General features: G+C 70.6%; 49 protein-coding genes, 7 tRNA genes, 1 other RNA gene and 6 pseudogenes (1 of these 63 only partly in view). 36 read left to right on the forward strand and 27 right to left on the reverse strand.

Features of this window, described 5'->3' with window-relative positions:
- Positions 1–154 precede the first annotated feature (154 nt).
- From ABZ656_RS20390 to ABZ656_RS20420, 7 genes are all read left to right on the forward strand, one after another.
- A tRNA-Gly gene (locus ABZ656_RS20390) sits at positions 155–226 on the forward strand.
- 79 nt (positions 227–305) lie between these two features.
- Positions 306–381: transfer RNA gene (locus ABZ656_RS20395), tRNA-Gly, on the forward strand.
- A 130-nt stretch (positions 382–511) separates the two neighbouring features.
- The gene (locus tag ABZ656_RS20400) at positions 512–1,504 is read left to right on the forward strand and encodes an ABC transporter ATP-binding protein (protein WP_360269624.1); all 993 of its coding nucleotides are present in this window, start codon (positions 512–514) and stop codon (positions 1,502–1,504) included.
- A 56-nt stretch (positions 1,505–1,560) separates the two neighbouring features.
- Positions 1,561–2,325, forward strand: coding sequence for an ABC transporter permease (locus ABZ656_RS20405; RefSeq protein WP_360269661.1), 765 nt, complete (start codon positions 1,561–1,563; stop codon positions 2,323–2,325).
- Between the two features lie 20 nt (positions 2,326–2,345).
- On the forward strand, positions 2,346–3,668 hold the full coding sequence (locus ABZ656_RS20410) for a histidine kinase (RefSeq protein WP_360269663.1): 1,323 nt from the start codon (positions 2,346–2,348) through the stop codon (positions 3,666–3,668).
- On the forward strand, positions 3,665–4,321 hold the full coding sequence (locus ABZ656_RS20415; RefSeq protein ID WP_101404190.1) for a response regulator transcription factor: 657 nt from the start codon (positions 3,665–3,667) through the stop codon (positions 4,319–4,321). Before ABZ656_RS20410 ends, ABZ656_RS20415 begins: the two co-directional genes overlap by 4 nt.
- Before the next feature lie 22 nt (positions 4,322–4,343).
- Positions 4,344–4,416: transfer RNA gene (locus ABZ656_RS20420), tRNA-Gly, on the forward strand.
- Positions 4,417–4,477: 61 nt separating this feature from the next.
- Here the strand turns inward: ABZ656_RS20420 and ABZ656_RS20425 are convergent.
- From ABZ656_RS20425 to ffs, 6 genes are all read right to left on the reverse strand, one after another.
- Positions 4,478–5,377: a phosphoribosylaminoimidazolesuccinocarboxamide synthase gene (locus ABZ656_RS20425; protein WP_101404189.1), complete on the reverse strand. Its 900-nt coding sequence runs from the start codon at positions 5,375–5,377 to the stop codon at positions 4,478–4,480.
- Positions 5,378–5,486: 109 nt separating this feature from the next.
- Positions 5,487–7,040 (reverse strand): N,N-dimethylformamidase beta subunit family domain-containing protein, encoded by a 1,554-nt coding sequence (locus tag ABZ656_RS20430; RefSeq protein WP_101404188.1) that lies wholly within the window; start codon positions 7,038–7,040, stop codon positions 5,487–5,489.
- A 186-nt stretch (positions 7,041–7,226) separates the two neighbouring features.
- Positions 7,227–9,068, reverse strand: coding sequence for a hypothetical protein (locus ABZ656_RS20435; RefSeq protein WP_360269665.1), 1,842 nt, complete (start codon positions 9,066–9,068; stop codon positions 7,227–7,229).
- A 329-nt stretch (positions 9,069–9,397) separates the two neighbouring features.
- Positions 9,398–10,675: a phosphoribosylamine--glycine ligase gene (gene purD, locus ABZ656_RS20440; RefSeq protein ID WP_101404186.1), complete on the reverse strand. Its 1,278-nt coding sequence runs from the start codon at positions 10,673–10,675 to the stop codon at positions 9,398–9,400.
- A 97-nt stretch (positions 10,676–10,772) separates the two neighbouring features.
- Entirely contained in the window at positions 10,773–13,106 is a 2,334-nt protein-coding gene (locus ABZ656_RS20445; RefSeq protein ID WP_360269627.1) for a DNA polymerase III subunit gamma and tau, read from the reverse strand.
- Positions 13,107–13,202: 96 nt separating this feature from the next.
- Positions 13,203–13,301: signal recognition particle sRNA small type (gene ffs / locus ABZ656_RS20450), an RNA gene on the reverse strand.
- Between the two features lie 71 nt (positions 13,302–13,372).
- On the opposite strand from ffs, the gene ABZ656_RS20455 reads away from it, so the two are divergent.
- The 4 genes from ABZ656_RS20455 (at position 13,373) to ABZ656_RS20470 (ending at position 16,411) form a co-directional block, all read left to right on the forward strand.
- Positions 13,373–13,460, forward strand: a tRNA-Ser gene (locus tag ABZ656_RS20455).
- Positions 13,461–13,669: 209 nt separating this feature from the next.
- Complete coding sequence (locus tag ABZ656_RS20460; RefSeq protein ID WP_360269667.1) at positions 13,670–14,575, forward strand: phosphorothioated DNA-binding restriction endonuclease; 906 nt, start codon at positions 13,670–13,672, stop codon at positions 14,573–14,575.
- 79 nt (positions 14,576–14,654) lie between these two features.
- Positions 14,655–15,311, forward strand: a complete 657-nt coding sequence (locus ABZ656_RS20465; protein ID WP_101398890.1) for an RNA polymerase sigma factor — start codon at positions 14,655–14,657, stop codon at positions 15,309–15,311.
- A complete protein-coding gene (locus ABZ656_RS20470) occupies positions 15,308–16,411 on the forward strand; it encodes a CU044_5270 family protein (protein WP_360269629.1) in 1,104 nt (367 codons plus the stop codon). The genes ABZ656_RS20465 and ABZ656_RS20470 overlap by 4 nt, the downstream gene beginning before the upstream one ends.
- An 18-nt stretch (positions 16,412–16,429) precedes the next feature.
- Here the strand turns inward: ABZ656_RS20470 and ABZ656_RS20475 are convergent, their stop codons facing one another.
- The 3 genes from ABZ656_RS20475 to ABZ656_RS20485 form a co-directional block, all read right to left on the reverse strand.
- Positions 16,430–18,412, reverse strand: coding sequence for a copper resistance protein CopC (locus tag ABZ656_RS20475; RefSeq protein ID WP_360269631.1), 1,983 nt, complete (start codon positions 18,410–18,412; stop codon positions 16,430–16,432).
- 96 nt (positions 18,413–18,508) lie between these two features.
- Entirely contained in the window at positions 18,509–19,177 is a 669-nt protein-coding gene (locus tag ABZ656_RS20480; protein ID WP_360269633.1) for a GNAT family N-acetyltransferase, read from the reverse strand.
- Positions 19,167–21,278: a penicillin acylase family protein gene (locus tag ABZ656_RS20485; protein WP_101398895.1), complete on the reverse strand. Its 2,112-nt coding sequence runs from the start codon at positions 21,276–21,278 to the stop codon at positions 19,167–19,169. The genes ABZ656_RS20480 and ABZ656_RS20485 overlap by 11 nt, the downstream gene beginning before the upstream one ends.
- A gap of 77 nt (positions 21,279–21,355) precedes the next feature.
- Between ABZ656_RS20485 and ABZ656_RS20490 the strand changes: the two are divergent.
- The 5 genes and pseudogenes from ABZ656_RS20490 to ABZ656_RS20510 all read left to right on the forward strand — a co-directional run.
- A pseudogene (locus ABZ656_RS20490) lies at positions 21,356–21,560 on the forward strand (siderophore-interacting protein); the annotation flags it as partial.
- A 139-nt stretch (positions 21,561–21,699) separates the two neighbouring features.
- A complete protein-coding gene (locus tag ABZ656_RS20495) occupies positions 21,700–22,284 on the forward strand; it encodes an HhH-GPD-type base excision DNA repair protein (protein ID WP_101398897.1) in 585 nt (194 codons plus the stop codon).
- A gap of 193 nt (positions 22,285–22,477) precedes the next feature.
- On the forward strand, positions 22,478–23,122 hold the full coding sequence (locus ABZ656_RS20500; RefSeq protein WP_360269636.1) for an HdeD family acid-resistance protein: 645 nt from the start codon (positions 22,478–22,480) through the stop codon (positions 23,120–23,122).
- 114 nt (positions 23,123–23,236) lie between these two features.
- On the forward strand, positions 23,237–23,578 hold the full coding sequence (locus tag ABZ656_RS20505; protein ID WP_360269638.1) for a hypothetical protein: 342 nt from the start codon (positions 23,237–23,239) through the stop codon (positions 23,576–23,578).
- A 70-nt stretch (positions 23,579–23,648) separates the two neighbouring features.
- Entirely contained in the window at positions 23,649–23,795 is a 147-nt protein-coding gene (locus ABZ656_RS20510) for a hypothetical protein (RefSeq protein WP_180361954.1), read from the forward strand.
- A 112-nt stretch (positions 23,796–23,907) separates the two neighbouring features.
- Here ABZ656_RS20510 and ABZ656_RS20515 read toward each other — a convergent pair.
- Positions 23,908–24,612, reverse strand: a pseudogene (locus tag ABZ656_RS20515) (helicase HerA-like domain-containing protein); the annotation flags it as partial.
- A 105-nt stretch (positions 24,613–24,717) separates the two neighbouring features.
- Between ABZ656_RS20515 and ABZ656_RS20520 the strand changes: the two are divergent.
- The gene (locus ABZ656_RS20520) at positions 24,718–25,014 is read left to right on the forward strand and encodes a type II toxin-antitoxin system VapB family antitoxin (RefSeq protein ID WP_003999914.1); all 297 of its coding nucleotides are present in this window, start codon (positions 24,718–24,720) and stop codon (positions 25,012–25,014) included.
- Positions 25,015–25,229: 215 nt separating this feature from the next.
- The gene (locus ABZ656_RS20525; RefSeq protein WP_101398901.1) at positions 25,230–25,883 is read left to right on the forward strand and encodes a LytR C-terminal domain-containing protein; all 654 of its coding nucleotides are present in this window, start codon (positions 25,230–25,232) and stop codon (positions 25,881–25,883) included.
- Between the two features lie 151 nt (positions 25,884–26,034).
- Here ABZ656_RS20525 and upp read toward each other — a convergent pair whose 3' ends face one another.
- A complete protein-coding gene (gene upp, locus ABZ656_RS20530) occupies positions 26,035–26,670 on the reverse strand; it encodes a uracil phosphoribosyltransferase (protein ID WP_101403573.1) in 636 nt (211 codons plus the stop codon).
- 96 nt (positions 26,671–26,766) lie between these two features.
- On the opposite strand from upp, the gene ABZ656_RS20535 reads away from it, so the two are divergent.
- From ABZ656_RS20535 to ABZ656_RS20575, 9 genes are all read left to right on the forward strand, one after another.
- Positions 26,767–27,138, forward strand: a complete 372-nt coding sequence (locus ABZ656_RS20535) for a hypothetical protein (RefSeq protein ID WP_360269674.1) — start codon at positions 26,767–26,769, stop codon at positions 27,136–27,138.
- Positions 27,139–27,403: 265 nt separating this feature from the next.
- Entirely contained in the window at positions 27,404–27,946 is a 543-nt protein-coding gene (locus ABZ656_RS20540; RefSeq protein ID WP_101398905.1) for a hypothetical protein, read from the forward strand.
- A 176-nt stretch (positions 27,947–28,122) separates the two neighbouring features.
- Entirely contained in the window at positions 28,123–28,554 is a 432-nt protein-coding gene (tadA, locus tag ABZ656_RS20545; protein WP_101398907.1) for a tRNA adenosine(34) deaminase TadA, read from the forward strand.
- A gap of 74 nt (positions 28,555–28,628) precedes the next feature.
- A tRNA-Ser gene (locus ABZ656_RS20550) sits at positions 28,629–28,713 on the forward strand.
- A gap of 152 nt (positions 28,714–28,865) precedes the next feature.
- Entirely contained in the window at positions 28,866–29,045 is a 180-nt protein-coding gene (locus ABZ656_RS20555; RefSeq protein WP_101398909.1) for a hypothetical protein, read from the forward strand.
- A 40-nt stretch (positions 29,046–29,085) separates the two neighbouring features.
- Positions 29,086–29,379, forward strand: a complete 294-nt coding sequence (locus ABZ656_RS20560; RefSeq protein WP_101398911.1) for a Dabb family protein — start codon at positions 29,086–29,088, stop codon at positions 29,377–29,379.
- A gap of 346 nt (positions 29,380–29,725) precedes the next feature.
- Positions 29,726–30,550: an RNA polymerase sigma factor SigF gene (locus tag ABZ656_RS20565; RefSeq protein WP_360269670.1), complete on the forward strand. Its 825-nt coding sequence runs from the start codon at positions 29,726–29,728 to the stop codon at positions 30,548–30,550.
- A gap of 244 nt (positions 30,551–30,794) precedes the next feature.
- Entirely contained in the window at positions 30,795–31,703 is a 909-nt protein-coding gene (locus ABZ656_RS20570; RefSeq protein ID WP_101398915.1) for an RNA polymerase sigma factor SigF, read from the forward strand.
- A 484-nt stretch (positions 31,704–32,187) separates the two neighbouring features.
- The gene (locus ABZ656_RS20575) at positions 32,188–32,478 is read left to right on the forward strand and encodes a hypothetical protein (protein ID WP_360269641.1); all 291 of its coding nucleotides are present in this window, start codon (positions 32,188–32,190) and stop codon (positions 32,476–32,478) included.
- 42 nt (positions 32,479–32,520) lie between these two features.
- Here the strand turns inward: ABZ656_RS20575 and ABZ656_RS20580 are convergent, their stop codons facing one another.
- Entirely contained in the window at positions 32,521–32,718 is a 198-nt protein-coding gene (locus tag ABZ656_RS20580; RefSeq protein ID WP_054235117.1) for a hypothetical protein, read from the reverse strand.
- Between the two features lie 510 nt (positions 32,719–33,228).
- Between ABZ656_RS20580 and ABZ656_RS20585 the strand changes: the two genes are divergently transcribed.
- The 4 genes from ABZ656_RS20585 to ABZ656_RS20600 all read left to right on the forward strand — a co-directional run bounded on the left by ABZ656_RS20585 (position 33,229) and on the right by ABZ656_RS20600 (position 37,707).
- Positions 33,229–33,720, forward strand: coding sequence for a MarR family transcriptional regulator (locus ABZ656_RS20585; RefSeq protein WP_067377003.1), 492 nt, complete (start codon positions 33,229–33,231; stop codon positions 33,718–33,720).
- Between the two features lie 18 nt (positions 33,721–33,738).
- The gene (locus tag ABZ656_RS20590) at positions 33,739–36,267 is read left to right on the forward strand and encodes an MFS transporter (RefSeq protein WP_101398919.1); all 2,529 of its coding nucleotides are present in this window, start codon (positions 33,739–33,741) and stop codon (positions 36,265–36,267) included.
- A 106-nt stretch (positions 36,268–36,373) separates the two neighbouring features.
- Positions 36,374–37,195: a YceI family protein gene (locus ABZ656_RS20595; RefSeq protein WP_101398921.1), complete on the forward strand. Its 822-nt coding sequence runs from the start codon at positions 36,374–36,376 to the stop codon at positions 37,193–37,195.
- 41 nt (positions 37,196–37,236) lie between these two features.
- Entirely contained in the window at positions 37,237–37,707 is a 471-nt protein-coding gene (locus ABZ656_RS20600) for a PPOX class F420-dependent oxidoreductase (RefSeq protein ID WP_360269644.1), read from the forward strand.
- Between the two features lie 49 nt (positions 37,708–37,756).
- Here ABZ656_RS20600 and ABZ656_RS20605 read toward each other — a convergent pair whose 3' ends face one another.
- The 10 genes and pseudogenes from ABZ656_RS20605 to ABZ656_RS20650 all read right to left on the reverse strand — a co-directional run bounded on the left by ABZ656_RS20605 (position 37,757) and on the right by ABZ656_RS20650 (position 48,585).
- Positions 37,757–38,530, reverse strand: coding sequence for a TetR/AcrR family transcriptional regulator (locus ABZ656_RS20605; protein WP_101398925.1), 774 nt, complete (start codon positions 38,528–38,530; stop codon positions 37,757–37,759).
- A 50-nt stretch (positions 38,531–38,580) separates the two neighbouring features.
- Positions 38,581–39,241: pseudogene (locus ABZ656_RS20610) on the reverse strand (MFS transporter); the annotation flags it as partial.
- A 57-nt stretch (positions 39,242–39,298) separates the two neighbouring features.
- A complete protein-coding gene (locus ABZ656_RS20615; protein ID WP_360269646.1) occupies positions 39,299–41,560 on the reverse strand; it encodes a glycosyltransferase family 39 protein in 2,262 nt (753 codons plus the stop codon).
- Positions 41,557–43,104, reverse strand: a complete 1,548-nt coding sequence (locus ABZ656_RS20620) for a bifunctional glycosyltransferase family 2/GtrA family protein (protein ID WP_360269648.1) — start codon at positions 43,102–43,104, stop codon at positions 41,557–41,559. Before ABZ656_RS20620 ends, ABZ656_RS20615 begins: the two co-directional genes overlap by 4 nt.
- 14 nt (positions 43,105–43,118) lie before the next feature.
- Positions 43,119–44,759: a HAMP domain-containing sensor histidine kinase gene (locus ABZ656_RS20625; RefSeq protein WP_101398931.1), complete on the reverse strand. Its 1,641-nt coding sequence runs from the start codon at positions 44,757–44,759 to the stop codon at positions 43,119–43,121.
- Positions 44,756–45,496, reverse strand: a complete 741-nt coding sequence (locus ABZ656_RS20630) for a response regulator transcription factor (RefSeq protein ID WP_054235077.1) — start codon at positions 45,494–45,496, stop codon at positions 44,756–44,758. Before ABZ656_RS20630 ends, ABZ656_RS20625 begins: the two co-directional genes overlap by 4 nt.
- Positions 45,497–45,714: 218 nt before the next feature.
- Complete coding sequence (locus ABZ656_RS20635) at positions 45,715–46,557, reverse strand: amidohydrolase family protein (RefSeq protein WP_360269672.1); 843 nt, start codon at positions 46,555–46,557, stop codon at positions 45,715–45,717.
- A gap of 255 nt (positions 46,558–46,812) precedes the next feature.
- Positions 46,813–47,166, reverse strand: a complete 354-nt coding sequence (locus ABZ656_RS20640; protein ID WP_360269650.1) for an antibiotic biosynthesis monooxygenase — start codon at positions 47,164–47,166, stop codon at positions 46,813–46,815.
- 121 nt (positions 47,167–47,287) lie between these two features.
- Positions 47,288–48,157, reverse strand: coding sequence for a DUF2797 domain-containing protein (locus ABZ656_RS20645; protein ID WP_360269652.1), 870 nt, complete (start codon positions 48,155–48,157; stop codon positions 47,288–47,290).
- 59 nt (positions 48,158–48,216) lie between these two features.
- Positions 48,217–48,585: an HGxxPAAW family protein gene (locus ABZ656_RS20650; protein WP_360269654.1), complete on the reverse strand. Its 369-nt coding sequence runs from the start codon at positions 48,583–48,585 to the stop codon at positions 48,217–48,219.
- A 105-nt stretch (positions 48,586–48,690) separates the two neighbouring features.
- Here ABZ656_RS20650 and ABZ656_RS20655 point away from each other — a divergent pair, with 105 nt between their 5' ends.
- Positions 48,691–49,176 carry a helix-turn-helix domain-containing protein gene (locus ABZ656_RS20655; protein WP_101398939.1) on the forward strand — a complete coding sequence of 162 codons (486 nt, stop codon included), beginning with the start codon at positions 48,691–48,693 and terminating at the stop codon, positions 49,174–49,176.
- A gap of 828 nt (positions 49,177–50,004) precedes the next feature.
- On the opposite strand, the pseudogene ABZ656_RS20660 reads toward ABZ656_RS20655, so the two are convergent.
- Positions 50,005–50,192 (reverse strand): annotated as a pseudogene (locus ABZ656_RS20660) (Bro-N domain-containing protein); the annotation flags it as partial.
- A 338-nt stretch (positions 50,193–50,530) separates the two neighbouring features.
- Here ABZ656_RS20660 and ABZ656_RS20665 point away from each other — a divergent pair.
- A complete protein-coding gene (locus ABZ656_RS20665) occupies positions 50,531–51,193 on the forward strand; it encodes a hypothetical protein (protein ID WP_360269656.1) in 663 nt (220 codons plus the stop codon).
- A gap of 619 nt (positions 51,194–51,812) precedes the next feature.
- Here the strand turns inward: ABZ656_RS20665 and ABZ656_RS20670 are convergent.
- Entirely contained in the window at positions 51,813–52,127 is a 315-nt protein-coding gene (locus tag ABZ656_RS20670) for a group II intron maturase-specific domain-containing protein (protein WP_101398943.1), read from the reverse strand.
- Between the two features lie 175 nt (positions 52,128–52,302).
- Here ABZ656_RS20670 and ABZ656_RS20675 point away from each other — a divergent pair.
- Positions 52,303–52,419, forward strand: a pseudogene (locus ABZ656_RS20675) (protein kinase family protein); the annotation flags it as partial.
- A gap of 301 nt (positions 52,420–52,720) precedes the next feature.
- On the opposite strand, the gene ABZ656_RS20680 reads toward ABZ656_RS20675, so the two are convergent.
- The 3 genes from ABZ656_RS20680 to ABZ656_RS20690 all read right to left on the reverse strand — a co-directional run bounded on the left by ABZ656_RS20680 (position 52,721) and on the right by ABZ656_RS20690 (position 53,569).
- Positions 52,721–53,092 (reverse strand): VOC family protein, encoded by a 372-nt coding sequence (locus tag ABZ656_RS20680; protein WP_101398945.1) that lies wholly within the window; start codon positions 53,090–53,092, stop codon positions 52,721–52,723.
- A 119-nt stretch (positions 53,093–53,211) separates the two neighbouring features.
- Positions 53,212–53,284: transfer RNA gene (locus tag ABZ656_RS20685), tRNA-Arg, on the reverse strand.
- A gap of 194 nt (positions 53,285–53,478) precedes the next feature.
- Positions 53,479–53,569: transfer RNA gene (locus ABZ656_RS20690), tRNA-Ser, on the reverse strand.
- Positions 53,570–53,829: 260 nt separating this feature from the next.
- On the opposite strand from ABZ656_RS20690, the gene ABZ656_RS20695 reads away from it, so the two are divergent.
- Positions 53,830–54,336: an SSI family serine proteinase inhibitor gene (locus tag ABZ656_RS20695; RefSeq protein WP_360269659.1), complete on the forward strand. Its 507-nt coding sequence runs from the start codon at positions 53,830–53,832 to the stop codon at positions 54,334–54,336.
- Between the two features lie 202 nt (positions 54,337–54,538).
- Positions 54,539–56,049: pseudogene (locus ABZ656_RS20700) on the forward strand (PAS domain-containing protein) (its annotated part continues 697 nt past the right edge of the window); the annotation flags it as partial.

Raw genomic sequence — 56,049 nt, forward strand, 5'->3', positions numbered from 1 at the left:
GCCGGGGCCCCGCTCCGGCCGGCTCGCCGGGGCCCCGCTCCGGCCGGCCATCCGCCCCCGCGCGCAACCGACTTGCGCTGACCCCCCGCTGATCAGCTAGAGTCTGGAGCACGCCGAGGGGCAAGGCCGAAAAAGCCGGACCCCGAGGAGTCACGCGGGTGTAGTTCAGTAGCAGAACATCCCCCTTCCAGGGGGAAGGCGCAGTGTGCAATTCCTGTCACCCGCTCTGCAGCCCTTACCGACCACTATGGTGGATCAGGTAGGGTGGTGCTCGCACCGACCGGTGAAAGCCGGTCGGAGGCAATGCGGACGTAGCTCAGTTGGTAGAGCGCAACCTTGCCAAGGTTGAGGTCGCGAGTTCGAGCCTCGTCGTCCGCTCCAGGAAGCAAAGACCCCGGTCATCGACCGGGGTCTTTCTCGTGTGCGCGTACGAGCGTCCCCTGACATTTGTCATGCGGAGTGATGACACCGCGCACTGCTGTCGGGTCCCGTCCGCGGGGACGCTGATTTCATGAACACGAACGAGCGAGATGACGTGATCGAGGTCACTGATCTGCGGCGCGTGTACGGGGGAGACCGGGGAGTCGGCGGAGATTTCGAGGCCGTGCGCGGAATCACCTTCTCCGTGGGCCGCGGTGAGCTCTTCGCACTGCTCGGGACCAACGGCGCGGGCAAGACCTCCACCGTCGAGCTGCTGGAGGGCCTCGCCCCTCCGTCGGCCGGCCGGGTGCGGGTCCTCGGACACGATCCGTACGAGGAGCGCGCGGCCGTCCGGCCCCGGATCGGCGTGATGCTGCAGGAGGGCGGCTTCCCCTCCGAGCTGACGGTCGCGGAGACCGTACGGATGTGGGCGGGCTGCACAAGCGGAGCCCGGCCCACCGCTCAGGCCCTGGAGATGGTCGGGCTCACCCGGCGGTCCGGGGTACGGGTGAAGCAGCTGTCCGGGGGCGAGAAACGGCGCCTGGACCTGGCCCTCGCGCTCCTCGGCCGCCCCGAGGTCCTCTTCCTCGACGAGCCGACGACCGGCCTGGACGCCGAAGGACGCCGGGACACCTGGGAGTTGGTGCGCGAGCTGCGCGACGGCGGCACGACCGTGGTGCTGACCACGCACTACCTGCAAGAGGCGGAGGAACTGGCCGACCGGCTCGCGGTCCTCCACGAAGGGCACATCGCGGCCTCCGGCACCCCTGCCGAGGTGACCGCGTCCTCACCGTCCCGGATCTCCTTCGAACTGCCCGACGGCTACTTCCTCGGAGACCTGCCCCCGCTCGCCGGGCTCGGCGTGACCGATCACGAGACGGCGGGCCGTGCCGTCAGACTGCGCACCGACGAGCTCCAGCGCACCGCCACCGCGCTGCTCGTGTGGGCCCACCAGAAGCAGGTCGAGCTGCGGGGGCTCGATGTGCGGTCGGCCTCGCTGGAGGAGGCGTTCCTGCGGATAGCGCGGGACGCTTCGGGCCGGGGCGCGGGTGTGCGGGAGCAGGAAAGGGGGACGGCGGCATGAGCGCGACAGTCCCGGCGACCGGGAAACCCGGTACGGACAAAGGTGCGGGTGCGGGTATGACGACGGCCGCAGGGCGGATGGCCGCCCTGGCGCGCGCCGAACTGACCCTGCTGGGCCGCTCGAAGGCGACCCTCGCCGCCGCCGTGTTCGTGCCGCTGACCTTGCCGTTCAGCCTCCGCTCGACGGTCGGGCAGATGGACCTGAAGGGCACCGGGCTCTCGGTCGGCTCCGTCGTCCTGCCGTCCTCCGTCGGCTTCTCACTCCTCTTCGCGGTCTACAGCTCGCTGGTGAGCGTGTACGCGGCGCGCCGCGAGGAGCTCGTCCTCAAACGGCTGCGCACCGGGGAGCTGCGGGACACGGAGATCCTCGCGGGTGCGGCCCTGCCCTCGGTCGCGATCGGCCTGGTGCAGTGCCTGGTCCTGACGGCCGCGTGCGCCGCGCTGCTGGACGTCGGCGCGCCCGCGGCACCCCATCTCGCCGTCCTGGGGCTGCTCCTGGGCCTGGCGATGTGGCCTCCGCTCGCGGCGATCACGGCGAACTTCAGCAAGAGCGTGGAGGGCGCCCAGGTCGCCGCCATGCCCTTGGTGCTGGTGTCGCTGTGCGGTTCCGGCACCTTCGTCCCCCTCCAGTTCATGCCGGACCAGCTGGCCTCGGCCTGCGAACTGCTGCCCCTGACCCCGGTGATCACGCTGATACGCGGCGGCTGGACCGGCGACCTCTCCGCGCACGACACCCTGGGCGCGCTCGGGACGGCGATGGCCTGGATCGTCCTCGCGGTGTTTGCTGTACGGCGGTGGTTCCGCTGGGAGCCGCGGCGTTGACCAGGGACTTGGTGGTGGGCATGGGCGGGCGCGATGGCTGGTGGCGCGGCAAGAGCACGCCGGCGAAGATCGAGACGTACACACGGTGGTCGTTCCACACCTTCCCGTTCATCGAGGTCGCCACCTTCGCGCTGCCGGCCTTCGGATATGTGCCCGCCCCGGTGAACTGGATCCTGTTCCTGCTGGTGAGCGCACACGCCGTGCTCGCCACGGTGACCGCCTCGCTGACCCTGGACTGGACCCGCGGCCGCCGCCGCCTGCCGGTACGGCTGCTCTGGGCGCTGGGCACCGCCACCGTGGTGATCGCCGTCGTGAGCCTGGTGGTCGCGCTGCACGGCCCGCGCGGCGCGGACAACGGGGCGGCGGCGGCCACGGTGTTCGTCGGCGTCCTGTCGTTCGGGATCGGCACCCTGGCGCTTGCGGTGCGCGAGACACGACGCATGGTGTACGGCGTGCTCGGCACCGCCCTGGGCGCCGGCGCCGTGGCCGTCCCGGCGGGTGTCCCCGCGACCGGCGCCGCCGTCGCCGCCGGTGCGGTCGTCCTCGCCGCCGGTTTCTTCACCTTCACCTCCGCCTTCTCCGTCTGGCTGCTGAACGCCGTCTACGAACTCGACGAGGCCCGCGAGACCCGGGCCCGGCTCGCGGTCGCCGAGGAACGGCTGCGCTTCGGGCGCGATCTGCACGACGTGATGGGCCGCAACCTGGCGGTGGTCGCGCTGAAGAGCGAGCTCGCCGTGCAACTGGCCCGGCGCGGGCGGCCGGAGGCCGTGGAGCAGATGATCGAGGTCCAGCGGATAGCGCGGGAGACGCAGCGGGAGGTCCGCGAGGTCGTACGTGGCTACCGCGAGGCCGATCTCCGAACCGAACTCGCGGGCGCACAGGGCGTGTTGACGGCCGCCGGCATCGACTGCGAGGTCAGCGGCCCGGTGACCGGACTGCCCGCGGAGATCCAGTCCGCGCTCGGCTGGGTCGTACGGGAGGCGACGACGAACGTGCTGCGGCACGGGGACGCCGGAAGGTGCGCGGTGTCCCTGCGCGTGGTGGAGGGCCGGGTGACCCTCACCGTCGAGAACGACGGGGCGCCCGGTACCGGTACGGGGTCCGGTACCGGTACCGGTCCCGCTGCCGCCGAGCCGGGAAGGGGGTCCGGGCTCGCCGGGCTGCGGGAGCGGCTCAGGGAGGTGGGCGGGGTGCTGCGGGCCGGGCCTGCCGGGGGTGACCTGTTCCGTCTGACCGCCGAGGTGCCGCTGCCCCCCGCCTCGGTCCCGGAACCGGCTCCGGCTCCGGCTCCGGGTGGCTCGCCCCCGCCCGTCCCCCACCCCGTGAGTGAGGTCACCCCATGAGGTCCGCCCCACCCGCCTCATCCACCCCATCCGTCCCGTCCGCACCGCCCGTGCGGCTGTTGCTCGCCGACGACGAGCATCTGATCAGGGGTGCGCTCGCCGCGCTGCTGGGACTGGAGGACGACCTCGTGGTGGTCGCCGAGGCCGCGACCGGGCCCGAGGCGCTGGCGATGGCGCTGGCGCACGAACCCGATGTCGCCGTCCTGGATCTGCAGATGCCGGGGGCGGACGGTGTGAGGGTGGCCACATCGCTACGGGCCGAACTGCCCGGCTGCCAGGTGCTGATCGTGACGAGTCATGGGCGGCCGGGGCATCTGAAGCGAGCGCTTGCGGCAGGTGTGCGCGGGTTCGTCCCGAAGACGGTCAGCGCACAGCGGCTCGCGGAGATCATTCGTACCGTGCATGCGGGAAACCGTTATGTGGACCCGGAATTGGCCGCGGACGCGATCTCCGCCGGGGACTCGCCGCTGACCGCGCGCGAGGCCGAGGTGCTCGAGTTCGCGGCCGACGGGGCGCCCGTCGCGGAGATCGCGGAGCGGGCGGCACTGTCCCAGGGGACGGTACGCAACTATCTTTCGTCGGCCGTCTCGAAGCTGGGGGCGGAGAACCGTCACGCGGCGGTGCGTCTCGCACGGGAGCGAGGTTGGGTATAGTTGGTCTCGCAGCACAGCGCATGCGGACGTAGCTCAGTTGGTAGAGCGCAACCTTGCCAAGGTTGAGGTCGCCAGTTCGAACCTGGTCGTCCGCTCAGAGAAAGAAGCCCCCGGCCCTTCAGGGTCGGGGGCTTCTTCGTGTGCTCCTTCGCGTGCTCAGCTCCAGCCGGTGCCGGTCAGGCGCTCGTACGCCTCGATGTACTTGGCGCTGGTCGCGTCCACGATGTGCTGCGGCAGCGGCGGCGGGGGCTGCTCGCTCTTGCGGTCCCAGCCCGACTCGGGAGACGTCAGCCAGTCGCGGACGAACTGCTTGTCGAAGGACGGCTGGGCGTGGCCCGGCTCCCACTCGTCGGCGGGCCAGAAGCGGGAGGAGTCCGGGGTCAGCACCTCGTCGGCGAGGACGAGCGTCTCGCCCTCGTAGCCGAACTCGAACTTGGTGTCCGCGAGGATGATCCCGCGCTCGCGCGCGATGTCACGGGCGCGGCCGTAGACGGCGAGGGTCGTCTGACGCAGCTGGGCCGCCGTCTCGGCGCCGACCTGGCGGGCGACCTCCTCGTACGACACGTTCTCGTCGTGCTCGCCGACCGCGGCCTTGGTGGCGGGGGTGAAGATCGGCGCGGGGAGTTCCGAGCCGTCGACGAGGCCCTCGGGGAGGGCGAGGCCGCAGACCGTGCGGGACTCGACGTACTCGACGAGGCCCGAGCCGGTGAGATAGCCGCGCGCGACACACTCGACCGGCGTCATCCGCAGGGACTTGCAGATGAGGGTGCGGCCCTCCCAGTCCGCGGGGGCGCCCGGCGGGAGCTCGGTGCTCAGCACATGGTTGGGGACCAGGTCTGCCAGCTTGTCGAACCACCACAGCGAGAGCTGGGTGAGGACCCGGCCCTTGTCGGGGATCTCGGTGGGCAGCACCCAGTCGTAGGCGGACATGCGGTCACTGGCGATCATCACGAGGTCGCCCGCCTCGTTCTGGTACAGGTCGCGCACCTTGCCGGTGTGCAGATGCACCAGACCCGGGACCTGGAGGGGCTCGGGCTTTTCGACGAATCCGGACACGGTTCCTCCCCGTGGTTCTGTCCAAGTGGCTCGATTCTCCCGTATTCGGGGAGCGGCTTTGGCCAGGGGGTGGGCGGGGGCCCGTGGTGGTCGTGCGGGGTGCGCGTTCTCAGTCGCGTTTGCAGATGCGGTCGAGGAGGTTCGCGGTGGCTCGCTGGATACGGGCGTCGACGTGGCCGGGCCGGTCCAGGGCCGGGGACCAGGCGAACGTCCCGGCCGCGAAGACCAGGGCGCCGGAGGGGGCTCGGTAGAGGGAGGTCTCCTGGTGGCGGGTCGCGCCCTCGCTGTCCCGGTACGGGGAGTGGGCGAGGAGGATGCGGCCCTGGTGCTCGGGCAGCGGGGTGCGCGGGAAGTAGCGGTCGGCCTCGCCCGCGACCATGCCGTCGAGTTCGTCGCCTTCCTGTGCGCCGGTCGCCTCCCACAGCCAGTGGTCCGCGTTGCGCACGACCAGGGGGTGGGGTTCCGGGACCCTGCCCGCGTACTGGATGCCGATGAGCTGCTGCTCCGGACGGTCGATCTCACGCCACAGCGCCGGCCTTCCCGGGCCTCTGCGTTTACGGCAGGTCAGCAGACGGTCGGCGACGCCGGACGGGGACGGGGCCAACTCCACCTGCCAGTACATGGTGTTGGCGGAGAGGAAGACCAGGGAGGTGCCGCTTTCGCGGGCGAGTTCCACGGTGCGGCGCATGGCCGACGACCAGTACTCGTCGTGCCCCGGGAAGACCAGGCCGCGGTAACGGGTGGGGTCGACACGGCCGGCGTGCAGGTCGCGGGCGTCGGCGTAGGCGATGTCGTAGCCGTAGCGCTCGGCCCAGCGGATGAAGTCGTAGGCGTGGCCGACGTGGAGGGGGAGGCCCGCACCGGCGTACGGGCGGTCGAAGGAGACCGTCGTCGCGGCTTCGGACTCGCCCAGCAGACGGCCGTTCTCGTCCCAGGCGTGGTAGAGGCTGGCACCGGTGTGCCCGTCCTCCGGATAGAGGTTGTACGCCTGCCAGGTGATGTCCGGGAGCAGGAGGAGGAGGTCCGCGGGGTGGTTGTCGCGGACGGTGAAGGGGACGTGGGAGCGGTAGCCGTCGGCGGTGGTGAGTACGGCCACGTAGGCGCCGATGTTCCAGTAGCTCGGGATCTGCAGCCGCCAGGAGAGCCACCAGTGATGACAGGAAACGGTTCTGTCGGCGGTGAGGGGTGGCGGCTGGACGATGCCCGACAGGCGGGGGCTGGTGGTGATCTTGCTGGCCCCGTCGCCTCCGTAGTGCCCGATGCGGTAGATGTCGACGCTGAATTCCTGGGGCGGGTCGACGGTGACGTGGAAATCGATGGCCTCGCCCGGCGCAGCCGCTCCGTTGGAGGCGAAGCCCTTGATCTGGCGGTGCACGTCGTCGGCCGAGCGGGGACCGCCGGCGCGGGGGTGGGGGATGGGGGGCCTGCGGGAGCCCTGGAGGGTGGCGGAGCCACCGGGGCCTCCGGACTGACCCGCCTGACCGGCCCGACCTGTCTGATCGACATGATCGATGTGATCGATGTACCACGGGACGACATGGCCGGTGTCGTCGAAGTACTGCTCGTCGCCCCTGAGCCAGGGAACGGGGCCCTGGCCGAAGGGGTCCGTCACGGCGTGCGCGAGTGCGCCCGACTCCCAGCGGCGGATCTGCTCCGACCCCATGCCTGCTCCCCTCCCTCGTGCCCCCGTCGGTTCTGTAAGTCTCTGCCCTGTGCGCGATCGGTCCCAGCACATCACATTACGCACGCACTCCGTCACCGTTCGTCGCGAATTGACGTGAACGGAACGCGGTCCTCCGGTCCTGGAGGCGGATACGGGCGGCTGGGAGCAGGGACGGTGGTGGCGGCGTCAGACCAGGCGGACCGGTTTCTCGGGGCGGACGCCCAGGTGGCGGAGCCAGTCCCGGAGAGGCTCCGGGTCACCGTCCTCGACGAGGGTAAGGATCCGCGGCCCCAGATCCGCGGCCCGCACCCCGTCGACGAGAAGGGCGGGTCCGTCGAGCCAGTCGAGCCCCGGCGCCGCCCCGGCGGTGTCCATCGCCGCACAACAGACCATCGCGGTGACATGGTCGGCCAACAGCTCACGCCCACTGCGCGGCGGCTGGAGCGGAAAGAGCGGCAGCATCCCGTCGTCCCAGAACGACCAGTCGGGGCCCGGCTGCTCCGCGCCCCCGCTCGGCCCGGACGCGACGGCCGGCGCCGCCGCCTCCTCACGGGCCAGCTCCGCGCTGAGCCCGGCAGCAAGCGCAGCCGTCCGCTCGCTCCCGAGCACGGGCTCGCCGTCCTCCCCGACCTCTTCCTCGGCCTCGACCTCGACCTCGTTCAGGCTCACGCCCCTGCCCCTCTCCTCGTACGCCTCACGCCGATCGATGGAGAGGCCGGCGTCGTCCGTGGCCGGCGCGGCCGGTGCGGTCAGATGGTCGAGCACGCGTGCCAGCGTCGGACCGCCCTGATCGGGCTGGGCCGGATCCGTGGGGTGGCGGACGCCCAGTGCGTCCAGCACCCGGTGCAGCCGGGCCGCTTCGGTGCGCCAGGTGCGGTCGACCACCTCGTCCGGATACTCCTGCCAGTCCACCGGCGCCCAGTCGGGCCCGGGCTCCGCGGGACCGCCGTGGAAGAGGCGCGCGGCGAGGAGCGAGGCCGCCTCGTCCACCGAGCCGGGCTCTTCGAGCAGGTCGCAGGCGGGACGCTCGCCGAGGCGGGAGGCGAAGCCCTCGGCCAGCCGGTCACGGCGCGACAGCTCGGTGAGGGCCGCGACGACACCCGCGTCCAGCCGGGACGGCCAGCGGCCCATCCGCCAGGCGGGCAGCGCGACCCGGGTCAGCAGCCGGTCCCAGCCCGCGTACGCCAGGCCGACCTGTTCCTGGGCGACGATCCGCAGACCGTAGTCCACAGCCTGTGCACGCTCGGCCGCCGCGGCGGCCACTCCCCGTTCCATCTCGGCCGCATGCCCCCGACAACTGCGCAGCAGCAGGCGGGTCACCCAGCCGACACCGGCGAGGACCGTGCGGACCAGGGGGCCGCGGGCGGGCTCGGAGGTCACGGCCACGGCCGCGTCCAGACCCCGTACGAAACGGCGGGCCGCGGCTATGTCGGGGTGGGCCGAAGGGCCCGTACCGGCGACGACCGGGGCGAGGACCGCGCGCAGCTCCCCGACCCGCATCCACCACAGGAAGGGCGAGCCGATGACGAGGACGGGAGCCGCGGGGGCCCGGCGGGAACGCCCGGCTCCTCCTGCCCCTCGTGCGCCCGCTATTTCGTCGCGGTGCTCGGGTGGCGGCGGGCCGTGCGCCGGGTGGGTTCGGTCCTCCAGCCAGCTGTCGCAGTCCGGGGTCAGCGCTATCGCCGAGGGCGGCGGGACGTCGAGGCGGTCGGCCAGGTCCCGGACCAGGCGGTAGAGGTCGGGAGCGGACGCCTCCGCGATCGGGACCGTGGGGCTCACGGCGGGCCGCGCGCGGGCGACGACGAGCGCGATGCCCGCGGCGGCGAGCAGCACGACGACGGCGAGGACCGTCACGATCCAGCGAGTGACGGGCCAGCTTCCGCCGGTGATGTGCCCGGTCGAGCCGCCGACGAGCAGCACGACGGCGACGGCCGCGGGCAGCAGGGCGACGGCCAGCGCCCTGCTGCGGATACGCAGCACGGCGAGCGCCCGGGAGCGCGCGGCCTGCGCGCCCACCTCCACACCCATACCGGTCACGACCGGATGTCACCCCCTGCTGTCGGCCCGGCCCGGGCTGTCTCGCAGCCCGCGCCGAAGGATGCCCTGGTGTTGCTCACTCCCCCACTGTGGCACCCACCACCGACATCGCAATGCCGGTGGGCCAAGTGCCGGAACGCTTTCGCCGCACCCTAGTTGGGGCCTCGGCCCCCGTCAGCCGGATGGGGCATCGCTCACTCGATGGAATGGCTTTGGGGAAAGGTGGATGACCGTGGGCAAGGATCAGGCCCCGGATTCCGTACAGAATCCGGGGCCTGGTGGTGCGTGCGGGGGTGGGGGCTACGCCTCCGTCAGGGGCTCTACGCCTCGGTCGTGGCGTCGGTCGTGGCGTCCGCCGCCGCCTTTGCCGCGATGTCCGTACGGTGCTGCGAACCGTCGAGACCGATGCGGGCGACCGCCGCGTACGCGCGGGCGCGGGCCTCGGTGAGGTCGGTGCCGGTCGCCGTGACGGAGAGCACCCGGCCGCCGGCGCTGACGACCGCGCCGCCGTCGTGCTTCGTCCCGGCGTGCAGGACGTACGCGTGCGGGGCGTCCAGCGCCGCCACCTCGTCGAGCCCGGTGATCGGGTCGCCGGTGCGCGGGGTGTCGGGGTAGTTGTGGGAGGCCACGACCACGGTGACCGCCGCGTCGTCGCTCCAGCGCAGCGGCGCCAGATCGGCGAGGGTGCCCTCGGCGGCGGCGAGCAGGACGCCCGCGAGCGGGGTCTTCAGCCGGGCCAGGACCACCTGGGTCTCCGGGTCGCCGAAACGGGCGTTGAACTCGATCACCCGGACACCGCGGCTCGTGATCGCCAGACCCGCGTAGAGAAGGCCGGAGAACGGGGTGCCGCGGCGGCGCAGCTCGTCGACGGTCGGCTGGAGGACGGTCTCCATGACCTCCTCGACCAGCTTCGGGTCCGCCCACGGGAGGGGCGAGTACGCGCCCATGCCGCCGGTGTTCGGTCCCTCGTCGCCGTCCAGCGCGCGCTTGAAGTCCTGGGCGGGCTGGAGCGGGACGACCGTCTCGCCGTCGGTGATCGCGAAGAGGGAGACCTCGGGGCCGTCGAGGAACTCCTCGATGACGACGCGGTCGCAGGCGATGGCGTGCGCGCGGGCCTTCTCAAGGTCGTCGGTCACGACGACACCCTTGCCGGCCGCGAGTCCGTCGTCCTTCACGACGTACGGGGCGCCGAAGGCGTCCAGCGCCTCGTCGACCTCCTCGGGCGTCGTGCAGACATACGAACGTGCCGTGGGGACGCCCGCCCCCGCCATCACATCCTTGGCGAAGGCCTTGGAGCCTTCCAGCTGCGCGGCCTCCTCCGAGGGGCCGAAGCAGGGAATGCCGGCCGCGCGCACGGCGTCGGCGACCCCGGCGACGAGCGGCGCCTCCGGGCCCACGATCACCAGCTCGGCGCCGAGCTCCGTGGCCAGCGCGGCCACGGCGGCGCCGTCGAGGGCGTCGACCGGGTGCAGCTCGGCCGTCTCCGCGATGCCTGCGTTCCCGGGGGCGCAGTGCAGGGCGGTGACGTCGGGGTCGAGGGACAGGGAACGGCACAGGGCGTGTTCGCGGGCGCCACTACCGATGACGAGGACCTTCACGGGGTCAGCCTAACCGTCGGGGCCGGGTGCCTTTGTGGGGGCTTCCGAAGCGGGGGTGGGGAGAGTTGGTGCGATCCTCCGAGAGGGGCCCGGGTGTTCACTCGTTGGAGAACTCCTCCACCACCGTCGCGCCCAGTTCGCGGACGATCAGGTCATGGCCCGAGAGGGCGGACTCGTCGAGGTCGGGGTCGTCGTCCTCGGGGATGTCGTCCTCGGGGGCCACCGGAGGCGGCTCGTAGGCGGCGGGGGGTGGTGGGGCGGGCGTCGAGGCGGGCGTGGCCGAGGCCTGGCCCGCGGGCGGGCCCTGCGGCGCGGCGGGGCGCGGAGCCGGGGCCGGGGGCTGCTGGGGGGCGGGGCGTGAGCCGGCCGGAGCTCCGCCGTAACCGCCACCACCAGCGCCGTAGCCGCCGCTGCTGCCGCCGCCGAACCCGGGACCGGGGCCGGAGGCCGACATCGGTGGCGGTGCCGAGCCACCGGAGGTGTCGACGATCGCCTCGATCTTCCACTGCACGTTGAACTGTTCGGACAGCGCCTGCTTCAGGACTTCCTCGCTGCCGCTGCTCGCGAAGTTGTCGCGCGCGCCCGCGTTGACGAAGCCGATCTGCAGGGTCGTGCCGTCGTAACCGGTGACCTGCGCGTTCTGGCTGAGCAGGATCCAGGTGAAGCGGCGGCGGTTCTTCACGGCCTCCAGGATGTTCGGCCAGAGCATGCGGGGGTCGACGCCTCCGGCGGCGGGGGCCGGCGCGGAGGCGGGGCCGGGGCCAGGGCCGGAGGAGGGGGCGGGAGTGGACGCCGTCGGTACAGGCGCGGGTGCGCCGGCCGCGGCGGCGGGGGCCTGTCCCCCGCCCGCGGGTGTCGCGGTCGGCCAGCCGCCCGGACGCCGACCGCTGCCCACGGCCGTCGCGGTGGGCCAGGCGCCGGGCGCGGCTCCGGACGGGGACGCGGGCGGAGCCGTAGCGGCAGCCGGAGGAGCCGCGGGCGAGGCAGCGGCAGGCGCGGGACGCGGAGCGGGGGCCGGGGCCGAGGCAGGAGCAGCCCCCGCGCCCGCACCCGGTGCCTCAGCAACCCCGCCGGCACCCCCCGCACCACCGGCCCCGTGCCCCTCGTTCGCCGCTCCCTGCCCGCCCGGCCCCGTCGCCCGCACGGCGGCCCGGGCCGCGGCGACTCCGCCGCCCGGCGCAACCATCGGAGCGCCCGCCGGAGCCCCTCCGTGCACTTCGGGACCGGGTACGTACCCCATGGTGGGGGCGCCCGCGCCGGCACCGGAGAAGTTCACCCCGCGCTCGATACGGTCCAGACGGGCCATGACGGACCGCTCGTCCCCGTACGCCGCGGGCAGGAGCACGCGCGCGCAGATGAGCTCGAGCTGGAGTCGCGGCGAGGTGGCGCCGCGCATCTCCGTCAGCCCCTCGTTGACGAGATCGGCTGCGCGGCTCAGCTCGGCGGCGCCGAAGACCCCGGCCTGGGCCTGCATGCGCTCGACGACATCCGACGGGGCGTCGATGAGCCCCTTCTCGGCGGCGTCGGGAACGGCGGCCAGGATCACCAGATCGCGCAGCCGCTCCAGCAGGTCCGCGACGAACCTCCGGGGATCGTTGCCCCCCTCGATGACGCGGTCCACGATCTCGAAGGCCGCGGCGCCGTCGCCCGCGGCGAACGCCTCGACCACGGAGTCCAGCAACGACCCGTCCGTGTACCCCAGCAGCGAGGTGGCCATGGCGTACGTCACACCGTCGGTGCTCGCCCCCGCGAGGAGCTGATCCATGACGGACATGGAGTCACGCACGGAGCCGGCGCCGGCCCGCACGACCAGCGGCAGCACGCCGTCCTCGACGGGAATGCCCTCACGCCCGCAGACCTCGCCCAGGTACCCCCGCAGGGTCCCCGGCGGCACGAGCCGGAACGGATAGTGGTGGGTCCGCGACCGAATCGTCCCGATGACCTTCTCGGGCTCGGTCGTGGCGAAGATGAACTTGAGGTGCTCGGGCGGCTCCTCGACCACCTTCAGCAGGGCGTTGAAGCCCGCCGGGGTGACCATGTGGGCCTCGTCGATGATGTAGATCTTGTACCGACTGCTCGCAGGCCCGAAGAAGGCCTTTTCCCGCAGGTCACGAGCGTCGTCGACACCACCGTGCGAGGCGGCGTCGATCTCGATGACGTCGATCGACCCCGGCCCGTTGCGCGCGAGGTCCCTGCAGGACTGGCACTCCCCGCAAGGAGTCGGCGTCGGCCCCTGCTGGCAGTTCAGACACCGGGCCAGAATCCGCGCACTGGTCGTCTTCCCGCACCCGCGCGGACCGCTGAACAGGTACGCGTGATTGACCCGGTTGTTCCGCAGCGCCTGCTGCAACGGGTCGGTGACATGCTCCTGCCCGATGACCTCGGCGAACGACTCCGGGCGATAACGGCGGTACAGCGCGAGAGACGACACACATACGAGGTTATAGGCGCCCACTGACAACAAGGACCGCTCACCGAGCCCCGGACCACCCCCGGCGACCGGACCCGTGCCGCATCCCGCCCCGGGAACGCAAGCGCCCCCCACGCACCCGCCAGAGCCAACCTACCCTTGCTGCCTTCCGGCCCTGGGGGAGTTCAGTCAGATAGCGCCACGTGAGGGGCTCCGCACAGAGTACCTGATCCGCGAGGGGGGAACGAGTTCGCGAGCACTCCTCAACGTCTTGTATTGTTTGCCGCGGAGGATTCGCCTAGAGGCCTAGGGCGCACGCTTGGAAAGCGTGTTGGGGGCAACCCCTCACGAGTTCGAATCTCGTATCCTCCGCCAGTGCCTCACCGGGCACGATGTCGAAGGGCCCCACCGTTCACGGTGGGGCCCTTCGACGTTGGCGGCCTCGGTTTCCGTCAGTCGGCTTTTTCTCGGTGCCGGGTGGCTGCCAGAGCGCGTCTCCGACTCGCTGCGCGACCTCCCGGAGCATCGGAGGGGTGATGTGCATGAAGCGGGCGCGCATGCGAGCCGCCCCCGGCTCTCATCCCATGATCGAGTCGGCCACGACGGACAAGCTGAGGCAGTGGACCGGCAACGGGGTCCGCGCCCCGCACAAGCCCCTGCTCCTCCTCCATGCCCTCGGCCGGTTCCAGCGGGACGCCGACGGCGAGTTGCGCTACAGCGCGGTCGAGGACGACCTGAAGCGGCTGCTGGCCGAGTACGGTCCCGCCAACCGGACGACACCGGCGTACCCCTTCCACCACCTGGTCGGCGACGGGGTGTGGGAGGTACGGACCGATCGCGGGCCCGGCAGCCCCGGCAGCGGGGTGCGGGAACTGCGGTCGACGGGCGCGGCGGGACGGCTGGCGCCGGAGCTGCGGGCGGCGCTGCGACGCGAGCCCGCGCTCCTCGGCCGGATGGCCCGGATCCTGCTCGACCTGCCCTTCCCGCCCTCGCTCCACGACGAACTGTGCGAGGCCGTGGGCCTGGAGTGGGAACCGGAGGGGTCGGCGCCCCTGCCGGGCGCGGGGCCTCGGGACCGGCGCCGGCGCGACCCGCGGATGCGGGAACTGGTCCTGACGGCGTACGAGTACCAGTGCGCGTTCTGTGGGTACGACGGCCGGATCGGGGCGGTGCCGGTCGGGCTGGAGGCCGCACATGTGCGCTGGTGGGCGTTCGACGGGCCGGACGACATCGACAACGGCCTGTGCCTGTGCTCGCTGCACCACAAGCTGTTCGACAAAGGCGTCCTCGGCATCGGGGACGGGCACCGCATCCTGGTGTCGCAGCGCTTCGTCGGACGGAGCCCGGCGGCCCGCGACCATGTCATCGCGCTGGCGGGCCGTCCGCTGACCGGCCCCCAGCCGGGCACCGCGCCCGTCGCCGTACACCACCGGACCTGGCACACCCGACAGGTGTTCCACGGAGCTCCCCGCCTTGCCACGCCGGCCTGAACCGCACAAGACGGGGTGTGACGCAGGTCACTGGAAGTCGGTGTGGGCTGCCGGACAGCTCATAGGGGTGAGCATTGATATGCGTACCCGGGTACGGGCCGGGGAATCGAGCGCCTTCGCGGAGCTCTTCGACAGTTATGCGCGCGCGGTCTACAACCATGCCTTCCGGCTGACCGCCGACTGGTCGACGGCCGAGGACGTGATGGCCGCGACCTTCCTGGAGGCATGGCGGCTGCGCCACCGGGTCGACCCCGAGGGCGGCACGCTGCGCCCCTGGCTGCTGGGCATCGCCACCAACACCGCGCGCAACCAGTACCGGAGCAACCGGCGTTACCGGCAGGCGGCCCAGGCCGCCGCCGCGGCCGAGCTGTCGGTGCCCGACCACGCCGAGGACGTGGCCGGGCAGGTCGACGACCGGCGCCGTCTCGCGACCGCCCTCGCCGCCCTCGCGAAGCTGCGTCCCCCGGAGCGCGAGGTCATCGCGCTCTGCCTGGGGGAGGGCCTGGACTACGAGGCCGCGGCGGAGGCGCTGGGGATTCCGGTCGGCACGGTCGCCTCCCGGCTCTCCCGCGCCCGCAAGAAGCTGCGCACCCTCACCGCCCCCGGACCGGCGCGCCAAGAACCCGGACCACCGCTGAGAAAAGTTCGCGGAAGACGGGAAGGCAGCCGCCTCGACCGACAGATAACAGGCGATCGCACCCAAGTGATCCGGCCCGCACAGGAAGGAAACCGATGAACGAGAACACGCCCCGGCAGAGTCCGGCCGAGCGGGACGAGAGCGCCCAGCAGCTCCTCTCCCGCACGGCGCGCGATCTCCCGGCGGGCCGTCACCAGTTCCACAAGGAGCGCCTGATGGCCCAGATTCACCAGATCCAGCAGGAAGAGCGCACGGCGGCCGCCGAGGCGGTGACCCCGGCGCGGACCCGGCGGCCCAGGCTGCCGCGTCCGGCGATCACGCTGCCCGCGCTGGCCGCCGCGCTGGCCGGGACGGTCGTCGCCGGAGTGGTGATGAACGACGGCGGCGGGGTCAGGGACGGCGGTGTCGCCACCGGACCCGCCCTCACCACCCACATCGGTGCCGCGACCGCCAAGGGCGTCCCCCAACTGCTGGGCCAGATCTCACTGGCGGCGGCCGAGACCGGGGGGAGTCACCCGGCCGTCAAGCCCGGCCAGTACATCTACATAGAGTCCAAGACGGCCGACTCGTTCGTGAAGACCGTCGACGACAAGAGCAGCCTCGCCAGTCACGCGCTGCACCGCCGCCAGGTCTGGATGTCCTCCGACGGCACCAAGGGCTGGCTGATCGACCCGGCCGTCAACGACAGCTCCGAGGGCGAGACCCTGAGCCTGCCCGACGAACAGGGCAACACCCCGGTCGGCAGCCTGAACCACCCCACGTACGACTACCTGGCCAAGCTGACCACCGACCCCGACAAGATCCTGGCCAAGATCTACAAGGAGACCAAGGGCCACGGCAACTCACCCGACCAGGAGGTGTTCACCACCATCGGCGACCTGCTCGTCGAGAGCTACCCGCCGGCGGAGCTGTACTCGGCCCTGTTCAAGGCCGCCGCGAAGATCCCCGGAGTCGTCGTGGTGAACGACGCGGTGGACGCGGTGGGCCGGCACGGGATCGCGGTGGCCCGGCTGGACGAGACCAGCGGCGAACGCGAAGAGTGGATCTTCGACAAGAAGACCCATGTCTTCCTGGGCGACCGCTCGGTCAAGGTGACCGCGAGCACCGGCGAGGACGCTCTGGTCAAGCCCGGCACGGTGACCTTCACCAACGCCATCGTCACCCGGGCCGTCGTCGACGGCATGAAGCAGACCCCGTGAGCCGACCCGGTGGTCCCGTCAGCCGATCTTCACGGTCTTCGACACCGTGACCTGGTCGATGTCGGTGGTGCGGACCGTGGCCTTCATGGTCCAGGTGCCGGCCACCGGGAGGGTGACGCCGTCCGCGCCCCAGTAGCCGCCCTTGTCCGTGAGCTCGGCGTCGATCGGGCCGATCCGCTGCGACTCCAGGGTGAAGGTGAGGCGCAGCTCGGGCACGGTGGCGAAGCCGCCGTCGGGGCCGTAGATCACGGCCTGCACGGAGTTCTCGCCGACCCGGCTCGGTGTCAGTTCGATCTGCACCTTGCCGTGTCCGCCCTTCGTGCCCACGTCGAACGGGATCGTCGTCGTCGAGGCCGTGGTCTCCCCGGCGGCCGCGGTGGCGGAGGCCGCCGCGGCCTCGGTGGCCGCGCGGCCCGGCTGGGTGCCGGTGAGCAGGGTGGTGATCACCAGCACGACGACGCCGACGACGACCTCGACCAGCACCGAACGCCGCAACGCCCGCCGGTACCGGTCGGTCCCGTCCGAGGCCTCGTCAGAAGCCTGACCCGAGGCCTCGTCGGAAGCCTTGCCCGGACTCTTGTCGGAAGTCCTGTCCGAGGGCTCGTGATCCGGATCCGGTGCGCTGCCGTCCGGTGCGCTGCCGTCCGGTGCGCTGCCGTCCGACAGGCTGCCGTCCGACAGGCCGGCCGCCCCCTCGCCCCGTACGTCGGCGGGGGCGGCCGAGGCCCCCACCGTCTGCCGCACCCGTTCCTCCACCAGCACCGGCGTCGCTGTCCGTGCCTCCTCCGCCGCGAGCATCAGCCGCCCGGTCCAGCGCCGCGAGGCCCCCGCCCCCGCCAGCAGCACCAGCACCGCCACCAGCTTGGCGACGAGAAGTCGGCCGTACGAGGTGGAGGTGAGCGCGTCCCAGGAGCCGAGGCCGCGCCAGGACTGGTAGACGCCGGTGACGACCAGGACGGTGACCGAGGCGAGGGCGAGGCGGGAGAAGCGGTTGACGACGGCCGCGGGGAGCGGCTCGGCCGACCGGTACAGCGCGGTGAGCAGGGCCGCCAGGCCGCCCAGCCAGACCGCCATGGACAGCAGGTGCAGTACGGAGGAGACCATCGCCACGGGGACCTGGATCCCGGCGGACGCGTGCTCGGCGACGGCCCAGGTGACGGCGAGGGAGACGGTGAGCAGCCCACCGAGCGCGAGGACGGCCCGCCCCCGCGCCTGCTCGCGTACCGGGTAGAACACCGCCACCCCGAGCAGCACCAGCCGCGCCAGCAGGGCCAGTCCCGGCCTGCTGGTCAGGGTCTCGCTGAGGACGGACGGGTCGAAGGCGTCCGCCGGGCCGCTGCCGCGCTCGTAGGGTCCGCGCAGGAGCAGCAGCGCGACGGTGGACCCGGCCAGGATCCACCATCCGATGAGGAGCAGTCGCCGCACCGGGCCCGGGAACCCGCAGACCAGGACGAAGGTGGCGGCGCCGACGAGGAGGGCCAGACCGCCGTACGCGAAGTAGCGGGCGGTGTCGTAGAGCGTGCCCGCGACGGTGTTCCCGGAGGCCTCGACAGGGACGGGCGGGGTGGTCGCGGAGGGTTTGCCGATGGAGAAGGTGAAGGCGCCGGAGACCGGGTGGCTGTCGGCCGAGACGACTCGCCAGGCCACCGTGAAGGTGCCGGTGCCCAGGCCCTTCGGCAGGGTCACACGGGCGGTGTCGGAACGGTCGCCCGCGTGCCCCGGATCGCCGGTGTGCACGCGCCGGTTGTCCGGGTCGAGCACGCGGAAGGAGTCGTCGAGGAGCCCGATGGACTCGCTGAAGGACAGCGTCACCTCGGTGGGCGCCGTCTTCAGCACGCTGCCGTCCTGCGGATCGGTGCCGGTCAGCGCGGCGTGGGCGGACGCGCCGCCGACACCACCGAAGAGCAGCAGGACCAGCACCGTGCCCAGCAGCGCGAGCCCTTGGGCGATCCGCCGTCGATCACGCCGTCGGTCCCGCTGTCCGCCTCCGCGTACGCTCACACGCCGTCTCCGTCGTCTCCGCGGGGTCCGCACAGGCCTGAGCGGGCTCCGCATTTCCAGAGTCACAGATACGTACGGACGAATCCGGCGCCGTGCTCACTCTCCCGGCGAGGAGCCCACCGGGGAACCCGCCGACGAGGCCGGCGGGGAAACCCCCGTGAGGGCCGCCTCCCGCGTCAGGAAGGCCAGCCGGGCCCGCTTCTCGGGCAAGTAGACCTCGGGAAGGTCGATTTCGGGAAGCACGATCTCCGGGCCGGGTACGAAGCCCTGCCGGACCAGGCGCGTGATCGCCTTCTCGTTGCGCACGTCGGGTTCGACCACGACCCGCTGCCGGTCGAGGCCGATCAGCACGTACACGGTGAACGCGGTCAGCAGCGCGGACGACCAGCCCGCCCGGCCACCGCCCGACCCCGCGGGGCCGATCAGCAGGTGGACGCCGATGTCGCCGGGCTCGACGGCGTAGCACTCGCTGACCCGGTCGGCCTCGGGCTCGTACGTCTGGAAGAGCGCGGCGGGCTCGCCGTCCTTGACCGCGAGGAAGGCGTGGTGGGTGTCGAGCGAGTCCAGGTGGACGTACGTCTCCAGCACCTGCTGCTTCGTGAGCCCGTTCATGCCCCAGAACACGGCACGCTCCTCGCTCACCCAGCGGTGGATGACGTCCAGGTCGGCGTGCGGCTCGACGGGCAGGACGCGCACGGTCCCGAAGCCGTCGATCTTCTGCTCGTGCACGGCCTCGCGGTCGGCGGCGTACGGCTCACTGCTCATGGCTGTCCTCAACCTTCTCTGTCTCCTGCTCCTGTGTCAGCCGGCTCCAGTCGGTGACGACCGGGGCCAGTTCCCCCTTGAGCCACAAGGGGAGTTGGTCGCGGTGGTGGGCCGAGCCCGGGACCCCCGAGGCGCCGAAGGGGACCACCCAGAGACTCTGGCGGCGGTCGGCGAGGTCCCAGACGTAACGGGCCGCCGGGCCGCGCGCGCTCAGGTCGGTCAGGCCGGGGACCGTCGAGGTGCACAGCACGCAGTCGTGGTCTCCGGAGAGCCCCGGTTCGTCGTACGAGGTGGTCGTGAGCGCGTGCCAGGGCGCGAGGCGGTGGGTGTCGCCCCAGACGCCGAGCGGTTGCGCGGCCGCCTCCTCGACGGCCTCGCGGACGAGGGCGGCGCGGTCGATGCCGTACAACTCCTCCGCCTTCAGCAGGTGTTCGAGGGCGAAGCCGACGCGGGGGAGGAGGGCGAGCCAGGGGCGGAAGACCTCGGGGTACGCGGGCGGGTCGGCCAGCGCGGCGAAGGCGGGGTGCGCGGCGAGCCGTCGTACGACCGCGCCGCGCACCGCGGAACAGGCGGCCGCCGCCTTGCTGTCGGCCGTCATCCGGCGGTCCCAGCCGAGCAGCCGGTCGCGCAGGGCGGTCGCCTCGATGCTGAGCCCGTCGAGGGCGGCGAGGTGGCCCATCAGGGGTGCGGCGGAGGCCAGATGGGTGTCCATGTGGATGTCCGCCATGTCCTGGGCCGACCACTTCGGCCGCTCGTCGAGGAGCTGCCGGATCCGGGCGGCACGGTGGAACGCGGCGAACTCGACACCTAGCGGACCGGCGAGGCCGCGCTGGTTCGCCATCACGGCGACGCCGTCCTCGACCGTCCCGTACGGCATCTCGTGCCAGCCCCGCCATTCGTGCCCGGGCTCCCAGGCGGCGACGATCCGGGTGCGGTTGTCCGCGCCGCGCAGCGGGACCCGGCCGGCGACCCGGTGCAGCACGCCGCCCTCGGTGTCGGCGGCCTGGACGACGTTCACGGGCTCGGCCCAGTGGTCGAACGCCCGGTCGACGTCATCGACTTCGCGGGCCCTGAGGAGGGGGAGGAGCGCGCTGAAGCCGAGGTCTTCGGTGACGCGGGGCGGGTAGCGGAGGCTGATGGGTTCGACGCCCTCGGTCATCTCCGCTCCCCCGATGACGACCGGTCCGCGCGGAGTCTCGACGACCTCGACCTCGACGGGTTCACCGCCCGCCACCGCGACCGTCTCCATGTGCCGGGCGACGGCCCGCCACTCCCCGTCGGGGTCGAGCGCCTCCCAGCTGCCCGTTCCCTCCGGTCCCTGGGGTCCGACGCGTCGCAGTCGTTCCCGGTACAGGTCCTGGTAGTCGGCCATCGCGTTGGTGATGGCCCAGGCGACCGTGCCCGTGTGGGCGAAGTGGGCGATTCCCGGGACGCCGGGGACGGCGAGGCCGACGACGTCGAACTCCGGGCAGGAGAGGTGGATCTGCTGGTAGACGCCGGGGTCCTCGATGAAGCGATGGGGGTCGCCCGCGATGACCGGCTGCCCGGTGCCGGTCCGCTCGCCCGTGACGAGCCAGCCGTTGCTGCCGGAGGTGCCGGGACCGTCGGCGGCGAAGAGGTCCACGGCCTCCGGTCCGATCCGGCGGACGACCTCCTCCCTCCACAGCTTGGCGGGGAAACCGGCGAAGAGGATGTGCGCGCCGAGCCAGACGCCGAGCGGGGTCCAGGGCTCCCAGCTCCCCGGGGCGAGCCCGGTCTCCGCGAACTCCGGTGCGCGCCCGGCGCCTTCGGCCAGTCCCTCATTGACCCCGTCGACGTACGCGACGACCCAGTCGGCGGTCTCCGGATCCCGTCTCTCCAGCGCCGCGAAGCAACGTCTCGCGGTGTCGTCGAGCCGGGCCCGGCGTGCGAACCGGTCCCAGCCGACGGCCTCGGCGCCGAGGAACGCGGCGGAGGTGCCCTGCGAACGGTGCCGTTCGACCTCCAGTTGCCAGGCACGGTCGAGGGCGGTGACACGACCCTGGGCACGGGCGAGGGCGCGGGCGCCGGTGGCGCGCAGGTGGGGGATCCCCCAAGGGTCACGGTAGAGCTCGGCGGTCACAATCCATCCCCACTTTTGTCAGGTTAGGCTAACCTAACTTTCATTGGGCGAAATCGTACGCGCGGGGTGGAGAGCCGATGGGCCAGGGGCACGGCTGGGAAGGCTCGGTACTCGAACTGCTGCGCGGCAAGGACTTCGAGTTCACGGTGACCGGAGCCGAAGACATCACCCCGCGCTACCGGCGCCTGCGCCTCACCGACTGCGGCATGCTCGCGGGGCGCGAGCGACTGGGCGCGGGCGGCAAAGCCCGCGGACACCATCGAGGCCACGGTCCACGGCACCACGAGGCCACGGCACCACGAGGCCACGGCACCACGAGGCAACGGTCCACGGCACCACGAGGCAACGGGTGAACGCCATGGACTACTGGCGCACGGAGGCCTGAGAGGCGTTCCGCATCCTCACGCGGGATCATCGAGGCATGGACGTCGGTCTTCACATCGCCCAGGATCCCGAAGCGGACGCGCTGCTCAGCCGCAGTCCCCTCGCCGCCCTGACCGGGATGCTGCTGGACCAGCAGGTGCCGATGGAGTGGGCGTTCAAGGGACCGCGCACGATCGCCTCACGCATGGGTGCGGACGAGTTGGACGCGCACGAGATCGCCGCGTACGACCCGGAGAAGTTCGCCGCGCTGCTCACCGCGAAGCCGGCCGTGCATCGCTATCCCGGGTCCATGGCCAAGCGGATCCAGCAGCTGTGCCAGTACCTCGTGGAGCACTACGACGGGGACGCGGCCAAGGTCTGGGAGGGCGTCAAGACGGGCGATGAGCTGCTGCGGCGGCTCAAGGAACTGCCCGGCTTCGGCGCCCAGAAGGCCCAGATCTTCCTGGCCCTCCTCGGCAAGCAGTTCGGTGTGCGGCCCAAGGGCTGGCGCGAGGCGGCGGGGGCGTACGGCGAGCCGAACTCCTTCCGCTCCGTCGCCGACATCACCGACCCGGAGTCCCTGGCGAAGGTCCGCGCCCACAAACAGGAAATGAAGGCCCAGGCGAAGGCCTCCGGCAAGTAGCCTCCCTGCCCTCGCCCGAGCGCCGGCGCACATCTTTCAGTCCGTCCGGCGTTTGAGGACGAGGCCGTTCAGGCCGAACGGGGGTCTGGGGGCGGAGCCCCTGGGATGTGACGGGTGGGGGCGGCGGGGGCGAGGGTCCGTCGGATGGGTCACCGCGGTGGCAGGACGGCCCCGCCCGGCCAGAGCATGGAGCATGAGTGAGGTACCGAACACCCCCCACCACGGCCCGCAGTACGACGACCGCCACATCCACGACCGCGAGCCACACGTCACTCCCGAAGGCCCCCTGCACCTCATCGCCCGCAGCGCCTGGCAAGCCGTTCTGCTCGCCGGCATCGCGGCCTTCGTCCTGGGCGTGCTGGTGCTGGTCTGGCCGGGCGCCTCCCTGCTCGCCGCGGGCGTGCTCTTCGGCCTCTACCTGCTCTTCAGCGGCGTACTCCAGCTCGTCGCCGCGTTCGGCACCCACGTCGCGACCTCGCTGCGCGTCATGGCCTTCATCAGCGGTGCCCTCTCGATCCTGCTCGGCCTGTTCTGCTTCCGGGGCCCGATGCAGTCGACCCTCCTGCTCGCCCTGTGGATCGGCATCGGCTGGCTGTTCCGCGGCATCACCCAGACCCTGGCCGCCGCGTCCGACCCGACCGTGCCGGCCCGCGGCTGGCAGATCTTCCTCGGGATCGTCAGTTTCCTCGCGGGGATCGTCCTGATCGTGTCCCCGTTCACCTCGGTCGCCGTCCTCACCCTCGTCGGCGGCTGCTGGCTCATCGCGGTCGGCGTCACGGAAATCGTCACGGCGTTCGTGATCCGCGGCCGCGCCAAGCAGATCCCGGCCGTCGTCTGACCGCACGACGAGTCCACGCCGTACGTCAACTCCGCGCCTCACCCGTAGCCCATGAGGGCGGATCTCGCCGCCGATCCGATGAACCACCCACTCCGGATGGGGACACGACCTCCTATGAGCCCCTCTGCGCACCGCCGGCCGCGCCCGCCGCACCGGCACGCGTGGATGCGGGTTCTGACGCTCCTCGTCGTCACGATCCTCGCGGCGGGCACCCACGTCGACACCCTCGCCCCGACCCCCGTCGTGGCCTCCGCCGGAACGGACTGCGGCGCCGAACACGACGTACTCGACACGGCCCTTCGCCCGCCCACCCGGCAGGACCACCGCCTCCTCAACCCGCTGCGCCCCGAACCGACCGCTCCCGACGGCCCGGAGCCGGCGCCCCGCCCCCGTCGCGTACCGCCGTCGCACTCCCGCACGCTGCACGCCCTGCGCTCAGTGGTCCTGCGCTGCTGACAGGCCCGGCCCGGCCTCCGGACCGTCCCCGCCAGTCAGTCAGTGAACCAGCGAACGCAAGGACACAGTCATGCCCACCGACCCGTACGCGGTCCTGCGCGCCCTCCTGCGCGCGGAAGCCGTCCGCAACACGCCCAAGCCGCAGCCCGAGTCCAGGCCCGCGCCGGATGCCCGGCAGGTGCGGACGCCCTCGCCCAAGGAGCACGGAAACAGCTAGGCACAACGGCCAGGCACAACCGAGGGAACACCGAGGCGGGCGCCCCGACCGCGTGCGGGGCGCCCGCCTCACCTCCTGTCATCTGTCATCTGTCAGCTGACAGATGACAGCTCTGCGCCTCGAAGGCGGTCAGGGAGCGCAGGATCACGCCCGCCGTCGCGGGCGACAGGCCACCGATGCCCTTCGGCTCCGCCTTGCCCTCGTCCGAGGCCAGGAAGGTGACGACGGCCCGCAGGTCCTTGAGGTCGAACAGTTCCAGACCCTTCTGGTCGGCGTAGTGGAAGATCAGGCCGAGCGACTGCTCCTGGGTCTGGTTGAGCTGGAGCACCTTGGACAACAGCGCCGGGCCGAAGCTGGTGACCGTCGCCCGTACGGGGATGCCCTTGCCCATGCCGCCGAGCGCGTAGAACTCGGCCGGGCAGGCGGTCGGCGTCCACTCCTGGTGGACCTCCTGGGCACGCGCCAGCAGCCTGTCGTTCGACACGCCCGGCGCCGAGATCCCGGAGACATCACCCTTGATGTCGGCGAGGAACACCGGCACGCCCTGCGCGGACGACTGCTCGGCGATCAGCTGCAGCGTCTTGGTCTTGCCGGTGCCGGTGGCTCCGGCGACCAGCCCGTGCCGGTTGAGCACGGGCAGCGGAATGCGGATCCGGGCGTCCGGCAGACACCGCCCGTCCCAGAGCAGCGCGCCCAGGTCGAACGCGGGTCCGGAGAACGCGTAACCGGAGGCGATCTCCAGGGCTTCCTGGGGGAGCCCACGGGCGCCGCTCACACCTTCGGGTGCCACCGCGGGAGGTGCTTCGCTGTCGCTCATATCAGGCCCATGTTCCCGGTTTGCACTGATTTACGACGTCTTTTCCAGCGTCGCACTACGTCGCCATGGCTGCGCCCGGAAGGTCTGGGCCGGTAGGCTTTCCGTGTGATCTTCAAGCGCATCGGAAACGGACGGCCGTACCCCGACCACGGCCGGGAAAGCACCCGGCAGTGGGCGGACGTCGCGCCGCGCCCGGTCCGCCTCGATCAGCTCGTGACGACCAAGGGCCAGCTGGACCTGGAGACCCTCCTCGCCGAGGACTCCACGTTCTACGGCGACCTGTTCGCGCACGTAGTGAAGTGGCAGGGCGACCTGTACCTCGAGGACGGCCTGCACCGCGCCGTACGCGCCGCGCTGCAACAGCGCCAGGTGCTCCACGCACGTGTGCTCGAACTCGACTGAGACGACTTCGACTGAGACCGCGTCGGCCGGGACGAACTCGACCGAGACGAACTCGGCCGAGACCGGGCGCAGGGACGCGAGGGCCTCTTCGAGGCCCGGGATCCCCGCTCGTTGACCCTTTTGGGTTGGACTGAGCCTCGACCGATGATCATTTAGTAGGAATCACCGCCGCGGCACACTACGCTGCGCCCATGAGCATGCTCACTCCCCCTGGCATGGGCGGCCAGTACCGGATCACGGGGGACAAATACCCACGGATGCGCCGACCCCGGGGGCGTCGCAGGCTCGTGTTCCTGGTCGTCGCCTCCGTCACCGCGCTAGGGCTGATCGGGTGGGGAACCCTGCAGCTCATCGATGTCTTCACCGGCAAGGGCGACAAGGCCACGGCGGCCGGTGCGAAGGACGACTGCACGTCCAAGGCCGGCCCGTCGGCCAAAGCGACCACGGCGTCCACGGCGACCACCGCGTCCACCGCCGCCGGGACGCTTCCCAGGCCCGGACAGATCACCGTCAACGTACTCAACGCCACGCCACGCAGCGGGCTCGCCAAGCAGACCGCGGACGAGCTGAAGAAGCGCGGGTTCCGCATCGGTGACGTGGGCAACGCGACGGCCACGTACGACAAGAAGGTCAACGGCGCCGGGATACTGCTCGGCGCCAAGGGAGCCGCACAGGCCGCGCTGCCGGTACTCGGCACGCAGCTGTCCGGCGCCGAGGTGAAGACGGACGGCCGCGCCCAGGCCGACCGGGTCGACCTGATCATCGGCACCAGCTTCAAGAGCCTCACGAAGAAGGAGGACGCCGACAAGGCCCTGGCCACCCTGTCCGGACCCCAGCCGGCCGCGTCCGCTTCTCCGAAGAACTGCTGAACAGCCGAGAACAGCGAGGGCTGCCGGCAGCCCCATAGGGCCGTCGACAGCCTTCGTGAGACCGCTGAGGGCCCAAGGGACGACTCAGGGCCCCGTAGGGCCGCGACGGTCCCGCGCAGGCCCGTCGCAGGTCCCGCCGAGGTGCGGGAACCTACTCGGCCGCCCCGTACATCCGGTCCCCCGCGTCGCCCAGCCCCGGCACGATGTAACCGTGCTCGTTGAGCCGTTCGTCGACCGACGCGGTCACGACCGTCACCGGCGTGCCCGCGAGCTCGCGCTCCATGACCTCGACGCCCTCCGGGGCGGCGAGCAGCACCACGGCGGTGACGTCGTCGGCGCCGCGCTTGATCAGCTCCTGGATCGCCGCGACGAGCGTGCCGCCGGTGGCCAGCATCGGGTCGAGGACGTACACCTGGCGCCCGGAGAGGTCGTCCGGCATCCGGGTCGCGTACGTGGAGGCCTGGAGCGTCTCCTCGTCGCGCACCATGCCCAGGAAGCCCACCTCGGCGGTCGGCAGCAGCCGCACCATGCCGTCGAGCATGCCGAGGCCCGCACGCAGGATCGGCACGACCAGCGGGCGCGGGTAGGACAGCTTGACGCCCGTGGTGGAGGCGACCGGGGTCACGATGTCGACCTGCTCGGTGCGCACGTCCCGGGTGGCCTCGTAGGCGAGCAGGGTGACCAGCTCGTCGGCGAGCCGCCGGAAGGTCGCGGAGTCGGTGCGCCGGTCGCGCAGGGTGGTGAGCTTATGGGCGACCAGGGGGTGGTCGACGACGTGGAGACGCATGCCCATAACAGTAGCCGTGCCCCCGTGTCCCTCGCGCTGGCATCAAACCGCCCGTCAGGGGGAAAGCGGTAGGGACCGACCTGGGGTGGTGGGCCTATGCCGGACCGGGAAAAGGAGTCCCCGGAGCAGTTGGAGCGACTCGGACGAGCCGAGGGGGCCGAACCCGCCCAACGGCCCGTACGACTTCGCCGCGTCGAACCATCCGAACAATCCGAACGGGCGGAGCGGGCCGAACCGGCCGAACGGGCCGAACCGGCCGAACGGGCCGAACGGGCGGAGCGGGCCGAACCGGCCGAACCGGCCGAACGGATCAGGCAGCCGGAGACGGACGCCGAGCGCCGGCGGCGCCGGGCCCAGTTCCTCCGGGACCTGACCGAGGCGCGCGAGCTGCGTGACCGCGTCCAGCCCCGCCGCGCCAAGGTCGCCCGCCTCCGTCACGCCATGCGCATGCGCAGCTTCCGTTGGTAGCTCCGTTGGTGGCTCCTTTTGCAGCTCCTTGGTGATCCGCCCACGCCGTGAGGGCGGGGACATGCACACACGACGCCGAGGGCCGCGTACGATCCGCTGTTAGCGATCAAAAGAGGCAGACACAGCAGGCCGAAGACGTCCCCTGAACGCTCTGTTTCTGCCACGATTCCGAGTGGGTGGGGTCTCGGAGCAGCACTCCCCGCCCAATCGACCTCCGCCGGGGGGACCCCCAACCGGCACGCCTATGACCAGTGGGAGAGTCACGGTGTACTTCGCCGCACTGCTCGCGCGCACCGAAGACGGGTGGGAAGCGAGCGACACAGAGCTCGACGATGTGGAGACCCTGTCGGATCTGACCGATCTGGCCCGTGAAGCCTCGGAGGAGGACACGGTGCTCGTACTCATCGAGCAGGAGGACGCGTGGTTCGGCGTCGTCCGCGTGGACGGTGAGGAGGACCCTCGCATCTACGTCTCGGACGCCGCAGCCGCTGCCCGCAGCTCGTACGGCGAGATCCTGCTCACGGACGAACTACTAGGACGGGAGCCCGGCGACGACGACGCCGACCTGGACTCCCTCGACCTGGACGGCACCGAGGACGGTGAACCCGACGACGCACACGACTCCGAGGACGACGAGGAGGAGAGCGTCTCCGGCGAGATCGTCTCGCACAGCCCCGTCGGGGACCGCGAGATCCTCGCCGACCTCGGTGTGAGCGAGAAGGAACTGCTCGCCCTGGACGAAGGCGACGCGCTCAGCACGATCGCCGAAGCCCTGGGAGCGGCGGAGGTCCTGGAGACCGTCCGCTAGATCCTGATCCGCCGGACAGGTCCTGGGACCTGATCCGGAAGGCAGGTTCCGGCTCCCGCGGCTTCCGGGGGAGGCGGTTTTCCGGGCGAGCCCGATAGATTTCCCGGGTGAGCCCGACAAAAGAGACCTTTCCAGCAGATCCGGCAGATCCGGTACGCGACCGCTGGCGGGCCGCGATGCGGCTCGCCCTGGACGAGGCCCACCGGGCCGTCCAGGGCGGGGATGTTCCCGTCGGCGCCGTCGTGCTGTCCACGGACGGTACGACGGTGCTCGCGACCGGACACAACGAACGCGAGGCCACGGGCGATCCGACGGCGCACGCCGAGGTGCTCGCGATCCGCGGGGCCGCCCAGCGGCTCGGCGAGTGGCGGCTGACCGGCTGCACGCTCGTCGTCACCCTGGAGCCCTGCACGATGTGCGCGGGCGCACTCGTCCAGTCCCGGGTCGACCGGGTCGTCTACGGCGCCCGCGACGAGAAAGCGGGCGCGGCCGGTTCCGTCTGGGACCTCGTACGCGACCGCCGGCTCAACCACCGCCCCGAGGTGATCGGGGGCGTACTCGAGGACGAGTGCGCGAGTCTGCTCACCCGTTTCTTCCGCGACCGCTGACTCCACGGGGCGGCGGGACCGGCGGCGGGAAACGGATTTCAGACCATGGCCCACCTTGGGGTAGGGTCTCCCTCGGTAGCGTGTCCGAGCGGCCGAAGGAGCTCGCCTCGAAAGCGAGTGTGGCGCAAGTCACCGAGGGTTCAAATCCCTCCGCTACCGCTTGAGAAGGGCCCCGTCGCAAGACGGGGCCCTTCGTGCGTACGGCAAAGGACCTAGGCCAGCGGGCCGTTGGTCCAAAAAAGTGGGGTGGAGGTTACACTCACCGCCGGCACAGGGGGCCCAGTGGGCGCAGCAGTCACAGGGAGGCCGCGATGGCGGTGAATTCGAAGAAGCTCGCCGTCTACATACTCGTCGTCTTCGCGCTGTACGTGATCATCACGGATCCGGCGAAGGCGGCCGACTACGTCCAGATAGGGTTCGAGGGCATTTCGACCGCCGCCCGGTCCATCGGCGACTTCATGACGTGGATCGCCGACGGGGCCAAGAACTGATCGGCCGCCCCCGCACGGCCCGTACCACCAGGGAGTACCCGTGATCCGCCATCTGGTCCTCTTCAAGCTCAACGAAGGCGTCGAGCGTGACGACCCCCGCGTCGTCGAGGGCGTGGCCGCCTTCCGCCCGCTCGGCGACCAGATCCCCGAGCTGCGGTTCTGGGAGTGCGGCTGGAACATCACCGACCGGCCCGTCGCGTACGACTTCGCGATCAACTCCGCGGTCGACGACTCCGACGCCCTGAAGCGGTACTTGGAGCATCCCGCACACCAGGCGGGCGTCGCGCTGTGGCACGAGTTCGCGACCTGGGTGATCGCCGACTATCCGTTCTGAACCGATCCGAGCCGACGCGCTCTGGGCCCCTCGCCGGAAACCGGTGAGGGGCTTTTCCGCTTCTTATGCCCCAACTCTCCCTAAATCCTGTTCAACACGGTGTTATCCGGTGCTTGCACACAGTGCACATGTCTTGTGATGCTATGACCGCTTTTGACGGATGAGTTGATGGATCTGACGGATCATAGAGGTGGAGTTGACCGTGCCGGCCAGTACTGCGCCTCAAGCACCGCCACAGGAAATCCCCAAGGAACACATCACCACGGAACCCATCACCCAGGAACGCGTCAGCCCCGAGCGGATCGCTCCTGAGCACATCGCCCACGAACGCGTCACCCCCGAGAGGATCGCTCCTGAGCACATCGCCCACGAACGCGTCACCCCTGAGCAGGTCACCCCTGAGCGACGTCGAGGCGCCGACACCCGGGCCCTCACCCAGCTGCTCTTCGGCCAGCTCAAGACGCTGGAGCCGGGCACCACGGAGCACGACCGCGTACGCGGGGCGCTCATCGAGGCGAACCTGCCGCTCGTGCGGTACGCGGCCGCCCGCTTCCGCTCCCGCAACGAGCCGATGGAGGATGTGGTCCAGGTCGGCACCATCGGCCTGATCAACGCGATCGACCGCTTCGACCCCGACCGCGGCGTACAGTTCCCGACCTTCGCGATGCCGACCGTCGTCGGCGAGATCAAGCGGTACTTCCGCGACAACGTCCGCACCGTCCACGTACCCCGCCGACTGCACGAGCTGTGGGTGCAGGTGAACAGCGCGACGGAGGACCTGACGACGGCCTTCGGGCGCTCCCCCTCGACCGCCGAGATCGCCGAGCGGCTGCGCATCACCGAGGAGGAGGTGCTGTCCTGCATCGAGGCCGGACGCTCGTACCACGCGACCTCGCTCGAAGCCGCCCAGGAGGGTGACGGGCTGCCCGGACTGCTCGACCGGCTCGGCTACGAGGACCCGGCCCTCGACGGAGTCGAACACCGCGACCTCGTCCGCCATCTCCTCGTACAACTGCCCGAGCGCGAGCAGCGGATCCTTCTCCTCCGCTACTACAGCAATCTGACGCAGTCACAGATCAGCGCGGAACTGGGAGTCTCCCAGATGCATGTGTCAAGGCTGCTCGCCCGGAGCTTCGCACGGCTGCGATCCGCAAACAGGATCGAGGCGTAACCGACAAGAGCGAATCGCTCAAGGGCTCCTTTTCCGACAGTTCAGCGTCGAAAAACCGTCAGACCCTCCTTTTCCAGGGCCGATTCATCCCTTCCATGTCGACATGTCACTACAGCGTGTTGCCGACATGTGACATTCTCCCCGAAGAGCGTTTGCCGCGGCCCCGCCGCCGGTATTCAGGTGGAGGCTGCGTTCCTCCGACGGGAGCGTCCGCCGCGACCGTCCGCGACCCAAAGGGGGTGGCATGTCCGCAGACCAGGGCAGCTCGAAGGTGCTCACGCTCACGAAGAGCGAACCGGCGCCCGACGCGCTTCACGATGTCCCGGCCCTTCCGGCCCCCGATGCCGCTCCGGCCCCCGAAGCCGTCCAGGCGGCCCCCGAGACCTCGGGAGCCATCGACACCCGCACCCTGTCCCGCTCCTTGTTCCTGCGGCTCGCCGCACTCGGCGAGAACAGCCCCGAGCGTCCCTACGTCCGGGACACCCTCATCGAGCTCAACCTCCCGCTCGTGCGGTACGCGGCGGCCCGCTTCCGCTCCCGCAACGAGCCGATGGAGGACATCGTCCAGGTCGGCACCATCGGCCTGATCAAGGCGATCGACCGCTTCGACTGCGAACGCGGCGTGGAGTTCCCGACGTTCGCGATGCCGACGGTCGTCGGCGAGATCAAGCGGTTCTTCCGTGACACCTCGTGGTCCGTTCGCGTCCCGAGGCGCCTCCAGGAGCTGCGCCTGGCCCTCACCAAGGCCAGCGACGAGCTCTCCCAGAAGCTCGACCGCTCCCCGACCGTCGCCGAACTCGCCGCGGTCCTGGGTGTGTCGGAGGAGGACGTCGTCGACGGCCTCGCGGTCGGCAACGCCTACACGGCCTCCTCCCTCGACTCCCCGGCCCCCGAGGACGACGGCGGCGAGGGCTCCCTCGCGGACCGCCTCGGCTACGAGGACACCGCCCTGGAAGGCGTCGAGTACCGCGAGTCGCTGAAGCCGCTGCTCGCCAAACTCCCGCCCCGCGAGCGCCGGATCATCATGCTGCGCTTCTTCGCCAACATGACCCAGTCGCAGATCGGCGAGGAGGTCGGCATCTCACAGATGCACGTCTCCCGCCTCCTCACCCGCACCCTGGCCCAGCTCCGCGAGGGCCTGATCTCCGACTGAGACCCCCTGCCCGACCCTTCATAATTGACGGATCGTCAGCCACACTGGCGCGATGCGTCGAGCGACTTGGCTCCGTGGCCGTCGAGGCGCCCTGGTGGGCGCCTCGACGGCTGTTGTCTGCCTGGGTGCCGTACTGGCCGCGTGCGGGGACGGCGGGAGCGGCGGCGGATACGTGGCGGTGGGAGCGCCGGCCGATTCGGGACCCGTCGTGGCCCCGACCGGAAACGTCTCGCTGACCCCGCTGCCCGGGTCCACGCAAGCCGCCAAAGGGGCCCCTCAGCAGGGCAGTTCACCCCCGCGGCCCCCACTTTCCGCTTCGCCCGGTGCGGCAACGAGCCGCGGCGACGACAACTCTTCCCGTACGAGGGCCGGTTCGGGCACCGCCTCGGCGCCCCCCGCTCGGCCGACCCCGGGTTCCACGGCAAGTACCGGTCCCCCTGGTACCCCCGGTTCCCCCGGTCCCGTCGGCCCCGCCGTTCTCGACGTGGGCGAGCCCGCGCGGGAGGCCACCGACAGGCGCTGGTGCGAGAAGGTGACCGTCTCCTTCCGCAACACCGGTGACAGCGCCGTGCGTTCGGGCACGGTGACCCTCGGGACGCACATCATCGGGGCGCTCGGCATCGACTGGGCGACGATCGACTCGACGCGGGATCTGCCGGCTCCGATCGCGGCCGGAGCGGGCAGCACGAAGACCTGGACGGTGTGCGTCGACGACTGGCGCGTGCCGCTCGGCATGCACATCGAGACGCGGGACGTGTCCGTCCAGTGGAAGTGACCCGCCTCCACCGGTCCTGCCGGCGGGGCGGGCGGGTTGCCCTTACGCCAGCGCGAGCCACGCCACGGCGGCCACGACCGCCACGGCGACGACGATGCCGATGATCAGGCCGATGCGGGGGCCCGCCGGGGCGGCCGCCTGCTGCTGCCGGGCCTGGGGGCCCTCGTCGACGAAAGCGCGGAACATCTGGGTGCTACCCGCGGGGTCGTAGTTGCCCTCGGGGCCCTGGGTGTTTGCCATGGCCCAGGACCCTAGCGAATACACGCCCCCTACCCAAGCGCCGGGTTCCCCTCGCCCCCGTTCCCCCGGTTCCGGATGGCGTGGGCGGCGAGCTGGATGCCCCCGGCAGGCAGCGCCCCGCCAGGGGCGCGGGGGACCGCGCGCCCACCCTCACCGGCGGTCAGCCGAAGAGCTCCGGATCAACGGCTGGCGCACATGGAGGCCCCGCCGTCGGGAGAGGCGAGGGTGCGGGGCAGCCCTCGGCGCAGCCGAGGGCCAGGCGTCCAGTCCCCGCGGAGGCAGGGCGGAGCCCTTCGTGGGGCAGGCCAGAGCCCGGGAACGGGATGCGCCCGGGTGTGGGGGTTCCGCCGGTCCACAGCGGATTCAAAGCCGTGCGAGCCGCCCACCAGCAGGTTTACGTTCGCCAATACGTGCCTTTGCCATCTTTTTATCCCAGCGGCAGCGATATCGTTTGCCTGCAGCAACCAACTGGATTTATGGTTGCCCCAAGCAACGACTACGGGAGGTGTGATGGCCGAGCAGGCGCAGTACGAGGAATTGGCTCGTCAGCTCAGTGCCATCGGCGCCGTGAAGCGGGAGCTCGGGCGGATCCTGCCGCACGACTGCCCCGCGGGCTCCGCCGCCGTACTGACCCTCCTCGGCCGGCACGGCGACATGCGGATGAGCAAGCTCGCCGAGCTGCTCGCCGTGGACATGTCGGTGACCAGCCGCCACGTCGCCCACGTCGCCGACCGGGGCTGGATCGAACGCCTCCCCGACCCCGCCGACAAACGCTCCCGCATCCTGCGCCTCACCGACGCGGGACGCGAGCAGCTCACCGAGCTCTCCCGCCGCTCCTCGCGGCTGTTCGCCGACCGGCTGAGCGACTGGTCCGACCACGAGGTCGGCCTGCTCATCCACCTGATGGGCCGGCTGCGCGAGAGCTTCGGCGACTGCCGTGCCGTACCCCGGCCGCCCTACGTGCCGGAAGCAACCGAACTGACCACCCGTACACCCGCGTAAGACAAGAGAAGGAAGCCCATGGCAACGACCACACCAGCCGGTGTGCGGGCTCACGCCAAGCACGGAGGTGGACCCTCCGACGGCACCCCGATGACACACCGCCAGATCATGGAGGCGCTCTCCGGCCTGCTGCTCGGCATGTTCGTCGCGATCCTGTCGTCGACGATCGTCACCAACGCACTCCCCGAGATCATCGGCGACCTCGGCGGCGGCCAGTCCGCCTACACCTGGGTCGTCACGGCCTCGCTGCTGGCCATGACCGCGACCACGCCTCTGTGGGGCAAGCTCTCCGACCTGTACAGCAAGAAGGCGCTCGTACAGATAGCCCTCGTCATCTACGTGCTGGGATCGGCCGCCGCCGGCCTGTCCCAGAACCCCGGCATGCTCATCGCGTGCCGTGTGGTCCAGGGCGTCGGTGTCGGCGGTCTGTCCGCCCTCGCCCAGATCGTCATGGCGGCGATGATCTCCCCGCGCGAGCGCGGCCGGTACTCCGGCTACCTCGGCGCGACCTTCGCCGTCGCAACCGTCGGCGGCCCGCTGCTCGGCGGTGTCATCACCGACACCTCGTGGCTCGGCTGGCGCTGGTGCTTCTACGTCGGCGTGCCCTTCGCGATCATCGCGCTGATCGTGCTGCAGAAGACCCTGCACCTGCCCACCGTGAAGCGGGACGTGAAGGTCGACTGGGCCGGCGCGTTCTTCATCTCCGCCGCGGTCTCGCTGCTGCTGGTCTGGGTCACCTTCGCCGGTGACAAGTACGACTGGGTGTCGTGGCAGACGTACGCGATGGTGGGCGGCGCGATCGTCCTCGGTCTGCTCTTCGTGCTCGTCGAGTCCAAGGCGAGCGAGCCGATCATCCCGCTGCGGCTGTTCCGCAACCGCACCATCACCCTCTCCTCCCTCGCCTCGCTCTTCGTGGGCGTCGCGATGTTCACCGGCACGGTCTTCTTCAGCCAGTACTTCCAGCTGGCCCGGGACAAGTCCCCGACGATGTCGGGCGTGATGACCATCCCGATGATCGGCGGCCTGTTCATCGCCTCCACGGTCTCCGGCCAGGTCATCACCAAGACCGGCCGGTGGAAGTACTGGCTGGTCAGCGGCACCGTCCTCATCACCGCGGGCCTGGGCCTGCTGGGCAGCATCCGCTACGACACGACCTACTGGCACGTCGCGATCTTCATGGCGCTGCTCGGTCTCGGCGTCGGCATGACGATGCAGAACCTGGTGCTGTCCACGCAGAACCAGGTGGCCCCGTCCGACCTCGGCTCGGCCAGCTCCACGGTCACCTTCTTCCGCTCCCTCGGCGGTGCGATCGGCGTCTCCGCGCTCGGCGCGATCATGTCCACCCGGATCACCGACTACGTCAAGGACGGCCTGGCCGGCATCGACCCCAAGTACGCGGCCGCCGCGTCCGGTTCCGGCTCCGGCACCATCCCGAACATGGACTCGCTGCCCGCGCCCCTGCGCACGGTCCTCGAGAGCGCGTACGGCCACGGCATAGCCGACGTCTTCATGATCGGCTCCGCCCTGGCGCTGCTCGCCTTCTTCATCGTCCTGTTCATCAAGGAGGTCCCGCTGCGGACCTCGGGCGCGCTGGCCCAGGCCGCGGAGGCGAAGGCGGAGGCCACCGCGGCGGAGGCTCCGGCCACCGCCGAGGCACCCGCCGAGGAGAGGATCCCGAGCTGGGCGGCCGTCGCCGAGACGAGCCTCGCGGCCGGACCCGAGGGCACGCAGCGGCTCGCCGCCGTCGCCACCGCGACACGGGAGAGCGCCCCGCTGCCCGCCTCCGGCGGCATCCCGGTCCGCGGTCACGTCCGCGGCGCCGAGAGCGCCCCCGTCCCGCAGGCCGCGGTCACGCTGATCTCGCTCGCGGGACGGCAGCTGGGCCGGTCGGTCGCGCAGGCCGACGGCTCCTACGCGGTGGACGCGCCCGGCACGGGCTCGTACGTCCTGATCGCCTCCGCCGACGGCTTCCAGCCGCAGGCCTCGACGATCATCGTGAACGACGAGCCGGTGGCGTACGACATCCTGCTGAGCGGCACGAGCGGGCTGAGCGGATTCGTCCGGGCCGCCGGGACCGGTACCCCGGTCAAGGACGCCATGGTCATCGTGACCGACGTCCGCGGTGACGTGCTGGCCACCGGGACCACCGGTGAGCAGGGCCAGTTCGCCTTCGCCGAGCTGGTCCCGGGTCCGGTGACCATCGCGGTGAACGCGGCCGGCCACCGCCCGCAGGCCCTCCCCGTCGAGGTCGGCGGCGCCGGGGTCACCCGGATCGAGGTCGAGCTCAGCGCGGGCGCCCAGCTCCAGGGTGTCGTACGGGCCCCCGCCGGCCCCCTGGGCGACGCCCGGGTCACGCTGGTCGACGCGGCCGGCAACGTGATCGGCACCGCCAGGACCGGCACGGACGGCGCGTACGCCTTCACCGACCTGGACGGCGGCGAGTACACCGTCATCGCGACGGGTTACCCCCCGGTGGCGACGGCTCTCACGGTCTCCGGCCATGGCGTCGACGACCACGACATCACCCTCGCCCACCCCGGCGAGTAGTCGATACCCCGGCCCGTGGGGACGCGCGCACTCTGAGCGGAGGTGCGCCCCCCACGGGCCGGTCTCATTGCGACCGATTTTTAGTGCTTTGCAGGGAGAAAACGGGATGGGACTGACCGCACGGATTCGCACGCGGGACGGATGGGCCGTGTCGCACGCGGTCGTCACGGTGACCGACATGACGGGGACGCAGGTGCTGCGCGCCGAGGCGGACGCCGAAGGAGCCGTGCACGACCCGACCGTCCTCACGCCCGGCGCGTACACCGTGATCGTGACCGCGGTCGGGTACGCGCCCGCCGCCTCCAGCGCGATCGTCACGGCAAGCGGCCGGGCCGAGATCGGCAATGTGACCCTCGCCCGCCAGGGCGGCAACGAACTGCCGCCGCCCGGCCCCTGGACCGTCGACCCGGCGCACTCCTCCGTCGGCGCCGTCGCCCAGCACCTGGGCATCTCCAGCGTGCACGGCCGCTTCACGGACTTCAGGGCGACGATCGAGATCGCCCCGGACGACGTGTCCAAGTCGCGCGTCGAGGCCGTGATCTCCGCCGCCTCGATCGACACCGGCAACGGCATGCGCGACGGCCACCTGAAGTCCCCCGACTTCCTCGACGTCGAGAGGTACCCGCAGATCACTTACCGCTCGACCGGCCTCGCCCCGGCCGGCTCCGACCGCTGGACCGTCCACGGCGAACTCACCATGCGTGGCATCGCCCGCCCGGTCGACCTGGACCTCGCCTACCTGGGCACGGGCGCCGACCCCTGGGGCGGCACACGGGCCGCCTTCCGGGCGACGGCCGAACTCCACCGCGAGGACTTCGCCATGAACTACAACCAGGTCATCCAGGCAGGCATCTCAGCGATCGGCACCACGCTGAAGGTGGAGCTGGACGTCCAGGCGGTACAAGGGGAGTCCCTCGCACAGGCGTGAGTCAAGCGCACGTTCCCGGCGGGCAGCCTAGGCTGACTCACATGGCACCGAACATCGCTACGAACACCGCCGTGTCCCTGGACGAACTGCTCGACTTCGTACGCCCCCGCCACCGCGCCATCCTCCTGACCCGCCGTACCGACGGCAGCCCCCAGGGCTCCCCCCTGACCTGCGGGGTCGACGACGCCGGCCGGATCGTCGTCTCGACCTACCCCGAACGCGCGAAGACCCGTAACGCCAAGCGGGACGAGCGTGTCAGCCTGATCGTGCTGAGCGACGAGTGGAACGAGCCCTGGGTCCAGATCGACGGCACGGCCGAAGTCATCGACTCCCCCGAATCCGTCGAGCCGCTCGTCGAGTACTACCGGAACATCGCGGGCGAACACCCGGACTGGGACGAGTACCGGGAGGCCATGCTCAAGCAGGGCAAGTCGATCATCCGGGTCACGCCGGTGAAGTGGGGCCCGGTCGCGACGGGCGGCTTCCCGGCCCGACTGACACCCCAGGAATGACCCGGGAGTGACCCAGGAAGCCGAGGAGGAGAGGAGGAGCGGACAGGCCCTAGGCCCGGGCGACCATCGTCTCGATCCCCGCGATCAGCGTCTCCAGCGCGAACGTGAAGTCCCGCTCCCGCATCTCCTCGACCGTGTCACCGCCGCGGGCCTCCATGAGGTCCGCGGCGTTCTCGAAATTGGCGGAGAACTGCGGCTGTTCGCCGATCGTGCTCATGGCCTGACGGAAGTACTCGTCCTGGGTCATCCCCGCCGACGCGCAGCGCTGCACGAAGTGGCCCTCGATGGTGCCGAACCCGTACACGAACTGGAAGACCGCCGAGAGCGCGCCCATCTGGCCGTGCCGGGGCAGGCCGGTGTTGCGGATCACCTGCTGGACACAGAGCGAGAAGGCCATGGAGTGCGGGCCGATGTTCAGGAAGGTGCCGATCAGCGGGGACACCCAGGGGTGGCGGACCAGCAACGCGCGGTAGCCGGTGGCGAGGGAGCGGAGCTGGTCGCGCCAGTCCTCGCCCGACTCCGCGTCGGGCAGCTCCAGTTCACCGAAGACGGCGTCGAGGGCGAGCTCGAGCAGGTCGTCCTTGGTGTCGACGTACCAGTACACGGACATCGCGGTGACGTTCAGCTCGGCGGCCAGCCTGCGCATGGAGAACCTCGCCATGCCCTCGGCATCCAACAACCGTACGGTGACCTCGGTGATCCGGTCCCGGTCGAGCCCCGACGGCTGCCCGCCCCCACGCGCCGCAGCGCCCCGGGGAGCCTTGCCCTCCAGCCAGACACTGGTCCGCGCCGGACGCTCGGCACGGTCGGCTGCCCTCACCATGGCGCACCTTCCTCGGAACTCGAAACTCGCAACTCATCACTCATGACTCATCACTCATGACTCGGAACCCTGATGCTAAGCGGGCGCCACGCCGATACCGCCACCGCGGAGTCTGCCCTCTCCGCACGTCGTAGCAACGCCGCGGCCGGCAGTCCACCGAGAAGGACGGCCGCCGCGCCCACCAGTTGGCTGGTCTCCAGGCCCGACGAGAACGCGTCCGTGATCCGCCCGCGCTCCTCGTCCGAGCCCGCCGAGGCCAGTGCCGCCGGGAGCGAGGTCGCCGCCACCGGAATCAGCGCCGCGAACCGGGAGTTGAGGATCGCCCCGAGCACCGCCACGCCGAGGCCGTTGCCGAACTCGGCGAGCGTGCCGTTGACGCCCGCGCCCACGCCCGCCTTCTCCGGCGGAATCGCGGTCATGATGGCGTGTGCCATGGCCGGGTTGGCCACGGCCGCGCCCGCGCCGATCAGCAGCAGCCCGAGCAGTGTGCCGCCGTACCCGTGCGCGGCGAGCGTGGCGACCGACACCAGCCCGGCCGACATCAGCGTCATGCCGAGCGCGATCGACACCGGTGTGCCGAGTCGCGCCGTCCACTTGGCCGAGAGGCCGGAGAAGTTCAGCGCCACGACCGCGAGCGCGATCGGCGCCGTACGCAGTCCGGCTTCCAGGGGGGCCGTATCCCAGGACGAATTGGAGGTGCTGGGTGAGCAGAGCGGTGGCCCGGAGCTGGATCGCTCCGGGCCACCGCCCCGCGTACAAGACCTGCCGTCAGCTGCTGGTCGGCTGCGTCAGGTCGTAGAAGGTGGCCGAACCGACCGTCACCTTCCTGAAGTTGGCCGTGACCCACGAGCTGATCTGGGAGGAGGTGGAGGTGGTGGAGGAGGAGTTGCCGCCGCCCATCCCACCGCCCATGCTGCCGCCCGAGATGAAGTAGTGGATCTTGCCGTCCGTCACGTACTTCTTGAACTGGGCCAGCGTCGGGGACGGGTCGGTGCCGTTGAAACCACCGATCGCCATCACCGGCTTGCCGGTGGCGAGCTGGTAGCTCGCGGAGTTCTGGGAACCGATGGCCGCGGCCGCCCAGGTGTAGTCGCCCGCGTTGGTCTCCAGCAGCTTCTTGGCCGCGGAGCTGACGGTCGCGCCGTTGAGCAGACCGCCCACTCCGCCACCGCCCATGCCGCCCTCGCCCGTCGCGCCACCGCCGGGCATGCCGCCCTGCTGGTTCTGGCCCTGGGCGTTGCCGTTGCCCTGCTGGTTCTGACCGGGGAAGCCGCCGGTGCCGCCCGTGCCGCCGGTCGGGGGCTGGCCCATGCCGCCACCCTGCTGGGTGGTGCCGTTACCGCCCGGCTGGTTCTGGCCCCGAGTGTTGCCGCCACCGGGGAAACCGCCCCGCATGCCACCGCCGCCACCGGGACCACCCCGGCCGCCCATCATGCTGGCGCCCGCCGGACCGGCCGTGACGATCGAACCGGTGTGCCCGGTGTTCACCGTGGACAGCGTGTACGCCGTCGGACCCGCGACCGAGGCCACGAAGCTCAGCCCGACCGCCGCGAGGGCCAGTTGGCGGCCCAGCCTGGCCGTGAAGATCAGGCCGAGCGCGCCGGCCAGACCGCCGATGAGGACCAGCCACTTCAGCCACGGCAGGTAGGTGGGGGTGCGGTTGAGGAGGACGTATCCCCAGGCGGCGCTCGCGGTGACCGCGCCGGCGAGGGTGAGCGAGGCCCAGATCTTGCTCCGCTCCTCCCACAGCACCGTCGCGCCCATGCCGACGACAGCCGCGATGTAGGGGGCCAGGGCCACCGTGTAGTACTGGTGGAAGATGCCGGCCATGTAGCTGAAGATGATCGCCGTCATCAGCAGCGCGCCGCCCCAGGCGAGGAACGAGCTGCGCGTCAGGTCGGTCCTCTTGGCCTTGCGGGTGAGCACGATGCCCGCGACGAAGAGGATCAGCGCGGCGGGCAGCAGCCACGAGATCTGGCTGCCGATCTCCGAGTTGAACATCCGGTTCCAGCCGGTCTCGCCCCACTGGCCGGTGCCACCGCCGCCGCCACCACCGACACTGCCGGTCTCGTCGCCGTTGATGCGGCCGAGGCCGTTGTAGCCGAAGGTCAGCTCGAGGAAGGAGTTGTTCTGCGAGCCGCCGATGTACGGGCGCGAGGACGCGGGCCACAGCTCCACGACCGCCACCCACCAGCCGCCGGCGACGACCATCGCCACCGCCGAAAGACCCAGCTGGGCGAACCGCTTCCTGAGCTGCACCGGCGCGCAGACCGCGTACACGACCGCGAGCGGCGGCAGGATCAGGAAAGCCTGCAGGGTCTTCGCCAGGAACGCGAAGCCGACCGCGACACCAGCCCGGACCAGCCACTTCGTCCGGCCGTCCTCCAGAGCGCGGACCACGCAGTAGATCGTGACGGTCATCAGCAGCGCGAGCATCGCGTCCGGGTTGTTGAACCGGAACATCAGCGCGGCGACGGGAGTGAGCGCGAGCACCGCGCCCGCGATCAGACCGGCCGCTGGGCTGAAGCGACGGCGCAGGGCCCCGTACAGGACGCCGACCGTGGCGACGCCCATGAGTACCTCGGGGACGAGGATCGCCCACGAGTTGAGGCCGAAGATCCGTACCGACAGGGCCATCGGCCACAGCGAGGCCGGGGGCTTGTCGACGGTGATGGCGTTGGCCGAGTCGAGCGAGCCGAAGAAGAGGGCCTTCCAGCTCTGGCTGCCGGCCTGGACGGCCGCGGAGTAGAAGGAGTTGGCGTACCCGGAGGCGCTCAGGTTGTAGAGGTAGAGCAGGCCGGTGGCGACGAGCAGGGCGAGGAAGGCGGGGCGCACCCAGCGCGGATCCTCGGGCCGGCCGCGCCAGACGCGGTGGAAGAACGGCTGCTTGGGCTCACCGGACCGGGGGGCCGCGGTGGGCGGCGCCCCGGGCTCCTGCAGAGCCGTCGAGCTCGGCGGTCCCCAGGAGAGCTCGGCGCCCCCGGAAGGGCTCGCGCCCCCCTGATGGCTCGTGTCGGACTGAGTCGTCATCGTGCGTCCCTCGTGTCCCTCGGGTCGTGATCGTGCGGGCGCACCGCTTGCAGCTGCATGGTTGCGTCCCCCCAGGTGCGGTCCGCGGCTTCACCGGCGCGGAACTCGTCGGTCTGGTTGTGGTCGTAGTTGATGTACGGAGCTTGGGGCGCCGTCGCGTTCGGGCGCTGGGGCAGCGGCGTGTGCGGGTGCTGCGGGTGCGGGTGCTGCTGGTGCGGGTGCTGCTGGTGCGCCGCCGTCGTCGTGCCGTAGGTGGGCGAGGCCGGGTTGTGCGAGGCGACGACTGTCGAGGCCGCCGTCTCGTCACGCCGGTCCGGGAAGACCCAGGCGCGGAAGAGCAGGAACCGCAGCACGGTCGCCGCGAGGTTGGCGGCGATGAGCACCGCGAGTTCGGTGGAGTGCGCCGGGCTGCTCGTCGCCGCGTTCAGGGCGGCGAGCGAGCCGCTGGTGAGGGCGAGGCCGATGCCGAAGACGACCAGGCCCTGCGCCTGGTGCCGGACCGCGCTGCCGCGGCCGCGGACGCCGAAGGTCAGACGGCGGTTGGCCGCGGTGTTGGCGACGGCCGAGACGAGCAGGGCGAACGCGTTGGCGATCTGCGAGCCCGAGAACGAACGGAAGGCGCTGTACAGGAGCAGGTAGAAGAGGGTGGACAGGGCGCCCACCACGCAGAAGCCGACGAGCTGGCGGGCCAGGCCCTTGGGTACGTCGGTCAGGTCGCGGTCGCGCGGATCGTCCCCGAAGGGGCGCGCGAGCCGGTCGAGCGGGAGCGAACCGGTGGCGAGGGCGCGCCCGACGCGCCACACGCCCTTCAGGTCGTCGGTCGCGGTCTTCGCGATGTGCACGGTCGAGTTCGGGTCGTCGACCCAGTCGACCGGCACCTCGTGGATGCGCAGTCCGGCGCGCTCGGCGAGCACCAGCATCTCGGTGTCGAAGAACCAGCCGGTGTCCTCGATCAGCGGCAGCAGTACCTGGGCGACATCGCGGCGGATCGCCTTGAAGCCGCACTGCGCGTCCGAGAAGCGTGCCTGCAGCGAGCCGCGCAGGATCAGGTTGTAGGTGCGGCTGATGAACTCCCGCTTGGCACCGCGCACCACGCGCGAGCTGCGGGCGAGCCGGGAGCCGATCGCGAGGTCCGAGTGGCCCGAGATCAGCGGGGCCACCAGCGGGAGGAGAGCGTTGAGGTCGGTGGACAGGTCCACGTCCATGTAGGCGAGGATCGGAGCGTCCGAGGCCGACCACACGGTGCGCAGCGCGCGCCCGCGGCCCTTCTGCTCAAGCCGGAAGGACCTGACTTCCGGTATCTCCGACTCCAGCCGTGCGGCCACCTGAGGGGTGGCGTCCGTAGAGGCGTTGTCCGCGACCGTGATGCGGAACGCGTACGGAAAGGTGCGCTTGAGATGCTCGTGCAGTCTCACCACACACGGCTGGAGATCCTTCTCCTCGTTGTAAACGGGGATCACTACGTCCAGGACAGGCGTACCGGCGGACCCGGCCGGGAGGTGCTCCCGCGCCGGCAGGTTGCCGGGAGAAGAGTCGGTTCGCATGCGAACGACTCTCGTCAAACGCCCTGTTGCACCCATGTGGTGGCGCTGTGCTGTGCCTGTGAGAACAGTTGCGCCTTTGTTTCCACGAACGGATCGACGGCGATCGCGGGCAAATGGAGGGTGAACACGGTTCGTCCGGGCATGCTGTCCACGGTGACGGCACCGCCGTGCGCGGCGGCGACGGCCTGCACGATGGCCAGTCCCAGGCCCGTCGAGCCGGAGGACCGGGAACGCGAGGAATCACCGCGTGCGAAGCGTTCGAAGACGCGCGGAAGCAGGTCGGGCGGGATGCCGGGCCCGTCGTCCTGGACGTCCACGCACAGCCACGGCCCGTGCCGGTGCACGCGTGCGGTGACGGTCGTACCGGGCGGGGTGTGCGTTCTGGCGTTCGCGAAGAGATTGACCATGACCTGTTGCAGCCGTGCGGCGTCCGCGAGGACGAGCGCGGGCTCCTCCGGCAGTTCGAGCCGCCAGTTGTGGTCGCGTCCGGCCGCCCGGGCGTCGCTCACGGCGTCGATGACAAGCGGTACCAGATCGGTCTGGTCGTACTGGAGCGGGCGTCCGGCGTCCAGCCGCGCGAGCAGCAGCAGGTCCTCCACCAGTCCGGTCATCCGGCTGGCCTCGGACTCGATCCGGCCGAGGGCGTGCCGGGTGTCGGGCCCGGTCTCCTCGCGGCCGCGTCTGGTCAGCTCGGCGTAACCTCGGATCGACGCCAGCGGAGTACGCAGCTCATGACTCGCGTCCGCGACGAACTGCCGTACGCGCATCTCGCTCTGCTGGCGTGCGTGCAGGGCGCTGTGGATGTGGTCGAGCATGCGGTTGAGCGCGGCGCCGACCTGACCGACCTCGGTGTGCGGGTCGGCCTCGGACTCCGGAACCCGCTCGTAGAGGGTGACCTCGCCGGTGTGCAGGGGGAGTTCGGAGACACGGGTGGCGGTGTTGGCGACCTTGCGGAGGGGGCGGGTGGCCACGCCGACGAGCACATACCCGGCGATGCCGGCAGCGACCAGGCCGGCGGCGGTGACGCTGATCTCGACGAGGATGAGGGTGTCGATGTTGTCATCGACGTCCTTGGTGGGCAGCGCGATGTAGTAGGCGTCGCTGCTGTCCCGGCTCGCCACGTACTTCACGAGGTAGTTCCCGAGCCCCGGGATCTCCACGCTGTGGGCCTTGTTGTCCTTCGGTACGGCCTCCAGCGCCTTCTTCTGCACCGCGGTGAGACTGCCGGCGAACATCCTCTTGAAGAGGCCGTCGTTGTCGTTCTGCTGCCTGGCAACGGCGGCGGAGATGATCGAGCCGTTCTGCACGTACGCGGCGACGGTCTTGGGCTGCGTCGGGCCCTTGGTCAGCAGGTTGTCGATCTTATCGCTCGGTGTGGCAGTGGCCGCCGAGGAGGAGTTCGGGTTCCCAGGCTCCGCACCGGGGCTCGCGCCACCCGGAACCTGCTGCATGTGACCGACCGCGCGCATGGCGATGTCGGTCACCTTGCCGTCCAGCTGCTGATACAGGTGGTCGCGCAGGGCCAGGGTGGTCACGGTGCCGATCACCGCACACACCACGGCGATCAGCGACACGGACGCGACGACGAGCCGCGTCCGCAGCGTGCGCGGCTGTCGTCCTCGCCCCTGCTTACGCGGCCGTCGTCGCCCGCTCATGAGGCCGCGGGCTTGATCAGGTAACCGGCCCCACGCCTGGTGTGGATCATCGGCTCACGTCCGGCGTCGATCTTGCGGCGCAGGTACGAGATGTAGAGCTCGACGACATTGGCCTGGCCGCCGAAGTCGTACGACCACACGCGGTCGAGTATCTGTGCCTTGCTGAGTACACGCCGGGGATTACGCATGAGAAACCGCAGGAGTTCGAACTCCGTCGCGGTGAGGTGGATGTTCTCCCCGGCACGCGAGACCTCGTGGCTGTCCTCGTCGAGGGTGAGGTCGCCGACGACGAGCACGGAGTCGGAGCGCCGGTCGGCGGCACCGGAACGGCGGATCAGTCCGCGCAGCCGGGCCACGACCTCTTCGAGGCTGAAGGGCTTGGTGACGTAGTCGTCGCCGCCGGCCGTCAGCCCCGCGATGCGGTCCTCGACGGCGTCCTTGGCCGTGAGGAAGAGGACGGGCACGTCGGGCAGATCGCGGCGCAGTCGCCCCAGGACCGCGAGGCCGTCCATGTCCGGCAGCATCATGTCGAGAACAACGGCGTCGGGCCGGAACTCGCGCGCGGTCTGCACCGCACCCTGCCCGTCACCCGCGCTGCGGATCTGCCAGCCTTCGTAGCGAAGGGCCATGGAGAGCAGCTCGGTGATCGACAGCTCGTCGTCCACTACCAGCACTCGGACGGGGCTCCCGTCCGGCCTCAGCAGTTCGGTGCGCCCCTGGGGCGAGGTCGTGGTCATAGCGGACACCTTGTCGGGGTCCTCTGAGAGCACGCTTTCGGGCACCTGTGATTTCCCTGAGAAACACACAGGTGCCTCTCAGGGAACTCCTGGGAAGATCACGAGGTCCCCGAGGGACGTCCTTGGACGTTCCTGGGCGTCCCGCCAAGGGACTGATCCGGGCGTCCCGTTCAGGGACTGATCAGGCGTCCCGCTCAGGAACCGATCAGGCGTCCCGCTCAGGAACCGATCGTGAAGAGACGCGCACCGTTCTCGTAGCAGACCGCCCTCAGCCAGTCGTCCCCCAGCCCGAGCCGTTCGAGGGCGTGCAGCTGGTGGACGTACGGATAGGGGATGTTCGGGAAGTCGGTCCCCAGCAGGACCCGTTCACCGAGGGCGGCGAGCCGGGTCCTGGCCTCCCGGGGAAACGGCGCGAACCGCTCGCTGAAGTCCGTGAACGCCATCGTCGTGTCCAGCCGCACCTCCCCGTAGCGCTCCGCGAGGGCGAGGAAGTCCTCGTACTCGGGCATCCCCATGTGCGCCACGATCAGCCGCAGCCGGGGATGCCGGGCGAGGACACGGGCGACCGGCTCGGGCCCGGTGTGCTTGCCCGGCGCGGGGCCGGACCCGCAGTGGATCACGACGGGGACCCCGGCCTCGGCGAGCAGCCCCCAGGTGGAGTCGAGGAGTTGATCACTCGGGTCGTACCCCCCGACCTGGACGTGCGCCTTGAAGACGCGAGCCCCTCGCTCGAGGGCCTCCCGCACATACCCCTCGACGCCCGGCTCGGGGAACAGGGTCGCGGTGTGCAGACAGTCGGGCATCCGGCTGGCGAAGTCGACGGCCCAGGAGTTGAGCCACTGCGCCATGCCGGCCTTGTGCGGGTAGAGCATCGCGGTGAAGGCTCGAACCCCGAACTCCCGGATCACCGCGAGCCGTTCGCTCTCCTCCGCGCGGTAGGTGATGGGCCACTCGACGCCGCCGGTCAGCGGCCCGAGCGCGTCGAAGTAGTCCCACACCTTGCGCAGGACGCGCTCGGGCATGAAGTGCGTGTGGACATCGACGAGCCCCGGAAGCCCCAGCCGCTCCCAGAACCGCCGTACGCTCTCCCCGCCAGACCCGCCCTCCCCACCCTCCCCGTCAGACCCGTCAGACCCGTCAGCCGCGCACACGCTCGCCTCCTGCCACTCCGCCCTGCCTCCTTGCTCCGCCCAGTCCCCGTGTCCTGCTCGGGCCCGATGCCCTGCTCAGTCCCGATGCCCTGCTCAGTCCCGATGCCCTGCTCAGTCCCGATGCCCTGCTCAGTCCCGATGCCCTGCTCAGTCCCGATGCCCTGCTCAGTCCCCCGGAGTCCGCTCGAACTCATGGCTCCGCTCGACCTTGGCGATGTGCAGCGTGTAGCGCTCGTACCATTCGGCGCGGCCTCGCCGCTGTGCCGCGCGGTGCTCGGCGTGCCCGCTCCACTTCCGGATCGCGTCCGCGTCCCGGAAGTACCCGACGGTGATCGCCAGCCCGCCCGGCGTGCGCGCGTAGTCCATGCCGAGGTAGCCCGGGATGTCCTTCACCAGCTCCTCCATACGCTCGTTGGTCTCTCCGTACCCTCTGTCGTCCTCGGTCCTGACGGAGGTGAACACGGCGGCGTAGTAGGGGGGTTCGTGGGCTGCGACAGGTGTAATGGAGTGATCGCTCATGGCAACCACTGTCGGGCCGGGTCTCCCCACTCGTCCAGACCCTTTCCGAACGGGATCCAAGAGGGATCCATCTCTTGACCCTCGGAGAACGGCATCCGCGCGGGCACTCACACTCGGGCACTCAGAAGAGTCCGTCCTGCTTCACGCTCCTGTCTTCCCACTCCCTTACGGGAAAGGTCAGTTGCTCACCCCTGACCGCGGTCAGCTCCCACCCGGTCATGAGCCGCGTATCGACCACGACGACCCCACGCCCGGTCGAAAGATGCAGATCGGGCCCGGCCGCGGCGACCAGCTCCCCGCTCACCACACCGCCCGCGACCAGCTCGCTCACCACACCGACGGCGGGCGAGAGCCCTTCGAGCCCGAACACCTCGGTGTGATCGACGGCCTGGAAGGGCGCCCGCTCCAGCGACTCGGGCCAGCCTGCGAGCTCCATGACCCGCGCGTGCAGCTCCCGGATCTCCTCCAGCCTCTCGCCCGCCCCCGGCAACGCGGCCCGCACCGCCCTCTTCTCGGCGTACGGGATCCGATCCGGCACCCCAAGCGCGGCCCGCAGCAGCTCCTCGGTCCGCCGCGCCGCCATCAACGGCCCCTGCCCCAGCCAGCTGAAGACGACGGCCCCCTGCTCCAGCAGCCGAGCCGGCCCGCGCGCGACTCCGGTGATCCCGACCTTGACCATGCCGGGCCCGAACCACGCGAGGTACACGCGGTACGGCCGCGGGTCGTCGGCCATCGTGTCGGCGGCCACGGAGTGCGCACGGTCCAACCGCGCGCACTCCTCGCAACGCGCCCCCGCACTGCGCCCCGACACCACCGCCCGCACCGGACACGCGTTCCCCCGCGCGCCCACACACGTCCGTACGCCCTCGTCCACCACCCCAAAGGCCACCCGCTTCCCCCAGGACAGCGCACTGCTCCGCCCGCCGCCCCACATCAGCACGGGGCCGTCAGCCGACCACCGCAGACCCGAACATCTCCACGTCTCTGCCATCACTCACGAGCGTAGGCGTTGCCACCGACAACGGAGCCGGGCTGCGAGCGGGCAGCCGTTCAGGTGGCGGACTCGGTCACGGGTTCACCACTCACAGGCTTACCGCCGACAGCCACGTCCGACCTGACCGCGGGCCGCCCACGCCCCGCCAGCCGGCACCCCAGACACCCGGGATGCCCCTCCCGCGCGCGCAGGTCCCTGACCCGCAGTCCCCACTCCGAGGCCGGCCGCTGCCCGGGCGGCTTGCCCCACCCGGCGAGATGGAGCACCCAGGTGACCAGCACACTCACGGCCACGACCGCCAGCCCGCCCCACTCGCCGAGGGCGTTGTCGGCGCAGACCCCCAGCCCGATGCCCGCCACCCCCACGGTGGCGATCCCGAATCCGATCCAGCCCGCGAGGGTGTGCCCCTCGTCATGCTTGCTCACGTATTGCCTCCCTCTGTCCGAACAGCGGAGTTTCGTGACGTGAAGGACTAGAATCCCTCACAGGCTAAGAAATCTACTCCAAAAACATCTCACGCACTAAGGGAAATGCACATGCAGCAGGGCACGCCGCGCCCGCCCGCGACTCCGGCCCAGGCGCTGAGCGCCATGGACCACCTCATCGCGACGGGCATGATCGGCCAGCAGGAGATGGCCCAGCGGCTGAACCTGAACGTCACCGACCTCACCTGCTTCGGCTTCGTACTGGAGGCGGGCGACACCCTGCTCACGGCCGGCGACCTCGCGGAGCGGGCCCACGTCACGACGGGCGCCGTCACGGGGATCCTCAACCGCCTCGAACGCGCCGACTACGTCACCCGCCGTCCCGACCCCGACGACCGCCGCCGTGTCCGCGTGGCCGCGAACCCGGACGCGGTCGCCCGCGTCATGGCCCTCTACGAGCCGCACTACGCCCGCGTCACCGAACTCTTCTCCGACTACTCGCCCACCGAAATCGCGGTCCTGTACGACTGGTTCACCCGTACGGGAAAGTTGATGAGCGACTACCTGGAGGAGCTGCGAACGGGCGAATGAGCCTGCGCGCCTTCGCCTAACGCGGGAAGAGCCCGAAGCCGCAAGCGTGGGATGCGACTTCGGGCCCTTCTCCTTCGTGCGGCGCCCTCCGGCGTCCCCCGGCATCCCCCGGCGTCCTCCGGCGACCCCGGCGTCCTCCGGCGTCCTCCTGAGGCAGCACGTACACCGGCGCCCTGTCCGCCGCGCACCCGCTCTGCTTCATGCATCCGCGTTTGAGCAACATCCGCACACTGTCGTGCACGCGCTCCACCGTCAGCCCGGTTCGCCCGGCGATGTCCTCCAGCCGGTACCGCGCCTTCAGCCGCACAAGCGCGGGCGCGAGATACGCCGCCACGGCGTGCACATCCGCGGTGACGACAAGATTCCTCGCCTGCCACCCCGCCGGCAGTTCCTGCGGAGTCATCACCGGCGGCTTCCAGCCCCCCGCCGGCCGCCCCCATCCGACCCGCGATCCGGTCCAACGACTCGGCCATGCGCCCCAGGGCCGCCGCCATCGCGTCCTGACTCCGGGCGATCACCACCTGACTGCGAGCGATCACCTCCTGGCACCGAAAGATCATTTCCTGGCTGCGTGCCATCGCGTCCTGGCACCGAAAAATCATTTCCTGGCTGCGTGCCATCGCGTCCTGGCACCGGGTCATGGTGCTCCGGTCACCCTTCGACTCCCGCAACAGCTGATTCCTCTCAGCCGTCCACTGCTCCCGTTGAGCCGCCAGCCGATTACCCTCGGCCATCAGGGCATTGCGCTCGGCCAGCAATTCGTTCCGCGCCGCCGCCCGCGCCGCGAACTCCTCGTCCGGTCGAATGTTCCGCTCCTCGAGCCGCGCAGAGACTCTGTCGGCAATCTTCCGCGACATGCCAGAGAAGGGCTTGGCGGGTGTTGGTGTAACCAAGGTCCTTGGCCACGTCCGCCGCCGGGAACCAGTGCTTCCCCTCAGCCGGCGTCAGCCTCCGCACCCGCGTCCCGTCGCCGCGAACACGAAGTCGTGGACGTCGATCGCGTCCTGCCCGTACATCGAGCATCACCTCCATGCCGGAAAATAGGCGAGGAGTCATTCAACTCCCGCAGAAATCAATGACGTTCACTCGATAGACGACGGCAGGATCGATTCCCCGCGAGCACCCCCACACCGGAAGCGCGCCGCGGCGACGGCGTGCGGGCCGGGAATCGTGCTCAGCCCGACGGCATCGGTCAAGTCCCGACTTCTCGCGTCACGTGATTCAGGGGCATGACCCGATTCAAAGGACCGGGCCTAATGGACACATGCGATGCACGGCCGGAAACCCGTAAGTCGCAGACCATTCGTCAACCCACTGCCCCTCCTCCCCCTACTTCCACGGGATGTGAATTTCCATGACTCGCCGTTCCCATTTCCAACGCCTTCTGCTGCTCGCCGCCTCGACCACCGTGATCGCCGGAGGCGCGGTGCTGCCCAGCAGCGCGATGGCCGCCACGGCGGCGCCGCACACGGCCGCCGTCACCGCGGTCGCCTCCGATCATGACGCTCACCGTCAGCACGGCAGCCCCGGCTCCGCCAAACAATGGGTGGAGACCACCGACGCCTCGAGCGGCGTCAAATTCCGGCTCCCCGAAAAGCCCAGGGTCACGAAGTTCACCGAGGCCATGGACGGAATGAGCGGTCGCCTTTACAAGGAGAAGACCGATAACGGGGTCATCGTCTTCGCGGTCTTCGACCTGCCCTGCGCGAAGGGGGACCTCAACGACGGTCTTCGGGGCTTGGTGGACGGCTACAACACGGCCGTCCAGTCCTCCAAGCACATGCTCTCCAGTACCGGCGTCCACAAGATCACGGTCCATGGCCAGGCGGCCCTCGACGCGCGTCTCTCCGCCCCTGACGGCGCTTCGGGCTCCGCCCGCCTCATCGCCGGCGACGACCACTTCATCGAGATCGTCTCTCTCAGCCCGAAGGGGAAGGAGAAGCCCATGAGTGAGACGTACCGAGAGCTCCTCACGAGCGTCCGCAACCCGGACGCCCACGCCACCCATGCCGACTGACGCCCACAAGACCGAACACTCCGACGACGGCCGAACCCACAGCCCCGTACTCCCCGAATGCCAGAGGCCCCGGATCCGTCCGGGGCCTCTGGACTGCCTACGCGACGTTCTGCTCACCTGGCCTCCGTTACCGCAGGCCCATTCCGAGATCCTCACGGTGTGGATATCGAATTCGACGTCGATCGATAACGGAAGTGGAGAGAGCGTGATACCGATGACGCCTGGCACTTCGCCTGCTCACTTCCTGCGCGGACACCGACCGGTCAAACCGAATGCAGTCGAACTGCGCGATACTCTCGGCAAGCCAGGCGGGAACTTCACGTTCATCCGGCATTCCGCCTCCTTCTCCGACACGGCGGAGAAGTGGCGAGCGAATGACCGACGCCCACGGACCAGCCACGCCTTGACGCTACCCGTCGCCTCCTGGCCCAAGTCCTGGGCCTCCGGGAGGTCACCGCTCATCGCGTAGAGCTAAGGCCGACATCCCGTCCGGCGGCTGCCTTCAAGTGGTTTGCGCTAGTAAGGTCCGGGACCGGCGCGGTGGCTTCCGCTCCCTTTCCAGTCCCCACCGCTTCATACCGTGCATGCAGCTCTCCCGCGCACGGCTTTCCGACATCGTTCACCGGCTGGCATGCGCCGTCGCCCTGTGCACGTTTCCGGTAAGACGGTAGACCCCGAGCCGAGTGATCCACCCATAAGTAAAACGGGTGGTCCAGTTCCTGCCCGCAAGTCTGTGTTTCGCGCTGGCGAAGATCGCCAGCCGCTCGTGGACATAGCCGTCGACCACGTTGAACTTCCGTCCTGAGTTGCCGTTACGGAAGTACGCAGCCCAGCCCCGCAGGACCTGGTTGAGATCGGCTACCACTGCGGATACCGGCCGCTCAGTCCTCGAACGAGCGGTCACCGCACGGAATTTGTCCCGCAGCACCCACATCGCCCTGGCCGAAGGCCAGCGCCGCAAGCAGTACCTGCCCCGCCATTTCCGTGCCTGCCTGCTGTCCACCGACCTCTAAGGCGATTTGCCCTTTATGCGTCATGAACGGGTGTCCCGGGCTGGTATGGCTTTGCAGCCCGATGCCGGGTGGAGGGACACACGACAACAGCGATGCGGCCGGCCTCGACTCGTGAAGGCGCCCGGTGAGCTGGGCGAGCCGATCGACGCGATGCTCAGCCACGCTCCGAAGGATCGGCCCACCATCTACAAGGCAGCCAAGGCCCTGAGCTGATCCCAAAGCCCTGATTCCGTGCCGCTCGTGCACGCCGTACGTGAGGACGAGCTGCCCCGCAACGTGGCCAGGAACGTGGAGCTGAGCGTGGGACCGAAGCCTGAATTCGCACCGCTCACGGCCGAGGAAGGACGTCAGCTCCTGACGGCGGCCAGGGAAAACCGGCTGTGGGTCGCGTGCGAGCCGCCCGTCCGCATCGGTCTGCGTCGCACTGAGCTGCGATCATGGAAGCCCTCGGCCACAGCTCGATCCGGGTGGCCGTGGGCCTGTGTCCCGGTAGCCGTCTGATCGACTCCCAGGGCTATCCGATGAGGGTCTCCTTCGGGCGGACTACGCAGAACTCGTTCCCCTCCGGATCGGCCAGCACGGTCCACGATTCGTCGCCGCTCTGTCCGACGTCCGCTCTGCGAGCGCCGAGGGCAAGGATTCGCTCGATCTCGGCTTCCCGGTCCTCCGCCGTGGAGGTCAGATCGAGGTGCAGGCGGTTCTTGACGACCTTGCGGTCGGTCACCGGCATGAAGCAGATTCCCACCGGGGCCGTCTCGTCCGGCCCGATCACGACCTCCCGCTCCCGCTCGGACAGGATCCGCCAGCCCAGCACCTCAGCCCAGAACCGGGACAGGGCGGGCAGGTCGTGGGCGTCGATGACGATGTGATGCAGCGAGACAGGCATGCCAGACAGTGTTCCCCTTTCAGGGCGTGGACAGAACGGAGGCGGTTGCCGTCAGACACTGCCGTCAAGGCAAAAGCCAGAGGCCCTGTGGATCACTCCACAGGGCCTCTGGTTCGGTGTGCACTCGGCAGGATTCGAACCTGCAACCTTCTGATCCGTAGTCAGATGCTCTATCCGTTAAGCTACGAGTGCTTGTTCTGTTGTTTCCTTCTTCGTCCCGCTTCCCGGGCTTTCGGCCCGCTCGCGGCGACAGGAAGAACATTACATGACTGCCGCCGCCATGTGAAATCCGTTTGCCGCACCCCTTGCGAGCTGGGCAAACGCGCTCCGCAGGTACTCAACACCGAAGCCCCGGTCCAAGTGGACCGGGGCTTCGGATCTTGACGCGGAGGCGGAGGGATTTGAACCCTCGATGGGCTTTAAGGCCCAAACCGCATTAGCAGTGCGGCGCCATAGACCGGACTAGGCGACGCCTCCCGCACAACCCCCCGCGCGAGCGCAAGTGGTGCGTGCAGATGATGACACAGCCGGGTGGGGTGTCACCAATCGGCTCCCACGGTACTAGGCAGTCGGGCCACAGAGCAAAGTCCCGAGGAGTCGGGGAGTCGGAGAGCCGGGGAGCCGGAGAGCCGGAGAGCCGGAGAGCCGGAGAGCCGGGGAGCCGGAACTCCTGAGAGACGCGGGGCGCAGGCGTCGGCCGCGCGCAACCGCTCGCGCCCCCTCGCGTTAGTCAGGTCATGTTGCGTCGTCTCGTCCTCACCGCCGCCGCGTCCGCCGCGGCACTGTCCGCCGTGCCCGCCCTGCCCGCCCTGCCCGCCGTCGCCCAGGCCGGAGCCGCCCGCGCGGAGTCGGCCTCCCTGAGCCTGATGCCTCCGCCGGCCCGCGACGAGGATTCCGGGGACCGGCTGACCGTGACCGTCCAGCACGCGGAAGGCGACGACGGGACGTACGAACTGCGATGTCATCCCGATGGCGGCAGTCACCCCGACGTGGGCAAGGCGTGCACGACGCTGGACCGGCGGACCACCTGGGGCAAGGACCCCTTCGCTCCCGTTGCGCCCGGCACGATGTGCACGATGATGTTCGGCGGTCCGGCCACCGCCCATGTGACCGGGACCTGGGCCGGGCGGCCCGTCGACGCGCGGTTCGACCGGGCGGACGGCTGCCAGATCGCGCGCTGGGACGCCCTCGTCCCCCTGCTCCCCGGCTCCGCCCGCAGCCGCGGCACGGCTCGGTCATGGTGACGCCATGGTTCGGCGAGGCCGGGAGGGAAGGGGTGAAATGCGCGGTCACAGGTTCTTCCGTTCTTCTGCGTGCGACCTCCCTCTCATCCGGCGCCGCGAGCGCAACCTCTGCCCGTAGACTCCCTCGCGTGACACGCTGCGGGCAGGTTGGCAAGATGGCCCTCGCGGTCGGCAAGGTGCGGTAACAGGGAGGAAGCGTCTCGTGAGCAGCAGGCCATCCCGAGGCGCTGCTCGCCTCGCAGCCATACTGGACGCGCTGCCCGATGCGTTGGTGCTGGTCAACGCCAATGGCACGGTCGTCAACGCCAACACCATCGCCCTGGAGGCCTTCGAGGCCCCGGGTACGGCTCTGGTGGGCCGGGGGCTGCTCGATCTGCTGCCGCAGTTCGACTCGCGGCTGATCCCCGGATCCATGCGGCGGCCCGAGACGATCGACCAGAGCGGGCGGACCAAGCCGACCAGGATGATCGCTCGGCGGACCGACGGCAGCGAGTTCCCGGTCGAGGTCACCAGCGCGAACCTGGAGAACGGCCAGCAGGCCTACGACAGTTACGGTCCCGCCCCTGACGAGCTGCTCATGCTCGTCGTACGCGATCTGTCGGGCACCGTCGACACCGAGGCCGAACTCGCGCGTTCGCAACGACAGACCGAGATGATCCTGCGCGCGGCGGCCGAGGGTGTCGTGGGCACGGACACGGAGGGCCGGGTCGTCCTCGTCAATCCGGCGGCCGCTCAGATTCTGGGATACCGGGCCAGTGATCTCGGCGGGCAGGACCTGCACGCCCTCATCCTTCACTCGCGCGCGGACGGCGAGTCCTTCGCGTACGAGGAGTCCCCGCTCGCCGATACCCTGCGCTCCGGGCGCAAGCACCGGGTGCGCGGGCAGGTGTTGTGGTCCAAGTCCGGGGACAAGGTGTCGGTCGACCTGACGACCGCTCCGGTGCGCGACGGGGACCAGCTCGTCGGCGCCGTGATGACCTTCACCGACCGACGGCCGTACGACAGCCTCGTCGAGGAGAAGGACGCCGAGGCCACCCTGCACGCGGAGGAGATCGAGCGGATCGGCGAGGAGCACGCGGCGGAGCTGGAGGCGCTGCGCGAGCGGCACACCGCCGAGCTCTCCGAGATGCGCGAGCGCCACGAGGAGGAACTCGCCGCGGGCGACGAGCGGTACGCGGCGCTCGGCGAGCGCGAGAAGGACCGCTACGAGGCACTGACCGCCCGGCACGATCAGCTCCTGTCGGTGCTCGGCCAGTCCCTGCGCGGGCCCCTCGACCAGCTACGCGGTGAGCTCTCCAAGCTCGCCGCCGACGACGCCGGACAGCTGTGGCCCGAGGCCAACCAGGTGCTTCACCACCTCGCGGCGGGCTACTCGCGGATCACGACCCTCGTCGACAACGTGCTCGGCTATCAGCGGCTGGACGCGGGGGCCGAGCAGATCGTCCGTACGAACGTGATGCTGGACGCGGTCGTCGCGGCCGGTGTCGACGGGGCCGTCGAACTGATCGGGCCCGGGCGTGTGCAGTTCGCCGTGCACGCGCCGCCCATCGAGGCCGAGGTCGACCCGCAGCGGCTCGCGCAGGCGCTGGCGCACCTCATCGCGGACGTGGCCGGTGTCGACGCGACCGGCAACGCGCCGGTGTCCGCGGGCGGCTACATGGACAACACCGTCGTCGTGGCGGCGGCGCAGCGCGGCGAGGTCGTACGGATCGA

The organism is Streptomyces sp. NPDC007095 (genome assembly GCF_040634475.1).
Classification (GTDB): domain Bacteria; phylum Actinomycetota; class Actinomycetes; order Streptomycetales; family Streptomycetaceae; genus Streptomyces.

Bases quoted from the DNA above. Each gene is read 5' to 3' on its own strand.
- ABZ656_RS20525 (WP_101398901.1), top strand. From the start codon at position 25,230: ATGGGCGGCCAGTACCGGATCACGGGGGACAAATACCCACGGATGCGC.
- ABZ656_RS20470 (WP_360269629.1), top strand. From the start codon at position 15,308: ATGAACGAGAACACGCCCCGGCAGAGTCCGGCCGAGCGGGACGAGAGC.
- ABZ656_RS20605 (WP_101398925.1), bottom strand. From the start codon at position 38,530: ATGGTGAGGGCAGCCGACCGTGCCGAGCGTCCGGCGCGGACCAGTGTC.
- ABZ656_RS20495 (WP_101398897.1), top strand. From the start codon at position 21,700: ATGGACGTCGGTCTTCACATCGCCCAGGATCCCGAAGCGGACGCGCTG.
- ABZ656_RS20600 (WP_360269644.1), top strand. From the start codon at position 37,237: ATGGCACCGAACATCGCTACGAACACCGCCGTGTCCCTGGACGAACTG.
- ABZ656_RS20695 (WP_360269659.1), top strand. From the start codon at position 53,830: ATGTTGCGTCGTCTCGTCCTCACCGCCGCCGCGTCCGCCGCGGCACTG.
- ABZ656_RS20535 (WP_360269674.1), top strand. From the start codon at position 26,767: ATGCCGGACCGGGAAAAGGAGTCCCCGGAGCAGTTGGAGCGACTCGGA.
- ABZ656_RS20460 (WP_360269667.1), top strand. From the start codon at position 13,670: ATGATCGAGTCGGCCACGACGGACAAGCTGAGGCAGTGGACCGGCAAC.
- ABZ656_RS20595 (WP_101398921.1), top strand. From the start codon at position 36,374: ATGGGACTGACCGCACGGATTCGCACGCGGGACGGATGGGCCGTGTCG.
- ABZ656_RS20640 (WP_360269650.1), bottom strand. From the start codon at position 47,166: ATGAGCGATCACTCCATTACACCTGTCGCAGCCCACGAACCCCCCTAC.
- ABZ656_RS20620 (WP_360269648.1), bottom strand. From the start codon at position 43,104: ATGCGAACCGACTCTTCTCCCGGCAACCTGCCGGCGCGGGAGCACCTC.
- ABZ656_RS20415 (WP_101404190.1), top strand. From the start codon at position 3,665: ATGAGGTCCGCCCCACCCGCCTCATCCACCCCATCCGTCCCGTCCGCA.
- ABZ656_RS20665 (WP_360269656.1), top strand. From the start codon at position 50,531: ATGACTCGCCGTTCCCATTTCCAACGCCTTCTGCTGCTCGCCGCCTCG.
- ABZ656_RS20480 (WP_360269633.1), bottom strand. From the start codon at position 19,177: ATGAGCAGTGAGCCGTACGCCGCCGACCGCGAGGCCGTGCACGAGCAG.
- ABZ656_RS20580 (WP_054235117.1), bottom strand. From the start codon at position 32,718: ATGGCAAACACCCAGGGCCCCGAGGGCAACTACGACCCCGCGGGTAGC.
- tadA (WP_101398907.1), top strand. From the start codon at position 28,123: ATGCGGCTCGCCCTGGACGAGGCCCACCGGGCCGTCCAGGGCGGGGAT.
- ABZ656_RS20630 (WP_054235077.1), bottom strand. From the start codon at position 45,496: ATGACCACGACCTCGCCCCAGGGGCGCACCGAACTGCTGAGGCCGGAC.
- ABZ656_RS20570 (WP_101398915.1), top strand. From the start codon at position 30,795: ATGTCCGCAGACCAGGGCAGCTCGAAGGTGCTCACGCTCACGAAGAGC.
- ABZ656_RS20435 (WP_360269665.1), bottom strand. From the start codon at position 9,068: ATGGGTGTGGAGGTGGGCGCGCAGGCCGCGCGCTCCCGGGCGCTCGCC.
- ABZ656_RS20625 (WP_101398931.1), bottom strand. From the start codon at position 44,759: ATGAGCGGGCGACGACGGCCGCGTAAGCAGGGGCGAGGACGACAGCCG.
- ABZ656_RS20500 (WP_360269636.1), top strand. From the start codon at position 22,478: ATGAGTGAGGTACCGAACACCCCCCACCACGGCCCGCAGTACGACGAC.
- ABZ656_RS20505 (WP_360269638.1), top strand. From the start codon at position 23,237: ATGAGCCCCTCTGCGCACCGCCGGCCGCGCCCGCCGCACCGGCACGCG.
- ABZ656_RS20585 (WP_067377003.1), top strand. From the start codon at position 33,229: ATGGCCGAGCAGGCGCAGTACGAGGAATTGGCTCGTCAGCTCAGTGCC.
- ABZ656_RS20615 (WP_360269646.1), bottom strand. From the start codon at position 41,560: ATGACGACTCAGTCCGACACGAGCCATCAGGGGGGCGCGAGCCCTTCC.
- ABZ656_RS20465 (WP_101398890.1), top strand. From the start codon at position 14,655: ATGCGTACCCGGGTACGGGCCGGGGAATCGAGCGCCTTCGCGGAGCTC.
- ABZ656_RS20590 (WP_101398919.1), top strand. From the start codon at position 33,739: ATGGCAACGACCACACCAGCCGGTGTGCGGGCTCACGCCAAGCACGGA.
- ABZ656_RS20555 (WP_101398909.1), top strand. From the start codon at position 28,866: ATGGCGGTGAATTCGAAGAAGCTCGCCGTCTACATACTCGTCGTCTTC.
- ABZ656_RS20400 (WP_360269624.1), top strand. From the start codon at position 512: ATGAACACGAACGAGCGAGATGACGTGATCGAGGTCACTGATCTGCGG.
- ABZ656_RS20510 (WP_180361954.1), top strand. From the start codon at position 23,649: ATGCCCACCGACCCGTACGCGGTCCTGCGCGCCCTCCTGCGCGCGGAA.
- ABZ656_RS20655 (WP_101398939.1), top strand. From the start codon at position 48,691: ATGCACATGCAGCAGGGCACGCCGCGCCCGCCCGCGACTCCGGCCCAG.
- ABZ656_RS20430 (WP_101404188.1), bottom strand. From the start codon at position 7,040: ATGGGGTCGGAGCAGATCCGCCGCTGGGAGTCGGGCGCACTCGCGCAC.
- ABZ656_RS20405 (WP_360269661.1), top strand. From the start codon at position 1,561: ATGACGACGGCCGCAGGGCGGATGGCCGCCCTGGCGCGCGCCGAACTG.
- ABZ656_RS20410 (WP_360269663.1), top strand. From the start codon at position 2,346: ATGGGCGGGCGCGATGGCTGGTGGCGCGGCAAGAGCACGCCGGCGAAG.
- upp (WP_101403573.1), bottom strand. From the start codon at position 26,670: ATGCGTCTCCACGTCGTCGACCACCCCCTGGTCGCCCATAAGCTCACC.
- ABZ656_RS20645 (WP_360269652.1), bottom strand. From the start codon at position 48,157: ATGGCAGAGACGTGGAGATGTTCGGGTCTGCGGTGGTCGGCTGACGGC.
- ABZ656_RS20670 (WP_101398943.1), bottom strand. From the start codon at position 52,127: ATGTGGGTGCTGCGGGACAAATTCCGTGCGGTGACCGCTCGTTCGAGG.
- ABZ656_RS20680 (WP_101398945.1), bottom strand. From the start codon at position 53,092: ATGCCTGTCTCGCTGCATCACATCGTCATCGACGCCCACGACCTGCCC.